General features: G+C 74.0%; 45 protein-coding genes and 1 tRNA gene. 39 read left to right on the forward strand and 7 right to left on the reverse strand.

Annotated features, from left to right (window positions below; translation table 11 throughout):
• Nucleotides 1-27: 27 nt before the first annotated feature.
• Genes RB150_04575 through RB150_04585 form a run of 3 tightly spaced genes read right to left on the reverse strand, consistent with a single transcriptional unit; the run spans nt 28 to nt 3,463 of the window.
• A complete protein-coding gene (locus RB150_04575) occupies nt 28-1,017 on the reverse strand; it encodes a glycosyltransferase (protein ID MDQ7819810.1) in 990 nt (329 codons plus the stop codon).
• Between the two features lie 30 nt (nt 1,018-1,047).
• Complete coding sequence (gene thiI, locus RB150_04580; GenBank protein ID MDQ7819811.1) at nt 1,048-2,283, reverse strand: tRNA uracil 4-sulfurtransferase ThiI; 1,236 nt, start codon at nt 2,281-2,283, stop codon at nt 1,048-1,050.
• A gap of 19 nt (nt 2,284-2,302) precedes the next feature.
• Nucleotides 2,303-3,463 carry a cysteine desulfurase family protein gene (locus RB150_04585; protein ID MDQ7819812.1) on the reverse strand — a complete coding sequence of 387 codons (1,161 nt, stop codon included), beginning with the start codon at nt 3,461-3,463 and terminating at the stop codon, nt 2,303-2,305.
• A gap of 395 nt (nt 3,464-3,858) precedes the next feature.
• Between RB150_04585 and RB150_04590 the strand changes: the two genes are divergently transcribed.
• The 7 genes from RB150_04590 (at nt 3,859) to pyrR (ending at nt 11,424) form a co-directional block, all read left to right on the forward strand.
• Nucleotides 3,859-7,146 (forward strand): class I tRNA ligase family protein, encoded by a 3,288-nt coding sequence (locus tag RB150_04590; protein ID MDQ7819813.1) that lies wholly within the window; start codon nt 3,859-3,861, stop codon nt 7,144-7,146.
• A gap of 65 nt (nt 7,147-7,211) precedes the next feature.
• A complete protein-coding gene (locus RB150_04595; protein MDQ7819814.1) occupies nt 7,212-7,934 on the forward strand; it encodes an amino acid racemase in 723 nt (240 codons plus the stop codon).
• A gap of 125 nt (nt 7,935-8,059) precedes the next feature.
• The gene (locus tag RB150_04600) at nt 8,060-8,575 is read left to right on the forward strand and encodes a TraR/DksA C4-type zinc finger protein (protein ID MDQ7819815.1); all 516 of its coding nucleotides are present in this window, start codon (nt 8,060-8,062) and stop codon (nt 8,573-8,575) included.
• A gap of 8 nt (nt 8,576-8,583) precedes the next feature.
• Complete coding sequence (lspA, locus tag RB150_04605; GenBank protein MDQ7819816.1) at nt 8,584-9,036, forward strand: signal peptidase II; 453 nt, start codon at nt 8,584-8,586, stop codon at nt 9,034-9,036.
• A complete protein-coding gene (locus RB150_04610) occupies nt 9,033-9,806 on the forward strand; it encodes a prolipoprotein diacylglyceryl transferase (protein MDQ7819817.1) in 774 nt (257 codons plus the stop codon). The genes lspA and RB150_04610 overlap by 4 nt, the downstream gene beginning before the upstream one ends.
• A 79-nt stretch (nt 9,807-9,885) precedes the next feature.
• Nucleotides 9,886-10,836, forward strand: coding sequence for an RluA family pseudouridine synthase (locus RB150_04615; GenBank protein ID MDQ7819818.1), 951 nt, complete (start codon nt 9,886-9,888; stop codon nt 10,834-10,836).
• Nucleotides 10,837-10,857: 21 nt separating this feature from the next.
• Nucleotides 10,858-11,424, forward strand: a complete 567-nt coding sequence (pyrR, locus tag RB150_04620; GenBank protein MDQ7819819.1) for a bifunctional pyr operon transcriptional regulator/uracil phosphoribosyltransferase PyrR — start codon at nt 10,858-10,860, stop codon at nt 11,422-11,424.
• 15 nt (nt 11,425-11,439) lie between these two features.
• On the opposite strand, the gene RB150_04625 is transcribed toward pyrR, so the two are convergent.
• Nucleotides 11,440-13,122, reverse strand: coding sequence for an NFACT RNA binding domain-containing protein (locus tag RB150_04625; protein MDQ7819820.1), 1,683 nt, complete (start codon nt 13,120-13,122; stop codon nt 11,440-11,442).
• A gap of 161 nt (nt 13,123-13,283) precedes the next feature.
• On the opposite strand from RB150_04625, the gene RB150_04630 reads away from it, so the two are divergent.
• From RB150_04630 to RB150_04705, 16 genes are all read left to right on the forward strand, one after another.
• Nucleotides 13,284-14,153 carry a YicC/YloC family endoribonuclease gene (locus RB150_04630; GenBank protein ID MDQ7819821.1) on the forward strand — a complete coding sequence of 290 codons (870 nt, stop codon included), beginning with the start codon at nt 13,284-13,286 and terminating at the stop codon, nt 14,151-14,153.
• Nucleotides 14,154-14,178: 25 nt separating this feature from the next.
• Complete coding sequence (locus tag RB150_04635; GenBank protein ID MDQ7819822.1) at nt 14,179-14,451, forward strand: DUF370 domain-containing protein; 273 nt, start codon at nt 14,179-14,181, stop codon at nt 14,449-14,451.
• Entirely contained in the window at nt 14,448-15,017 is a 570-nt protein-coding gene (locus RB150_04640; GenBank protein MDQ7819823.1) for an AAA family ATPase, read from the forward strand. Before RB150_04635 ends, RB150_04640 begins: the two co-directional genes overlap by 4 nt.
• Entirely contained in the window at nt 15,014-15,574 is a 561-nt protein-coding gene (locus tag RB150_04645) for a flavoprotein (GenBank protein ID MDQ7819824.1), read from the forward strand. The genes RB150_04640 and RB150_04645 overlap by 4 nt, the downstream gene beginning before the upstream one ends.
• A 4-nt stretch (nt 15,575-15,578) precedes the next feature.
• A complete protein-coding gene (priA, locus tag RB150_04650) occupies nt 15,579-17,516 on the forward strand; it encodes a primosomal protein N' (GenBank protein MDQ7819825.1) in 1,938 nt (645 codons plus the stop codon).
• Nucleotides 17,517-17,583: 67 nt separating this feature from the next.
• Entirely contained in the window at nt 17,584-18,081 is a 498-nt protein-coding gene (def, locus tag RB150_04655) for a peptide deformylase (GenBank protein MDQ7819826.1), read from the forward strand.
• Nucleotides 18,078-19,088 carry a methionyl-tRNA formyltransferase gene (fmt, locus tag RB150_04660; GenBank protein ID MDQ7819827.1) on the forward strand — a complete coding sequence of 337 codons (1,011 nt, stop codon included), beginning with the start codon at nt 18,078-18,080 and terminating at the stop codon, nt 19,086-19,088. Before def ends, fmt begins: the two co-directional genes overlap by 4 nt.
• Nucleotides 19,089-19,186: 98 nt before the next feature.
• On the forward strand, nt 19,187-19,852 hold the full coding sequence (locus tag RB150_04665; GenBank protein MDQ7819828.1) for a zinc metallopeptidase: 666 nt from the start codon (nt 19,187-19,189) through the stop codon (nt 19,850-19,852).
• Between the two features lie 3 nt (nt 19,853-19,855).
• A complete protein-coding gene (gene rsmB, locus RB150_04670; protein MDQ7819829.1) occupies nt 19,856-21,232 on the forward strand; it encodes a 16S rRNA (cytosine(967)-C(5))-methyltransferase RsmB in 1,377 nt (458 codons plus the stop codon).
• Nucleotides 21,229-22,392, forward strand: coding sequence for a 23S rRNA (adenine(2503)-C(2))-methyltransferase RlmN (gene rlmN, locus RB150_04675; GenBank protein MDQ7819830.1), 1,164 nt, complete (start codon nt 21,229-21,231; stop codon nt 22,390-22,392). Before rsmB ends, rlmN begins: the two co-directional genes overlap by 4 nt.
• Nucleotides 22,389-24,248: a PASTA domain-containing protein gene (locus RB150_04680; protein ID MDQ7819831.1), complete on the forward strand. Its 1,860-nt coding sequence runs from the start codon at nt 22,389-22,391 to the stop codon at nt 24,246-24,248. The genes rlmN and RB150_04680 overlap by 4 nt, the downstream gene beginning before the upstream one ends.
• Entirely contained in the window at nt 24,245-24,928 is a 684-nt protein-coding gene (gene rpe, locus RB150_04685; protein ID MDQ7819832.1) for a ribulose-phosphate 3-epimerase, read from the forward strand. The genes RB150_04680 and rpe overlap by 4 nt, the downstream gene beginning before the upstream one ends.
• On the forward strand, nt 24,925-25,965 hold the full coding sequence (locus RB150_04690) for a histone deacetylase (protein ID MDQ7819833.1): 1,041 nt from the start codon (nt 24,925-24,927) through the stop codon (nt 25,963-25,965). Before rpe ends, RB150_04690 begins: the two co-directional genes overlap by 4 nt.
• A gap of 73 nt (nt 25,966-26,038) precedes the next feature.
• Nucleotides 26,039-26,485 (forward strand): thioesterase family protein, encoded by a 447-nt coding sequence (locus tag RB150_04695; protein MDQ7819834.1) that lies wholly within the window; start codon nt 26,039-26,041, stop codon nt 26,483-26,485.
• 91 nt (nt 26,486-26,576) lie between these two features.
• A complete protein-coding gene (locus RB150_04700; protein MDQ7819835.1) occupies nt 26,577-27,818 on the forward strand; it encodes a S1 RNA-binding domain-containing protein in 1,242 nt (413 codons plus the stop codon).
• A 92-nt stretch (nt 27,819-27,910) separates the two neighbouring features.
• Nucleotides 27,911-27,988: transfer RNA gene (locus tag RB150_04705), tRNA-Pro, on the forward strand.
• 16 nt (nt 27,989-28,004) lie between these two features.
• On the opposite strand, the gene RB150_04710 is transcribed toward RB150_04705, so the two are convergent.
• Nucleotides 28,005-28,217, reverse strand: coding sequence for a hypothetical protein (locus RB150_04710; GenBank protein MDQ7819836.1), 213 nt, complete (start codon nt 28,215-28,217; stop codon nt 28,005-28,007).
• Nucleotides 28,218-28,332: 115 nt separating this feature from the next.
• Nucleotides 28,333-28,668 (reverse strand): DUF5658 family protein, encoded by a 336-nt coding sequence (locus RB150_04715; GenBank protein ID MDQ7819837.1) that lies wholly within the window; start codon nt 28,666-28,668, stop codon nt 28,333-28,335.
• A gap of 60 nt (nt 28,669-28,728) precedes the next feature.
• Between RB150_04715 and RB150_04720 the strand changes: the two genes are divergently transcribed.
• The 15 genes from RB150_04720 to RB150_04790 all read left to right on the forward strand — a co-directional run bounded on the left by RB150_04720 (nt 28,729) and on the right by RB150_04790 (nt 41,883).
• A complete protein-coding gene (locus RB150_04720; protein ID MDQ7819838.1) occupies nt 28,729-29,322 on the forward strand; it encodes a DUF402 domain-containing protein in 594 nt (197 codons plus the stop codon).
• A 106-nt stretch (nt 29,323-29,428) separates the two neighbouring features.
• Nucleotides 29,429-30,604 (forward strand): glycosyltransferase, encoded by a 1,176-nt coding sequence (locus RB150_04725; GenBank protein ID MDQ7819839.1) that lies wholly within the window; start codon nt 29,429-29,431, stop codon nt 30,602-30,604.
• 66 nt (nt 30,605-30,670) lie between these two features.
• The gene (gene smc / locus RB150_04730) at nt 30,671-34,225 is read left to right on the forward strand and encodes a chromosome segregation protein SMC (protein ID MDQ7819840.1); all 3,555 of its coding nucleotides are present in this window, start codon (nt 30,671-30,673) and stop codon (nt 34,223-34,225) included.
• Nucleotides 34,226-34,245: 20 nt separating this feature from the next.
• The gene (gene ftsY / locus RB150_04735; protein MDQ7819841.1) at nt 34,246-35,148 is read left to right on the forward strand and encodes a signal recognition particle-docking protein FtsY; all 903 of its coding nucleotides are present in this window, start codon (nt 34,246-34,248) and stop codon (nt 35,146-35,148) included.
• A gap of 72 nt (nt 35,149-35,220) precedes the next feature.
• Complete coding sequence (locus tag RB150_04740) at nt 35,221-35,604, forward strand: sigma factor-like helix-turn-helix DNA-binding protein (protein MDQ7819842.1); 384 nt, start codon at nt 35,221-35,223, stop codon at nt 35,602-35,604.
• Nucleotides 35,605-36,240 (forward strand): methyltransferase, encoded by a 636-nt coding sequence (locus tag RB150_04745; protein ID MDQ7819843.1) that lies wholly within the window; start codon nt 35,605-35,607, stop codon nt 36,238-36,240. It begins immediately after the preceding gene.
• Nucleotides 36,224-37,561 carry a signal recognition particle protein gene (ffh, locus tag RB150_04750; protein MDQ7819844.1) on the forward strand — a complete coding sequence of 446 codons (1,338 nt, stop codon included), beginning with the start codon at nt 36,224-36,226 and terminating at the stop codon, nt 37,559-37,561. The genes RB150_04745 and ffh overlap by 17 nt, the downstream gene beginning before the upstream one ends.
• Before the next feature lie 45 nt (nt 37,562-37,606).
• The gene (gene rpsP, locus RB150_04755; protein ID MDQ7819845.1) at nt 37,607-37,879 is read left to right on the forward strand and encodes a 30S ribosomal protein S16; all 273 of its coding nucleotides are present in this window, start codon (nt 37,607-37,609) and stop codon (nt 37,877-37,879) included.
• A gap of 5 nt (nt 37,880-37,884) precedes the next feature.
• Nucleotides 37,885-38,130 (forward strand): KH domain-containing protein, encoded by a 246-nt coding sequence (locus RB150_04760; protein ID MDQ7819846.1) that lies wholly within the window; start codon nt 37,885-37,887, stop codon nt 38,128-38,130.
• Nucleotides 38,131-38,175: 45 nt separating this feature from the next.
• Entirely contained in the window at nt 38,176-38,580 is a 405-nt protein-coding gene (locus tag RB150_04765) for a YlqD family protein (GenBank protein MDQ7819847.1), read from the forward strand.
• 8 nt (nt 38,581-38,588) lie between these two features.
• The gene (rimM, locus tag RB150_04770; GenBank protein MDQ7819848.1) at nt 38,589-39,107 is read left to right on the forward strand and encodes a ribosome maturation factor RimM; all 519 of its coding nucleotides are present in this window, start codon (nt 38,589-38,591) and stop codon (nt 39,105-39,107) included.
• 41 nt (nt 39,108-39,148) lie between these two features.
• Nucleotides 39,149-39,901, forward strand: coding sequence for a tRNA (guanosine(37)-N1)-methyltransferase TrmD (gene trmD, locus RB150_04775; protein MDQ7819849.1), 753 nt, complete (start codon nt 39,149-39,151; stop codon nt 39,899-39,901).
• A 36-nt stretch (nt 39,902-39,937) separates the two neighbouring features.
• Entirely contained in the window at nt 39,938-40,279 is a 342-nt protein-coding gene (gene rplS, locus RB150_04780) for a 50S ribosomal protein L19 (GenBank protein ID MDQ7819850.1), read from the forward strand.
• A 60-nt stretch (nt 40,280-40,339) separates the two neighbouring features.
• Nucleotides 40,340-40,984: a signal peptidase I gene (gene lepB, locus RB150_04785; protein ID MDQ7819851.1), complete on the forward strand. Its 645-nt coding sequence runs from the start codon at nt 40,340-40,342 to the stop codon at nt 40,982-40,984.
• 98 nt (nt 40,985-41,082) lie between these two features.
• Nucleotides 41,083-41,883 (forward strand): ribonuclease HII, encoded by an 801-nt coding sequence (locus RB150_04790; GenBank protein ID MDQ7819852.1) that lies wholly within the window; start codon nt 41,083-41,085, stop codon nt 41,881-41,883.
• Nucleotides 41,884-41,892: 9 nt separating this feature from the next.
• On the opposite strand, the gene RB150_04795 is transcribed toward RB150_04790, so the two are convergent.
• Nucleotides 41,893-42,348 (reverse strand): hypothetical protein, encoded by a 456-nt coding sequence (locus RB150_04795; protein ID MDQ7819853.1) that lies wholly within the window; start codon nt 42,346-42,348, stop codon nt 41,893-41,895.
• A 149-nt stretch (nt 42,349-42,497) separates the two neighbouring features.
• On the opposite strand from RB150_04795, the gene RB150_04800 reads away from it, so the two are divergent.
• Nucleotides 42,498-43,040, forward strand: a complete 543-nt coding sequence (locus RB150_04800; GenBank protein ID MDQ7819854.1) for a DUF420 domain-containing protein — start codon at nt 42,498-42,500, stop codon at nt 43,038-43,040.
• The last annotated feature ends 55 nt before the right edge of the window (nt 43,041-43,095 follow it).

The raw sequence follows: 43,095 nt of genomic DNA on the forward strand, positions 1-43,095 counted from the left end.
TCTTCCCTCTTCCTTCTTCCCTCTTCCCTAGTGAAGCAAGTTCTGATAGATCGCCCGCAGGCGCTGGCCGACCTGTTCCAGGGAGTGGGCCCGGGCGTACTCCTGGGCCGCCTCCGCCAGCCGGCGGAACAGCTCCGGATCGTGGGCCAGGGCCCGCAGGCAGGCGGCGAACTGCTCGGGCGTCCGGGCCTTCAGGCAGGTGACCCCGTGCTCAAAGCGCCCCGCAAAGCACTCCGCGTCCCGGAGCACCAGCGGCTTGCCGCAGGCCGCGGCCTCCAGGATGGCCAGCCCTTCGTTCTCCACCGCGCTGGGGAAGAAGAAGACGTCCCCGGCCGCGTAGGCCTCCACCACGTCCTCCACGTACCCCGCAAACCGCACGTTGTCGGGGGCCTGGGCAATGGCGCGCAGCGTCTCCACCTTGGCCGCCCGGTGGACCCGCCCGAACCACACCAGGGTCATCTCGGGCACCTGGCGCCCCGTTTCGATGAACAGGTCCACGCCCTTGCGCAGCAGGGCCAGCCCCACGGCGAAGGGGACGGTGCCGTCCAGACCGAACCGGGCGCGCCCCAGCAGCCGGCGGCGGCGGTCGGGCCTGAACCGCCGCAGGTCCACCCCGTTGCTGACCACCTCGATGGGCCGGTCCAGCTCGTAGCGCCGCAGGACGTCCCGGGCGTAGGGGGAGGGGGCGATGAGCACGTCGGCTTTGCTGTAGAAAAACCGCAGGTACCGCCCCAGGTACGGGGCGATGTGGTCGCTCATGCGGAACGAGTTGGCGAAATCCTCGGCGGTGATGTGGCTGTGGATCAGCACCGGCCGCCGTCCGCTGTACCGCTCCGCCAGGTACAGCGAATACGGACCGATGGAGTGCAGGTGGAGGATATCAAAGGTGTCGCTGGGGTCGGTGGTGACATCCACCCCGGCGCGCGTGAGGGCCCGCACCTGGTTTTCATGCGCCCGGCGGATACCCCCGCTCCACTGGGAGGAGCCGCCGTGCTCCAGGTACACGCAGACCTTCATGGGGCGCCCCCCCGCAGACAAGTTTATGCGCTAGGAGGGCGCCACTCCTGCGGGGCGGGCCGGTTCCCCGGCGGCCTCCTCTGCGGACGCCGGCGCCGCCCAGCGGGGGGCAATCACCTGGCGCTCGCTGCGCTCCAGGGCCTCCTGGACCAGGGCCGCCACGTCCAGGGCCCGTTCCGCCTCTTCGGCTTCGGCCACCGTGGGACGGGTGCGCGGATGGGCCGGAACGAACAGGCTGCAGCAGTCCGGGTGGGGCCGGATGCTGATCTCGTAGGTGCCGATGGCCCGGGCCCGCGCCATGATCTCCGCCTTGTCGGCCCCGATCAGCGGCCGCAGAACCGGCACGCCGCTACAGGCGTCGATGGCCACCAGGGCCTCCAGGGTCTGGCTGGCCACCTGGCCCAGGCTCTCGCCCGTGATCAGGGCCAGGGCGCCCTCGCGCCGCGCCAGGACGGTGGCGATCCGCATCATCATCCGGCGCATGATCACCACCCGCAGGGGTTCAGGGACGTGGCGCTGGACGGCCCGCTGGATCTCGGTGAAGAACACCACCCACAGGGGCAGCGGCCCGGTGTATTCGGCGAGGACGGCGCACAGGTCCACCACCTTCTGCCGGGAGCGCTCGCTGGTGAAGGGAAAACTGTGGAAGTGCACGGGGATGATCGTCAGCCCGCGCCGGGCCCCCAGCCAGGCGGCCACGGGGCTGTCGATCCCGCCGGAGATCAACGCGAGGGCGGTTCCGCCCGTGCCCGCCGGCAGCCCGCCCGGCCCCGGGAGGACCTCGGAGGTCAGGTAGGCGCGCTCGCGGATCTCGATCCGGATGACCAGGTCGGGATCCTGCAGCCGCACCTCCAGGTCGGGACAGGCGCGCCGCACCGCCTCCCCTACCTGGCGGTTGATGTCCACGGAGGTGAGGGGGAACCTTTTGTCGGCGCGGTGGGCGTCCACCTTGAATGTGCGGATCGGGCGGCGCTCCCGGGCCCGCACGGCCAGGGCCACCGCGGCGGCGGTGATGGCGCTCGGCTCGGGCGCCACCACCTCCACGGGGCTGCAGGACACCACCCCGAACACCGTGCCCAGCCGCCGGGCGGCCTCGGCGGCGTCGCCGTCCACCTCGACGATGACGCGGCCAAACGCCAGCCGCACGTCCGCCCGTCCCACCCCCGCCAGGGCGCGGCGGACGTTGCGCACCAGCGCGTCCAGGAAGAACTGGCGGTTACCTCCCTTGAGGGCGATCTCCCCGTAGCGCAGCAGGAACGTGGTCATCGCCACCGGCGGATCCGCCTCAACTCACCAGCGCCCGCAGGTCCTCCACGGCGCGGGCAAAGGCCTCGGCGGCCGCGTCCACCTCGTCGACCGTGGTGAATCGGGACAGGCTGATCCGCACCGTGCAACGGGCCTCCTCGGGGGGCAGACCGATGGCCAGCAGCACGTGGCTGGGCCGGGGGTCGCGGGAATGGCAGGCCGAGCCGGTCGAGATGTACACCCCGTCCTGCTCCAGCCGGTGCACCAGCGTCTCCCCCCGCACGCCGGGAACGGTGACGCTGAGAATGTGCGGCGCGGCGCCGTCGTCCGGGGTGTTGATCCGCACGTCGGGCAGCCGCTGCAGGCGCGCCCGCAGGCGCGTCTGCAGGGCGCGCATCCGGGCCGCGCCCTCCTCGCGGTCGGCGATCAGCAGCGCGGCGGCCGCGCCCATCCCGGCGATCCCCGGCACGTTCTCGGTGCCCGGCCGCAGGCCGCGCTCCTGGTCGCCCCCGGCCAGCAGGGGCTCCAGGGAGACGCCCCGCCGCACGTACAGGGCCCCCACCCCCTTGGGCCCGTGCACCTTGTGGCCGGACAGGGTCATCAGGTCCACCCCCCACGCCGCCGGGCGCAGGGACACGGTGCCCCAGGCCTGAACCGCGTCCACGTGCAGCAGCGCCCGCCCGCCGGCCGCCCGGTGCCGCAGCACGGCGGCGGCGATCTCCGGGATGGGCTGGATGGTGCCCAGTTCGTTATTCACCGCCATCACGCTGACCATGGCCGTATCCGGCCGCAGCGCCCGGGCCACCTGCTCCGCCCGCACGCGCCCGGCCCGGTCCACCGGCAGCACCTCCAGCTCCCATCCCTGCGGGGCCAGCCGCCGCAGCGTCTCCAGGACCGACGAGTGCTCCACGGCGGTGGTGATCAGGTGCCGCCCGCGTCGGGCCCGGGCGGCCCCCACCAGGGCGAGGGCGTTGGCCTCGGTCCCTCCCGAGGTGAACACGATCTCCTGCGGGTCCACGCCCACCGAGCGGGCCACCGCCTCGCGGGCCGCCCGCACCACGCGCTCGGCGGCCACTCCCATCCCGTGCAGGGACGACGGGTTGCCGTAGTCCACCGTGAGTGTCCGGAGAACCGCCTCCACCACCTGCGGGTGGGGCCGGGTCGTGGCCGCGTTGTCCAGGTAGATCTGCTGCTCTGCCATCGCTCTCCATTCTAGCACGGGCGGCTCCCGCGTATTGACGCTCGATTTTCGCGCGTGCTAGAATGCGCCACACAGCGGCGATGACGGGGACAGTCCCGCCGCCGCCGCGGGTGCAGCGAGCCGGGACGCCGGTGGCAGCCCGGACCCGCGGGCGGCGGGCGATCGCCCCCGAGGCCGCGCACCCAACGCGCCGACGGTGGCGCCAGTAGGCTGCGCCGGGCTCCTCCCCCGTGACCGGGAGGACGGAATCGGACCGCGTGGTCCCGTTCCGGACGAGCGCTGAGCCGGTGTGGACGGCTCAGAACGCGGGTGGTACCGCGGGCCTGTCGCCCGTCCCGAGCGGACGGGCGTTTGCATTGTGTGGGGGCGTCGTCGCCGCGCGGGAGGGCGTGTCCATGGGAGTGTATCGGCCGGTCCCCGCCAGGGTGGACTTTCCGGCCCTGGAGCGCGAGATGCTGGCCTGGTGGCAGGCGCACGGCGTGATGGCGCAGTACCTGCGCCGCAACGAGGCGTCGCCCCGGCGGTGGTCGTTCCTGGACGGGCCCATCACCGCCAACAATCCCATGGGCGTGCACCACGCCTGGGGGCGGACCTACAAGGACCTGTTCCAGCGCTACAAGACCATGCGCGGGTTCCGGCAGCGCTACCAGAATGGATACGACTGCCAGGGCCTGTGGGTGGAGGTCAACGTCGAGCGGGAGCTGGGGTTCCGCAGCAAGCGCGACATCGAGCGGTTCGGGATCGCCCCCTTCGTCAACCTGTGCAAGGAGCGGGTGCTCACCTACGCCGCCCTCATCACCGAGCAGTCCATCCGGCTGGGCATGTGGATGGACTGGGAGGACCCGGCCCTGCTGCGGCAGCTCGCCGAGGGCATGCGCACCGACCCCGGGCGGCAGATCACCATCCCCGGGCGATTCGGACCGGTCACCGGCACCGTGGAACAGCTGGTGGGCCGCCTGGGGTCCCCCGAGATCGGGGGGTCGTACTTCACCTTCTCGGACGAGAACAACTACCAGATCTGGGCGTTCCTGAAGACGTGCTGGCAGCGGGGGCTGATCTACAAGGGGCACGATGTGATGCCCTGGTGTCCCCGGTGCAGCACCGGCATCAGCGAGCACGAGATCGTCACCGAAGGCTACCAGGAGATCACCCACCCCGGCGTGTTTCTGCGGTTTCCCCTGCGAGACCGCCCCGGCCGCGCGCTGCTGGTGTGGACCACCACGCCCTGGACGCTGACCAGCAATGTGGCCGCGGCGGTGCATCCCGACCTGACCTACGTGGTGGTGCGCCAGGGGGACGAGGAGCTGGTGCTGGCCGAGGGCACCCTGCGCGTGCTGGACGGCCCCTTCACGGTCGTGGAGCGCCTGCCGGGCAGCCGCCTGGTGGGGTGGCGCTACCGCGGCCCCTTCGACCACCTGCCGCCCCAGCAGGGCATCGACCACCGGGTCATCCCCTGGACCGAGGTGAGCGCCGCGGAGGGCACCGGCATCGTCCACATCGCCCCGGGGTGCGGCGCTGAGGACTTCGCCCTCAGCAAGGAACACGGGCTGCCGGTGATCGCGCCCATCGACGAGTTCGGCGCGTTCGTGGAGGGATTCGGGCCACTGGCCGGGCTGCGGACCGACGAGGCCACCCAGCCCATCCTCGACCACCTGCGGGCGTCGGGCCTGCTGTACAAGGTGGAGCCCTACACCCACCGGTACCCCGTGTGCTGGCGGTGCGGCAGCGAGCTGGTGTTCCGGCTCGTGGATGAGTGGTTCATCGCCATGAGCCCGCTGCGCGAGCGGCTGATGGACGTGGCCCGGCGCATCCGGTGGATTCCCGAGTTCGGCCTGGAGCGGGAGCTGGACTGGCTGCGCAACATGCGCGACTGGATGATCAGCAAGAAGCGCTACTGGGGGCTGGCGCTGCCCATCTACGAATGCGCCCGGTGTGGCTCGTTCGAGGTCATCGGGTCGGCGGAGGAGCTGCGGGCGCGGGCGGTGGAAGGCTGGGAGGTGTTCGAGGGCCACACCCCCCACCGGCCCTGGGTGGACGCGGTGAAGATCGCCTGCTCCCGATGCGGCGCGACCACGCCCCGCATTCCCGACGTGGGCAATCCGTGGCTGGACGCCGGCATCGTCCCCTTCTCCACCCTGGGCTACCGCACCGCGCCCGAGGAGTGGGCCCGGTGGTATCCGGCCGACTTCATCACCGAAAGCTTCCCCGGCCAGTACCGCAACTGGTTCTACTCGCTCCTGGTCATGGCCACGGTCCTGGACGGCCGCGAGCCCTTCCGGACCTGCCTGGGCTACGCCCTGGTGCGGGACGAGCAGGGCCGGGAGATGCACAAGAGCTGGGGCAACATGATCGAGTTCAACGAGGCCGCTGACCGCGCGGGCGTGGACGTGATGCGCTGGGCCTACTGCGCCCAGAACCCGGCGGCCAACCTGAACTTCGGCTACGGCCTGCTGGACGACGTCCGCCGCCGCTTCATCCTGCCGCTGTGGAACGTGGTGTCGTTCTTCACCACCTATGCCGCCCTGGAGTCCCTGGACTTCGCGGCGCTGGTGCGCCAGGAGCCGCCCCTGCGGGTGCTGGATCGGTGGCTGCTGTCGCGGCTGACCCACCTGGTGGCCACCGTGGGCGACCGGATGGACGACTACGACCCCGCCGGGGCCGCCCGGGCCCTGGAGGCATTCGTGGACGACCTGTCCACCTGGTACGTCCGCCGCAGCCGCCGGCGCTTCTGGAAAAACGAGGACGACGCCGACAAGCGCGCCGCCTACTACGCCCTCTACCACACCCTGCGCACCCTGGCGCTGCTGCTGGCGCCCTTCGCGCCGTTCCTGGCCGAGCGCATCTATCAGGATGTGGTGCGGCCCGCCGACCCGGAGGCTCCCCTCAGCGTGCACCTGTGCGACTTCCCGACTCCCGACCCGGCGCGGATGGACGCAGACCTGGAGACCCTGGTGGGGGCCGCCCGGACCCTGGTGGCCCTGGGGCGGGCGGCGCGGGGGCGGGCGCGCATCAAGGTCCGCCAGCCCCTGCCGGCGGTCCTGCTGGTGACTCGCCACCGCGCCCTGCGCGAGCAGACGGAGCTGCTGGAGCATATCGCCGATGAGCTCAACGTGAAGGCGGTGCGGTTCGTCGACGATCCCGCCCCCTACGTGTCCGTGGACGTCTCGGTGCGCTTTGACCTGGCGGGCCCGCGGCTGGGCGCGCGGGTGCAGGAGGTGGCGCGGGCGCTGCGGGCGATGGATCCGGCCGACGCCCTGCGCACCCTGGAGCGGGAGGGCCGCCTGGGAGTTCCGGTGGAGGGGGAGACGGTGTGGCTGTCCCGGGATGAGGTGGTGGCCCGCCTGCGCGAGGCGCGGGGCTACGCCGCCCAGGGGGAAGGCGGCGAGTTCGCCATCCTGGAGACCACCCTGACTCCCGATCTGGTCCTGGAGGGGCAGGCCCGGGAACTGGTCCACCAGCTCCAGCTGCTGCGCCGGGAGGCCGGGCTGGCCGTCAGCGACCGCGTGGTCCTCGTCCACGACGGGCAGCTGGGGCCGCTGCTGGACGCCCACGGCGACTACGTCCGGCGCGAGATTCTCGCGGTGGATGTGCGGGCCGACCCCGCCCGCGCGACCGCCCAGGTCCGGCTGGATGGCCAGACCGCCCGGGTGGGCCTGATCCGCGTCCCGCCGGGGCAGGTGTAGGTCCAGGAGGCGCGCGGCCCGGCGGCCGGGTCTGCGCGGCGCCGAGGCATTCACAGGAGCAGCCGATGACCCCTCGCGTGATCGGCGTGTTGGGCGGCCTGGGACCCTGGGCCACCCTGGACCTGTTCGAGAAGATCCTGCGCCTGACGCCCGCGGAGCGCGATCAGGACCACCTGCGGGTGATCATCGACAACAACCCGCGGGTGCCTGACCGGGGGCCGGCCATCCTGGGCGAGGGGGAGGACCCCACCCCCGCGCTGGTGGAAGGAGCGCGGACCCTGGAGCGGGCGGGTGCCGACTTCATCGTGATCCCCTGCAACACCGCCCACTACTTCCACGCGTCCATCCAGGCCGCCGTGGGCATTCCGGTGCTGCACATCATGGAGGAGGTGGCGGCGGCCGCCCGGGCGGAGGTGCCCCAGGTGCGGACCCTGGGCCTGCTGGCGACACCCGCCACGGTGGCCTCACGCCTGTACCACCACGCGTGCGGGGGCGTCGGGCGCGAGGTGATCGCCCCCGATGCGGCCGGGCAGGAGGTGGTCACCGCTGCCATCTATGCGGTCAAGGCGGGCCGCCGCGACCGGCGGCTCACCGGGGACCTGCTGGCGGTGGTCCGCGATCTGGTGTCCCGCGGCGCCGGCGCCATCATTCTGGGCTGCACGGAACTGCCCCTGGTCCTGGACGCCCGGGACCTGCCCGTGCCCCTGCTGGACAGCAACCTCATCCTGGCCCGCGCGGCGGTCCGTCGGGCCCTGGGCGATCCCGTGCCCTCCGCCTCCCGCCCGTAGCCGGAGGGCGGGGCGCCACACCCTTGCCAACCCGAAGGGCATCGGATACACTACCGACGTCACAGACGTCCCCGCGCTGCCCCCTGTGCCCGTCGGAGGGGCACGCCGGGGGGAAGGGACGGCGGATGGGAGCTCGAACGGCCAAGTCGAAGTCCCGGAAGGCCCGACCGCAGGCCGAGCGGGCCGGGGCGCGGTCCCGCAAGCCGGTCGGGGCGGCTCGCGCCGAGCCCGCGCGCCGGCCGGCCCGTCCTCCGGCTCGACCGCTCACCCGCGCGCAGATCGCCGAGCTGCGGGAGCTCCTGGAGCAGGAGCGCGATCGCCTGCTGGAGGAGCTGGAGGCGATGGAGGAGCACACCCCCGAGGTCGAGGAGCAGGTGGGCATGGACGTCGGGGGAGGCTACGACGAGGACCTGGCGGACGTGGCCAGCAACACGTTCGAGCGCGAGAAGACCATCGCCCTGGAGTCCAGCGTGCAGGCGACCCTGGCCCAGGTGGAGGAAGCCCTGCGGCGGATGGAGGCCGGGACCTACGGCATCTGCGAGCGCTGCGGCAACCCCATTGACTTTGCCCGGCTCCAGGTCCTGCCCTACGCGACGCTGTGCATCAACTGCAAGGAGTTGGAGGAGAAGGCCAGCCGCTAGCGGGGGAGGTGCCGGTCGTCGCCCGGGCCGTCCTGGCAGCCGGCGTGGTGGCGGCGGACCAGGCGCTGAAGGCCCTGGTGGCGCACCTCCTGCCTGTGGGCGCGTCGGTGTGGGTGATCCCCGGCGTGCTGGCCCTCACCCACGTGCGCAACCCCGGCGTGGCGTTCAGCCTGCTGCGGGACGTCCCCGCGATCCTGCCTGCGGCGCTGACCGTCGCCCTGCTGGGAGTCCTGTTTGGCGGGGCGCGGCGGCTGCCGCGGACGGCGCAGGGCGGGCTGGCGGTCCTGTGCGGCGGTGCCGTGGGCAACCTCGTCGACCGGGTCCGCATCGGGGCGGTGGTGGATTACGTGGACCTGCGGGTGTGGCCGGTGTTCAACCTGGCTGACGCCGCGGTGACGGCCGGCGCCGTCACCGTTCTGCTGGCGCTGGCGGTCCCGCCGCTGGCGCGGGGTGGGCGGTGAAGCCCGTCCTGGTGCAGCTGGGGCCGATTCCCATCTCCACCTTCGGGGTGTTCCTGCTGCTGGCGTTCGTGGCGGGGCTGGCCGTGGCCCGGGGCCGCGCCCGGGCGCTGGGGGTGGCTCCCGCCCAGATGCTGGACGTGGGCCTGTATGTCATCATCGGCGGCATCCTCGGGGGCCGGATCGGCTACGCGCTGGTGAACCTGTCCACGTTCGCCGCCGAGCCCCTGCGGTTGCTGGCCCTGTGGCGGGACGCGGGGCTGGTGTTCTCCGGCGCCGTGCTGGGGGGCGTCGTGGTGGCGGTGGCCGCAGCCCGCGGACTGCGCGTCTCCCCCTTGGGATTTCTCGACGCGCTGGCGCCCGGGGCGGCGGTGGGTGTCGCCGTGGCCACGGTGGGCGGCTGGATGCACGGCCTGTTCGTGGGGCGGCCGACCGGCGTGCCGTGGGCGGTTCCGGTGATGCTGGAGATGCGGCATCCCGCGGCCATCTACCTGCTGCTGGCGGCGGTGGGCATCTGCGCGGTCCTGTGGGCTCAGGACGCCCGGACGACGCCAGCGGGGACGCTGTTTTTCCTGTGGCTGCTCCTGTACGGCGTGACCCGGGGCGCGGTGGAGTTCTTCATCGACAGCCCGACGGTGCTGGGTCCGCTGACCCTGGCCCACCTCAGCAGTGCGGCGGTGGCGGCCGTCGGCGCGGCCGGCCTGGTGGCGGTGTCCCGCCGCACCCGGTATCCCCCCGGCGCGCCCGCGCCGGACGACCCGCCCCGGCCGTAGGCGCCCACCCGGACGGAGGGTGCGGACCGGCACCTGCGGGGCGGGGCGGCCGCCCGGCGGTGGAGGCGTCGCATTCTGCATGCAGGAACACCACGTGTACTACGTTGACGCCGCCTCTGAAGGGGTCCGCCTGGACCGCTTTCTGGTGGCGCACCTGCGGGCCCACTCCCGCGCGCGGATCCAGGCCCTGATCGCCTCCGGCCACGTCACCGTGGATGGGCGCCCGGCCCGCCCGGCACTGCGCCTGCGCCGCGGGCAGAGGGTGGAGGTCACGGTTCCCCCGCCGCCCGCGGCCGGGCTGGTGCCCGAAGCGCTGCCCCTGGATGTGGTGTACGAAGACCCGCACCTGGTGGTCATCAACAAGCCTCCGGGCCTGACGGTCCACCCCGGCGCGGGGCGCACATCCGGCACCCTGGCCAACGCGCTCGTGGCCCGGTATCCGGACCTGGCCGGCGTGGGCGGGGAGCGGCGTCCCGGCATCGTCCACCGCCTGGACAAGGACACGTCCGGCCTGATGGTGGTGGCCCGCACGCCGCAGGCCTATGCGGGCCTGCAACGGCAGCTGGCCGAGCGCACCCTGCGCCGGATCTACCTGGCGCTGGTCTGCGGCCACCCTCCTCACGACGAGGGGGTCATCGAGGCCTCCATCGGCCGCCACCCGCGCCACCGGACCCGGATGGCCGTCCGGCCGGGCGGCCGCCCGGCCATCACCCGCTATCGCGTGCGGGAACGGTTCGCCCGGTACGCGCTGGTCGAGGTCTCCCTGCTCACGGGGCGCACCCACCAGATCCGCGTGCACTTTGCCCACCTGGGCCATCCCGTCGCCGGAGATCCCGTCTACGGGCGCCGGGCCGACGACCTGGGCATCCGCCGCCAGGCCCTGCACGCCTGGCGCCTGGAGCTGCGGCATCCCGTGACGGGATCTCCGCTGGCCCTCGAAGCACCTCCCCCCGCGGACTTCCTGGCCGCGGTGGAGGCCGCCAGGGCCCAGGAGGGACCACACCCCCGGCGAACTCGGGCCACCGGGTGAGTGGCCGTGGGATCGCTGCCCATGCGCGAGAAGGCGCGGGTCATGGACGCAGAGGCCATCCGGCGGGCGCTGGTCCGCATCGCCCATGAGATCCTCGAGCGCAACCGCAGCCCGCAGACTCTGGTCCTGGTGGGCATCCGCACCCGGGGGGTGCCCCTGGCCCACCGGCTGGCGGCGGCCATCGCGGCCATCGAGGGCGTGTCCGTCCCGGTGGGCACCCTGGACATCACCCGGTACCGGGATGACCGGCCCGACCGCCCGCCGCCGGTGGTGAGACCCTCCCCGCTGCCCGTCAACGTCGCCGGGCGGGTGGTGATCCTGGTGGATGACGTCCTGTACACCGGCCGCACCGTCCGCGCCGCCATGGACGCGTTGGTGGATCTGGGCCGGCCGGCGGGGATCCAGCTGGCCGTGCTGGTGGATCGGGGTCACCGGGAACTGCCCATCCGGCCCGACTACGTGGGCAAGAACCTGCCCACCGCCCGCCGGGAGCACGTCTCGGTGCGGCTGGCGGAGGTGGACGGTCGGGACGAGGTTGTCATCGAGGAGCCTGCCGCGGACAGGCCTGCGGACGCCGGCAGGACCTGACGGCCGGCGCGGCGGCTACGACGGCACGGCGGGGCGCACGGACACCGTTCGCGCGTGGGCGTAGGTCACCAGTCCCGGGCGCGCGCCCGGAGGCTTGCGGACGTGGCGCCGCTCGGTGTAGTCCACCGCGACCTCCACCGCCTGGCGCGCCCTGCTGTAGTAGGCCGCCAGGGCTGCGGCCTGCCGGATGGCCTCCTCGGACGGCCGGCCGGCGGCCTGGAGGATCACGTGGGCGCCGGGCACTCCCCGGGCGTGAAACCACAGGTCGGTGGGCCGCGCCACCGAGAAGGTGAGCCGCTCGTTCTCCCCACCGGTCCGCCCCACCAGCGCCACCGCGCCGCCGGCCAGCGCGTACCGGCGCGGCCCCGCCGGCGGCCGCGGGCGGACGGGGGCGCGGGCCGGGGGCCCGTAGCCCTGCTCGGCCAGTTCCCTGAGCAGGTCCTGCACATCTTCGGGCGTGGCGGCCTGCTCGGCCAGGGCCAGCGCCGTCCGCAGGTAGTCCCGGTCCATCTCCAGCGCCTGCAGGCGCTGGCGCAGGTGCGGCAGGGCGTCGCGCAGCCGCGCGTACCGGGCGAACAACCGCCGGGCGTTGTCCACCGCCGACAGCGCGGGGTCCAGCGGGATCCGCACAGGCGTCCCGGAGGCGTCCGGCAGCACGGCCTCCGATGCGCCCGCCGGCACCTCCCGGGCGTAGGCCAGCAGGAGTTCGCCTTGCTCGCGCAGCCTGCCCGCACCCCCGGCCTCCTCCAGGGCCGCCCGCACGCGGGCGAGGGCGCGCTCGGTACGCTCCAGGGCGGCGCGGACCACCCGCCGCACGGCGGCGCGACCGTCCTCCAGGCGCGCCGCCGCAGCCCCCTGCCCCCAGACCGCCTCCACCGCCGCACTCATGGTGGGCACCGGCTCGGCCTGGAGCGCGGACAGGGACACGTAGGGAAATGGCGTACACCCCACGGGCTCGCCGTTCTGGCGGTACAGGGTGGGGGAGAACCGTCCCCCCTCGACCAGATCGGCAATCTCTTGCAGCACTGCCCCGACCCGGGCGATCTCCTCGGGAGACCGGGCCGGACGGTGGGGGTCCACGCCTGCGCGCACGCAGATCTCCTGGGCGGTGGCCGGCCCCAGGCCCAGGACCACGGCCCGCAGTCGGGCGGCCACCGGGTCGGTGACCCCCACGGCCTCCTCCAGGTCCTGCGCCGTCCACGCCCGCGGTGGCCGCCCCGACGGCGGCGGCGGGAGGTAGGGGCGTCCGGGCACCACCGGCCGCACCGCCGACCGCACCGGAGGCAGGCACCCCCGCACGACGCTGTCCTCTTCCAGGATGAGGGCGCTGTGCCGTCCCATCAGTTCGGCGATGAGGCGCGCCTGCCCGAAGGCGGTCGCGCACCGCACGACCACGATGCGCTCCCAGGGAACCTGCTCCACCGCGTCCACCCGCGCATCCCCCAGGCGGCTCCGCAGCAGCCGGACGAAGTCGCCCGGCTCTCCTCCGCCCGGGGCGGCGACCAGGTGGACCCGGGCCCACCGGGGGTGCGTGGAGTACAGGACGGCCTGCTCGCCCGCGCGGGACCGGACGACCAGCGCCACCTCATCGGCGGTCGGCTGGACGACCCGCACCACCCGGCCACCCACCAGCGCCGCCCGCAGGTCCGCCACCACCGCGGCCAGGACCAGGCTGTCGAGGGATGTCACCGGCGACATGCGTCAATCTCCACGATCTGCCCGACCTCCTCAATCTACTCAATCACCAATGGAGCAGGTTGAGAAGATCGAGGAGCTTGCGCAGATGGAGGAGATCGCCTCCTGCCGTGCCAGGAACCCGCCGGGCGTGGCACGAAAGACGTGGCGGCATGATACGCAGCATGACCGGATTCGGCAGCGCCGAGGTGATCACCCCCGCGGGGCGGTTCCGGGTGGAGGCGCGCGCGGTCAACCACCGGTACGCGGAGGTGGTGGTGCGGCTTCCGCGGGAACTGGCGACGCTGGAGGACCGGGTGCGCGCGCTGGTCCAGAAGCGCGTGCTGCGGGGACGGGTCGAGGTCACGATCGTCAGGGACGAACGCGCCGGGCGGACGCGGACGGTGCGGTCCGACGTGGACCTGGCGCGGGCGTACGCTCAGGCGTTGCGGGAACTGGCCGACGCCCTGGGCGTGCCCGACGCGGTGGGCCTCCCCCTCATTGCCTCCTTTCCCGACGTCCTGAAGGTCGAAGAGGCCCGCGAGGACCTCGAGGCGCTGTGGCCGGCGATCGCCCCGGCGGTGGAGGAGGCGCTGGCGGCCCTGGTGGCCATGCGGGAGGCGGAGGGGCGCCGCCTGGCCCAGGACCTGCAGGCGCGCCTGGGCCGGATGGAGGATGTGCTCGCCCAGGTAGAACGGCGGGTCCCGGAGATCCGGGTGGAGTACGCCCGGCGCCTGCGCCAGCGCATCGCCCAGCTCCTGGGCGAGGTGCCCGTGGACGAACAGCGCCTGGCCATGGAAGTGGCGGTGTTCGCCGAGCGGGCCGACGTGAGCGAGGAGCTCACGCGGCTGCGCAGCCACCTGGCCCAGTTCCGCCACGATGTCGCCGCCGCCCCCGGCCCCGTGGGTCGCCGCCTGGAGTTCCTCCTGCAGGAGATGCACCGGGAGGCGAACACCATCGGCGCCAAGGCCAACGACCTGGAGATCGCCCGGGCGGTCATCGCCCTCAAGGGTGAACTGGAGAGTCTGCGGGAGCAGGTGCAGAATATTGAGTGACGGCCCGGACGGGCGGGTGGTGGGTGTGGCTGAGGGAGCGGGGCCTCGCCTGATCAACATCGGATTCGGCAACATCGTGGCGGCCAACCGCATTGTCGCCATCGTGGCCCCGGATTCGGCGCCGATCCGGCGCATCATCCAGGAGGCCCGGGACAAGGGGGCCCTGATCGATGCCACCTACGGGCGCCGGACCCGGGCCGTGGTGATCACCGACAGCGGCCACGTGGTGCTGTCGGCCATCCAGCCCGAGACCGTCGCCCACCGCTTCCTGGGGGCTGACGAGGGGCGGTCACCATGATCGTGGCCATCGCCGGGCCCATCGGCGTCGGGAAGACCACCGTGGCGCGGGCGCTGGCGGCGCGGCTGGGATACCGGTACATCTCGGGGGGTGTGGTCTTCCGCGCCCTGGCCCGCGAGTGGGGCGTCTCGGTGACCGACATCAACCGCCTCGCCGAGCAGAATCCCGAGCTGGACCGGGAAGTGGATCGGCGTCAGCGAGAACTGGCCCGGGCGGGGGACTGCGTGGTGGAGAGCCGGCTGGCCGGCTGGATGGTGGACGCCGACCTGAAAGTGTGGCTGCGGGCGCCCCTGGAGGTCCGGGCCGAGCGGGTCGCCCGGCGGGAGGGCATCCCGCTGGACGCCGCCCGGGCGGATCTGCTGGAGCGGGAGCGCAGCGAGTGGACGCGCTACCGCCACCTGTACCGCATCGACATCACCGACCTCTCCCCCTACCACCTGATCATCGACACCACCTGCTGGAGCGCGGAGGCCATCGTGGAGGCGCTGGCGGGCCTCGTGCGCGTCCCGTCTCCTTCCGCCCTCCGGGGAGCGCCGGCAGGCGCCGGGGCCGGAGGCGTCCGATGACCGCCGGCCGGCTGGCGGGACGGGTGGTGGTGGTCGGCGTCACCGGAGGTGTCGCGGCGTTCAAGGCCGCGCACGTGGTCAGCGGCCTGCGCAAGCTCGGGGCAGAGGTGCACGTGGCCATGACTCCGGCCGCCACACACTTTGTCTCCCCCCTCACCTTCCGCACCCTGTCCCAGCATCCGGTGGTCACGGAGATGTGGGAACCCGACCTGCCCCATCCCGAGCCCCACCTGTGGCTGGGAGACCACGCCCACCTGGTTGCGGTGGTGCCGGCGACGGCTCACACCCTGGCCAAGCTGGCCCTGGGGCTGGCCGATGACGTGGTCGCCGCCCTGGTCCTGGCCACCCGCGCGCCGGTCCTGGTGGCTCCGGCCATGGCGCCGTCCATGTACGAGCACCCGGCGACCCAGCAGCACCTGCAGACCCTGCGCCAGCGCGGGGTGCGGGTCCTGGGCCCCGTGGTGGGCTGGCTGGCCTCCGGCCAGGAGGGGATGGGGCGGATGGTGGAGCCCCAGGTCATCCTGGACGAGATCTGCGCGATCCTGGAGCGCCGGTAGCCGGGTGGCTTCCCCGCCGTTTGCCGACGTCGCCCTCAACGTTCCCCTGCGGGCCGGCGATCGGGTGTGGACGTTCGCCGTGCCCGAGTCCGTGCGGCCGCACCTGAGAGTCGGAACGGCGGTCTGGGTCCCCCTGGGACGCGCCCAGGCCCTGGGGTTTGTGGTCCGGTTCACCTCCGCCGCCCCCGCCCGGCCCCGGCCGATCGCCGCCGTGGAAGATCGCCTGCCGGTCCTTCCCGAGGACCTGGTGGCCCTGGCGTGGTGGATGGCCGAGCGCTACGTGTGCAGCGTGGGCGAGGCGATCGCCGCCATGGTGCCGCCTCCGCGGGCCGGCCTGCGCCGGCGGTCGGATCCGGCGCCGGTGTATGCCCCCTCCGGGGAACCGTCATCCGGCGATCCCCCGGGCGTGCTGCCCCTGCTGGAGGCACAGGGTGCCCGGGTTGCCGTGGTCGGAGAGGAGGGCCGGTTCGACGCCTACGCGGCCGCCGTGCGGGCGACGCTGGATGAGGGCCGGGGGGTCATCGTCCTGACCCCGGAGGTGGCCCAGGCCGAGCGTCTGGCGCCGTGGCTGGCCAGGCGGGCAGGGGTTCCCGCGGGGCTGCTCACGGGGGCCGTGGGGGACGGCGCCCGCTGGAGCCTGTGGCGCAGCCTGCTGGCTGGCCACCCGCGCCTCGTGGTGGGCACGCGCCTGGCCGTCTTCGCGCCGGTGCCTGACCTCGGCCTGATCGTGGTGGAGCAGGAAGATGACACCTCCTACAAGGAAGAGCGGGAGCCCCGCTACCACGCCCGCGCCGTCGCCGAGGCGCGGGCGGACCTGGCCGGCGCGCGGGTGGTCCTGGGCTCGCCGGCGCCGTCCCTGGAGGTGATGGCCGCCGTCCGGCAGGGCCGTCTGGCGGCGGTGACGGCGCCAGGGAGCGAGCGCGTCCCGGTGGTCGTGGCTGACGTCCGCGCCGAGGCGGCGGCCCTGGGCGGGCTTCTGTCCCGCCGCCTGTACCAGGCGCTGGCGCGGACGCTGCCGGCCGGACGGGCCACCATCTTCGTCCCCCGCCGGGGATACGCCGACTTCCTCCTGTGCCACGAGTGCGGGGCGGTGCCGCGCTGCCCCCAGTGCGGGGTGGCGTACACGTACCACCGCGAGCGGGTGCGTCCGGCGCCCGCGGTCCGGCTGGCCTGTCACCTGTGCGGCCGCCACGAAGGCGTGCCCGAGGTGTGTCCCGCCTGCGGGGGTGTGCAGATGCGCCCTCACGGGGTGGGCACCGAGCGCGTGGAGGCCGCCCTCCGCCGGCTGTTCTCGGGCGTGCCGGTGTTTCGCCTCGACACCGAGTCCGCCCCCACCGAGGAGGCTCAGCAGCAGATCTGGAGCCGGTTCGCGCGGCGCGGCGGCCTTCTGGTCGGCACCCAGCTGCTGGTCCGGGGCGTGGGCCACGTCCGGTCCGCCGTGGTGGGGGCCGTGGGGGTGGATGCGGCCCTGCACCTGCCCGACATCCGCGCGGCCGAGCGGACCTACCAGACGCTGGTCCGGTTGCGGCGCCTGGCCCTCGAGGAGATGATCGTCCAGACGTTTCACCCCACCCATCCGGTCTGGCTGGCCCTGACCCAGGACGACCCCGACCGGTTCTACCGGGCGGAACTGGAGGCGCGGGAGCGGTTTGGCTATCCACCCGCCCGGCCGTTGATCAACGTGCTCCTGAGCTGCCCGCAGGCGGGTGCGGCGCGGGAGGCGGCCCAGGTCGTCGCCGACGCCCTGGCCCCCGCCGCAGACGTGCTGGGCCCGTCGCCCGCCCCGGGGGGGCGACGGCGGGGCCGCGTGCGCTGGCAGCTCCTGATCAAAGAGCGCGACCCCGCCCGGGCCCGCCGCATCCTGGCCGACCTGCTGACGTCCCGCCGGCTGCCCCGGGCCGTCGCGGTGACGGTGGACGCCGACCCGCTCGACCTGTTCTGAGGGCGCGGCGCTGAACCGGCCGCGCCGGGTAGACCGACGGAGAGCCGGCGCAGTATAGTGGTATGTCGTGAAGATCGTCACCGTCGACAGTCCCCAGGGGGCCGTCCTCCGGCGCCGCGCGCGGCCCGTCGGGCGGGTGACCGAGCAGGTGCGCGCGTTGATGGACGAGATGTTCCTGACCATGCGCGCGGCCGGGGGGATCGGCCTGGCGGCTCCGCAGGTGGGCGTCGGCCTGCGGGTGATCGTGGCCGAGGTGGACCGCCGCCGGGTGGCGCTGGCGGATCCTGTCATCGTGCGGGCCGAGGGCCAGGAGGTGGGGACCGAGGGCTGCCTGTCCATCCCCGGGGTGGTGGCCGAGGTCCCCCGCGCCGCCCGGGTGACCGTCCGGGGGAAGAACCGGCGCGGGCGCGGTGTCACCGTGACCGCCGAGGGGCTATTGAGCCGCGTGCTCCAGCACGAGATCGACCACCTGGACGGGATCCTGTTCCTGGACCGGGTGGTGGACCGGTCGACGATCCGCCAGGTGGGACAGACGGCCGAGGTGGAGGCCGCCGTCTCCGGATGACCCCCTCCTCCGCCGCCGGCTCGGGCCGGCTGCGCGTGGTGTTCTTCGGCACTCCGCAGTTTGCGGTTCCCTCCCTGCAGGCCCTGGCGGCGGAGGCCCACGTGGCCGTCGTGGTCACCCAGCCGGACCGACCCCGGGGCCGCGGCCGCGTGGTGGAACCTCCCCCGGTGGCCCGGGCCGCGCGGGACCTGGGTCTGCCGGTGATGCAGCCCGTCCGCCTGCGCGACCCCCAGGTGGTGGAGCGGCTGCGGACGGCGGGGGCGGACCTGCACGTCACCGTGGCATACGGGCGGATCATTCCGCCGGAGATCCTCGCCCTGCCGCCCCGCGGCAGCATCAACGTGCACCCTTCCCTCCTCCCGCGCCACCGGGGGGCCTCGCCGATCCAGGCGGCCCTCCTGGCCGGGGACGCCGAGACCGGCGTGACGGTCCTGTACCAGACCCCCGAGATGGATGCTGGAGACATCATTCTTCAGCGCCGGGTGCCCATCGCGCCGGACGACACGGCCCGCACCCTGGAGGCCCGCCTGGCCCGGGAGGCGGCGGAGGCGCTGGTGGAGGCGGTGCGCCTGATCGCCGCCGGGACAGCCCCGCGGCGGCCGCAGGATCCTGCGGCGGCCACGTATGCCGGCAAGTTGCGCAAGGAGGACGGCCGCGTGGAGTGGACGCGCCCCGCCGTGGAGCTGGCCCGCCTGGTGCGCGCCATGGATCCGTGGCCGTCCGCGTTCACCTGGCACCGGGGGCGGCTGCTGAAGATCTGGCGGGCACAGCCGGTGGAGGCCTCCGGCCCGCCGGGCACCGTGGTGGAGGTGCGCCCGGGCGACGGAATCGTGGTGGCCTGCGGACAGGGCGGGCTGCTGATCACCGAGGTGCAGCCCGAAGGACGGCGGCGCATGACGGCCGACGAGTACGTGCGGGGCAGCCGCCTGGCGGCGGGGGAGCGGCTGGGCGAGGGTGCGGGAGCGCTGGACGAGGGGAACGCGGGAACGCGGGCGTCTCCCGGATAGGGCAGAGCGCGCGTCCGGGCTTCCGCGCGGTTCGGATTTCGATATAATGAAGGGCGACTACGTCGGTGGAGGGGACCATGTGGTTCTGGGATCCTACGATGATTGTTCTGCTGCCGGCGATTGCGCTGGCGCTGTACGCCCACTGGCGCGTGCAGTCCACCTTCCGCCGGTACGCGGGCGTGCCGGCGGCCACCGGCTATACCGGCGCCCAGGTGGCGGCCGAGCTGCTGCGCCGTGCCGGTGTGGCCGGCGTCCGCATCGAGCCGGTGGGTGGCCTCCTGGCCGACCACTATGACCCCGCCCGCAAGGTCCTGCGGCTGTCGCCGGACGTCTACAGCGGCAACTCGCTGGCCGCGCTGGGGGTGGCGGCCCACGAGGCCGGCCACGCCCTCCAGGACCGGGAGGGCTACGCCCCGCTGCGGCTGCGGACCGCCATCGTGCCCGCGGCGACCCTGGGGACCAACGCGGCGTGGATCCTGTTCATGATCGGCCTGTTTGCCGGCCTGCCGCGGCTGATGGACCTGGGGATCCTGCTGTTCCTGGGCTACATCGCCTACGCGCTCGTCACCCTGCCGGTGGAGTTTGACGCCAGCCGCCGGGCCGTGGCGCTGCTGCAGGGCCACGGGTTCGTGCTGCCCCAGGAAGCCCAGGGCGTCCGCGCGGTGCTCCAGGCTGCGGCCCTGACCTACGTGGCCGCCGCCACCATGGCGATCCTGCAGCTGGTCCGGCTGCTCCTGATCCGCCAGGCGTCCCGGGAGGAGTGACCTCTGGGACGCGCCGTCCCTGCGCGGCGACCTCCGGCCAGCCCGGCGCGCGAGGTCGCCGCGCAGGTTCTGGCGCGGGTTGACAGCACCGGAGCCTACAGCACCCTCCTCCTCCACCACGCCCTGGCCCGGGCGGGGCTGGGGCCGGCCGACGCCGCCCTGGCCACCGAGATCGTCCAGGGCACGCTGCGCTGGCAGGCGCGGGTGGACTGGACGCTGGCCGCGGTCGTCCGCTACCCGCTGGCCGAGCTGCCGCCGCCGATCCGGGCGATCCTCCGCGCCTCGGTCTACCAGCTGCTGTTCTTGGACCGCGTCCCCGCCCACGCCGTCGTGTCCGACGCGGTGACCCTGGCCCGCGCCCACGGGCACGCCGGCGTGGCCGCCCTGGTCAACGCCGTCCTGCGGCGGGTGGCGGCCCGGGGGGAGCGTCCCCTGCCCGAGGATCCCATCGGGCGCCTGGCCCTCGAGTACTCCCACCCACGGTGGCTGGTGGAGCGGTGGGTACAGCGCCTGGGCCCCGAGGAGACCGCGCAGCTGTGTCGGGCCAACAACACTCCGCCTCCGCTGGCGGTGCGGGTGAACGTCCTGGCCCGCACCCCTGACGAGGTCGCCGCCCAGCTGGCCTCCACCGGCGTCCGCGTTCAGCCCACGGTCCTGGCCGAGGGCCTGATCCTCGACGGCCCCGCCGGGCCCCGACGCCGGCTGGTGGAGGAGGGCATCCTCATGGTCCAGGATCTGGGAGCGATGCTGGTGACGCACCTGCTGGACCCGCAGCCCGGCGAGACCATCATCGACGCCTGCGCGGCGCCGGGCGGCAAGACCACCCACATCGCCGAGCGGCAGGGTGATCGCGGCCGGATCATCGCGTGCGACGTGCATCCCGGCCGGCTGGACCTGGTGCGGCGGCGGGCGCAGGGGCGGGGGCTGCGCAGCATCGAGGTGGTGGTGGCCGATGCCCGCGCCCTGGGAGCCCGCTGGCCAGAGGCGGCCGATCGGGTCCTGCTGGACGCTCCGTGCTCCGGGCTGGGAGTCGTGCGGCGGCGGCCGGAGATCAAGTGGCGCGTGCGGCCCGCCGACCTCCCCGCCCACGCCGCCCGGCAGCTGGAGATGCTGCGGGGAGCCTGCGGTGCCGTGCGCCCCGGCGGTGTGCTACTCTACAGCGTGTGCACCACCGAGCCTGAGGAGGGACCGGACGTGGTGGCCCAGTTCCTGCGGGCGCACCCCGACTTCGTGCCGGATCCGGACCTGCCCGTCCCGCCCGGGCTGCCGTCCGGCGGCGACCCGCCGGGGTCGCTCACCCTGTGGCCGCACCGGCACGGCACCGACGGATTCTACATCGCCCGGATGCGCCGCCTGGGAAGCCCCCGTCCGGCGCCATGACCACCGCCGGCCCCGTGGACCTGACCGGACTGACCCTGCCGGAGATCCAGGCGCTCCTGGAGCGGTGGGGGGAGCCGCCCTACCGGGCGGCCCAGCTGGCCCGGTGGATCTACCGTCGGTCCGCCACGTCGTGGGCGGAGATGACGGACCTGCCCGCGGCCCTGCGGGCCCGTCTGGCCGGGCAGTGCCGCCTGGTGGTCCTGCACCCGGTGAGCGTGGTGTCCGCCGACGGAGGCGACACCCTCAAGTACCTGCTGGCTCTGCCCGACGGCGCCGCGGTGGAGACGGTGTTCATGCGGTACCGGGACGGCCGCCGCAGCGTGTGCGTGTCCACCCAGGTGGGGTGCGGCATGGGGTGCACCTTCTGCGCCACCGGCCTGGCCGGGCTGATCCGGAACCTGACCGCCGGGGAGATCGTCGACCAGGTGCTCGCCGTGCAGCGGCTCACCGGAGAGCGCCCGACCCACGTGGTGTTCATGGGCATGGGCGAACCGCTGGCCAACTACGACGCCACCCTGCGGGCGGTGCGGGTGCTCAACGCGCCGTGGGGAGTGGGCATCGGGATGCGCCGGATGACCGTGTCCACCGTGGGCCTGGTGCCCCAGATCCGCCGGCTGGCGGCCGAGCGCCTGCAGCTCACCCTGGCGGTCTCGCTGCACGCCCCCACCGACGATCTGCGGGCGTCCCTGGTGCCCATCACCCGCCGGTGGCCGGTGGCCGAGCTGCTGGACGCCAGCCGCGACTACGTGGCGGCCACGGGCCGCCGGGTGACCTTCGAGTACGTGCTGCTGGAGGGCGTCAACGACCACCCGGCCCAGGCGGCCACCCTCGCCGACCTGCTGCGCTCCCGGGCGGCGGGGCTGCGGGCGTCGGGCGAGGACGTCGCCCAGGGGTTTCCGGTGGGCCGCTCCGAGGGGCCGCCCGGCCCCCGCGGGTGGCCGTTCCACGTGAACCTGATCCCCTGGAACCCGGTGCCGGACCTCCCCTACCGGCGTCCGCCCCGCGCCCGCGTGGCGGCGTTCGCCCGCACCCTGCGGCGGCGGGGGGTGCCGGTGACGGTGCGCCTGGAGCGCGGGGTGGACATCGAGGCGGCGTGCGGCCAGCTGCGCCGCACGCGCCCGGTCCCGCCCGCTCCCGTGGGGGCGGAGGTGTCCCGGTGATCGCCAGCGGACGGGTGGTGGCGGGGCGGTACGAGATCCTCGACCGCATCAGCGAGGGCGGGATGGCCACGGTCTACCGCGCCCGCCGGCTCACCGACGGTGCCGTGGTGGCGCTGAAGGTCCTGCGGGAGCAGTTCAGCGGCGACGCCGAGTTCGTGGAGCGGTTCCAGCGCGAGGCACGGGCCGTCAGCCAGCTGCGCCACCCGTGCATGGTCGAGATCTACGACAGCGGCGCCGACGGCCCGGTGCACTACATCGCCATGGAGTACGTGGAGGGCTCCAACCTCAAAGAGTACCTTCGCCGGGAGGGGCGCCTCAGCCCCGAGCGGGCCCTGCAGATCGCCGCCCAGGTCGCCGACGCCCTCGCCCACGCCCACGCCCACGGCATCGTCCACCGGGACGTCAAGCCCCAGAACATCCTGCTCACCGCCGATGGCCGGGTGAAGGTCACCGACTTCGGCATCGCCCGCGCCCTCAGCGCGGCCACCATCACCCACACCGGGACGGTGCTGGGCTCGGTCCAGTACCTGTCCCCCGAGCAGGCCCGGGGCGCTGCCGTGGGGGAGGCCGCCGACCTGTACGCCCTGGGGGTTGTCCTCTACGAGATGGTGACCGGCCGGCTGCCGTTCGAGGACGACGCGCCCATCGCCCTGGCCCTGGCCCACATCCACCGCGATCCCCCTCCGCCGCGCATGCTGGTGCCCGACCTGCCCGAGCGGGTGGAGGGAATCATCCTCCGGGCCCTGCGCAAGGCGCCCGCGGAGCGGTACCGTTCCGCGGGCGAGATGCGGTCGGACCTGCTGGGCCAGTCGGACCTCTGGCGCCTCCCCCCTCCGCAGCCGGCCGCAGGACCCGCGCCCGCGCCGCCCCGCCGGATGCCGGCGTCGGTGATCGTCGGCGCGTCGGCGGTGGTCCTGGCCGTCGGTCTGTGGCTGGGCTGGCGCGCCCTGGCGGGCTACCTGACCGTGCCCGAAGTGACGGTGCCGGATTTCGTGGGCCAGCCCCTGGAGGTGGCCGAGCAGATGGCCCAGCAGGCCGGCCTGCGGCTGCTGGTCGCCGAGCAGGTCCACAGCGCCACCGCGCCCCCGCACACCGTGGTGTCCCAGGACCAACCGCCCGGCAAGGTGGTCAAGCGCGGGCGGGTGGTGCGGGTGACCACCAGCTTGGGGGCCGAGGTGGTGGTGGTCCCGGATGTGGAGGGGCGGTCGCTGCAGGAGGCGCGCCTGCTCATCGATCAGGCGCGATTGCGCATCGGCGAGCTGCGGGAGGCGTTTGACGAGCAGGTCGCGGGCGGCTTCGTCCTCGCCCAGGACCCGCAGCCCGGGGCCCGGGTGGAGCGCGGGCGCGCCATCAACCTGGTGGTGAGCAAGGGGCCCCAGCGGCTGACGATGCCCGCCCTGATCGGCCGCCCCCTGCCCGAGGCCCGCCGCCTGTTGCAGGAGATGGGGATCACCCTGGCCGAGGTGCGCACCGCTACCCGCGCGGACGTGGACCCCGGGACGGTGGTGGAGCAGTCGCCGGCAGCCGGCACCCGGATGCGCGCCCAGGACCCGGTGGCGGTGACCGTGGCGGTGCGCCCGGGGCAGGAGGATGTGCCCCCCACGACGCCGGTGGTGACCGCCCAGGCCCAACCCGGCGCGGCCGACGAGAAGGTGACCCTGGTGCAGGTGGTGGTGCCCGCCGGCGATCCCGCCCAGGAGGTGCGGATCGTGGTGGTGGACGAAACCGGAGTGCGGGAGCTCCTGCGCCAGCCGTTCGCGCCAGGCGACCGGGTGGCCGAGACCGTGCGCTCGCGGGGCTACACCATCATCCAGGTGTACCTGCAGGGGCGCCTGGTGCAGGAGATCCGACCGTGAGGTCCGCCCGGGTGGAGATCGCAGCCAGCATCCTGGCGGCCGATTTTGCCCGGTTGGGCGAGCAGGTGGCCGCCGCGGAGCGGGGCGGGGCCGACGCCATCCACGTGGATGTCATGGACGGCCGGTTCGTGCCCGAGATCACCGTGGGCCCGGTGGTCATCGAAGCGGTCCGGCGCAGCACCCGCCTGCCGGTGGATGTGCACCTGATGGTGGTCGAGCCCGAGCGCCACGTGGACGCGTGCATCCGCAGCGGGGCCACCTCGGTGACGGTGCACCAGGAGGCCACCGTGCACCTGCACCGGGTGATCACCCACATCAAGGAGCGGGGAGCGCGGGCGGCGGTGGCCCTCAACCCGGGCACTCCCGTGGGGGCGGTGGAACCCCTGCTGCCGGTGCTCGACATGGTGCTGCTGATGACGGTGGACCCCGGCTATGCCGGGCAGCGGTTCCTTCCCCTGGTCCTGCCGAAGATCCGCCAGCTGCGCGAGTGGGTCCGGTCCCGCGACCTCTCCCTGCGGGTGCAGGTGGACGGCGGGATCACCCCCGAGACGGCGGGGCAGGCTGTCTCCGCCGGGGCCGACGTCCTGGTGGCGGCGTCGGCCATCTTCCAGAGTCCGGAGGGTGTGGAGGCCGCCCTGGCGCGGCTGCGCCGGGCGGTGCGGGCTGCGGAGGGAGAATGAGCGCCGAGGTCGCGTATGTGACCCATCCCGACTGCCGGCTGCACGATCCCGGCCCGGGCCACCCCGAGAGGCCACAGCGGCTGGACGCCATCGAGCAGGCCCTGGAGGCCCTGCCGCCTGCGGACCTGCCGCGCATGACGACGGAGCCCGCCGACGAGGACGCGCTGGCCTCCGTGCACAGCCGCGGGTACATCCGCCGCGTCCGCACCCTGGCGGAGGAAGGCGGGGGCGCGCTGGACGCGGACACGGTGCTGAGCCGCGACTCCTTCCGGGCCGCCCGGGCGGCGGCCGGGGCCGCCCGGGCGGCCGTGGAGGCGGTGCTCCAGGGACGCGCCCGCGCCGCATTCGCGGCGGTGCGCCCGCCCGGCCATCACGCCCTGACCGACCGGGGCATGGGGTTCTGCCTGTTCAACAACGTGGCCCTGGCGGCCATGCGGGCGCTGGATGCCGGCTTGCCCCGGGTGGCGATCGTGGACTGGGATGTGCACCACGGCAACGGCACCCAGGAGATCTTCTACCGCGACGCCCGCGTCCTGGTGATTTCCCTCCACCAGGAGGAGTGGTACCCGGGCACGGGAGCGGTGGAGGAGACGGGGGAGGGTGACGGCGTGGGGTGGACAGTCAACATCCCCCTGCCCCCGGGCACCGGCGATGGCGGTTACCGGGTGGTCTTTGAAGAGGTGGTGATCCCCCTGCTGCAGGAGGCGGCGCCGTCGCTGGTCCTGATCTCGGCCGGCTACGACGCCGCGGTCGGCGACCCCCTGGGGCGGATGCGGCTCACCGCCCGGGGGTTCTGGATGATGGCGGACCTGATCCGGCAGGCCCGCCCCGACCGCGGGGGCGTGGTGGCCGTGCTGGAAGGCGGTTACGACCTGGAGGCGCTCGGCCAGGGTGTGCGCGCCACCGTGCAGGCGCTGGCGGGGCAGCCTGCCCGGGTGGCCGGGCCGGAGCGGGAGCTGGACGAGGTTCCGTACGCGGCCATCCGCTCGCGGGTCCGCCAGGTGCGCTCGGTGGTGCGGGAGCACTGGACGATCTGACTGGGCGGAGTTTCCGCAAGCAGTACGTGACGCCGGGCGCCCGCGGTGGCGGCCCGGTGGGGAGACGGGTACAATGGAGACGCCTCCTGCCCCGGTGGTGTCCACGGAGGTGCGCGTCCGCTACGCCGAGACGGACGCCATGGGTGTGGCCCACCACACGGCCTATCTGGTGTGGTTCGAGGCGGGGCGCACCGAGTACACCCGGGCGGCGGGGCTGCCGTACCGGGAGGTGGAGGAGGCGGGCACCCGGCTGGTGGTGGTGGAGGCCCACTGCCGCTACCACCGCCCGGCGCGGTACGACGACGTGGTGGTGGTGCAGACCCGGGTGCGGGATCTGGGGCGGGCGACCGTGACCTTTGGCTACGAGGTGCGCCGCCGCGACGACGGCGCCCTGCTGGCCGACGGGTACACCGTCCACGCCGCCACCGATGCCGCCGGTCGGGTCCGCCGCCTTCCGGAGGAGGTTCGCCGGGCCCTGGCCGGCGCAGGAGTGTCGGTCGGGCGGGGAGAAGACCGATAGCCGTCTCCCCGGTGACCAGGATGGATCGACCCGGGCGGGTGCGCGCCCGGAGAGCGCACGAGCGGAGGCGCGCCCGAGGTGATGACCGACGATGACCGACGATCTCAGCGGTGAGCGCACGCCAGTCACCGAGGAACCGGTGGAACTGCACGACCGCATTCCCCGGCTGGCCGAGCGCCAGATCGTGACCGGAACGGTGGTCCGCGTCGACACCGAAGGGGTGCTCGTGGATGTGGGCGCCAAGTCCGAGGGGCTCATCCCGGCGGCCGAACTGGCCCGGGAGGGGGCCGCGGGCGGGACGCTGGCCGTGGGCGACCGGGTGGACGTCATGGTGATGCGGGTGGAGGGGGAGGAGGGCACCATTATCCTCTCCAAGCGCCGGGCTGACTTCGAGCTGGCCTGGCGGCGCGTCCAGGAGGCTCACCAGACCGGCAAGATCCTGCACGCCATGGTGGTGGACAAGGTCAAGGGCGGGCTGGTGGTGGATCTGGGCCTGCGGGGGTTCGTGCCCGGCTCTCACGTGGACCTTTCCCAGGCCAAGGGCCGCCGCTTCGAGTGGTTCGTGGGGCAGTCCATTCCCCTCAAGGTGCTGGAGGTCGACCGGAGCAAGGGCCGGGTGGTCCTGTCCCACCGCCTGGCGGTGGAGGAGGAGCGCCAGCGGCGCAAGGCCGAGCTGCTGGCCACCCTGCAGGAAGGCATGGTGGTGGAGGGCGTGGTGAAGCGCCTCACCGACTTCGGCGCCTTCGTGGACCTGGGCGGAGCGGACGGGCTGCTGCCGATCAGCGAGATGTCCTGGACCTACATCAAGCACCCGTCCGAGGTGGTGCGGCGCAACCAGCGCCTGCGGCTGACAGTGCTGCGGGTGGATCCCCAGACCGGGCGGATCTCCCTGGGTCTCAAGCAGATCCTGGAAGATCCGTGGCAGAAGGTCGGCGAGCACTTCCGGGTCGGCGACATCGTCCGGGGCAAGGTGGTGCGCCTGGTCTCCTCGGGCGCGTTCGTGCGCCTGCGGGACCTGGACGCGTTCCTGCCGGTGAGCGAGGCGGCGGAGCGGCGCGTGGGCAGGATCGAGGACGTGTGCAAGGTGGGCGAGACCATCGAGGCCATGATCACCGAGATCCGCCCCGAGGAGCGCCGGATGCTGCTGTCGGTGCGGAAGATGGAGCGCGAGCGCGAACGCCGCCGCGTCAAGGAGGTCCTGCGCCAGCAGGAGGCCGAGGCGCGGGTCACCATCGGCGACATCGCGGGCGCCCTGCTGCAGCAGGCGGTGGCGGCCGCCTCCCGCGCGCCGGAGCCTCCGCCGTCCGACGACGACCCTCGCCCGGAGGGCTGAGGACCGGCCGACGTCTGCGACCGCTTGCGGGATCGCGGCCGTCGCGCCGGCGCGTTCCCCCCGGTCTGTGTTCCCGCTATAATGAAAACCGTCGGGGAGTGGCGCAGCTGGTCTAGCGCGCAGCGTTCGGGACGCTGAGGTCGCCGGTTCAAGTCCGGCCTCCCCGACCACTCTCCCGCCGTCCGGTCACAGGAGGGGCCTGCGCAGCAGGATCCGGCTGGCGACGTGGATCCACAGCCAGGTCACCGCTGCCAGCAGCACCCAGTGGGGGACCTCGCGCAGGAGGATCGCCGTCAGGGTCGGTGTGCGGTCATCGCGGTCCAGCCACGCCAGGATGTCCATGATGACCAGCACGGCGAGCAAGCCGTAGAATGTCGACACCCACACCCGGTCCCACATCGGTCATCCCTCCCCCAGCTCCGCCCCCGCGCGGCCCGGATCGGAACGCGGCGCCCGGCGGACGGCGGCGCCGGGTGCGGGGGGCCGGCCGCGCCAGACCGCTCGCGGGGGCCCGTCAGCTGCGCGCGTGGACGCCCAGGTACAGAAGGTGGAGGGTCAGGACGCCCGCGTAGACCACCGCCGCCAGCCGCAGCGCCCGCACGACCCGCGCCTGCCGGGCGGGAGCGGACCGGCAGGCCAGGGCCACTCCGGCGGCCAGCAGGAGCAGGGCGGCGGCCTTGATGCCGATGGGCCACCAGGTGTGCAGAAGCGGGCCCAGCCAGGGGTTGGCCTCGACGAAGGCGCCGCGGGCCAGCCCGACGTAGGTATAGACCAGGTCCAGTTCGTTGGCGATGAGCAGGGACGCGTACCATCGCCAGAGGTCCCGGTGGAGGGAGGCCCCGGTCTGCATGGTGCCGCCTCGGGGGAAAACTGCCAGCGCATTCGCCCCGCCGGGGATGAGTTCCTGCCGGTGAGCCCCGCGGTCATCCGGGAGGTGAAGGTCCTGCCCGACGGCCGGCGGGACGAGTACGCCTGCCGGCTGCTGGACCGCTCGCCCACCTACGCGGCGGTCCTGTACCGGTCGACCGCCCCCCGGCGGGTGGGGCCGCTGCGCCTGCCCCGGGGCACGCTGACCTACGGGTACTTCTGGGAAGGCCGGCCCTACACCGTCTACCACTGGATCGCCCCCGACGGGCGCCCTCTGGGCTACTATGTCAACATCGCGGCCGACGTCCGGATCCTGCCGGGTGAGGTCCGGTGGAGGGACTTAGCGCTGGACCTGCTGTTCAGCCCCGACGGCCAGTCGGTCCAGGTCCTGGACGCCGACGAGGCGGCCCGGCTGCCGGCTCCCCTGCGCGATCGGGCCGAGGCAGGCCGGGCCCTCGTCCTGACCCACCGGGACGAGATCCTGAAGGAGGTGGCCGCCCTGACCGCCTTCCTGCGGGGGCGGGCCCGACAGGAATCCGCCCCCAGGGCGCGAACCCTCATCGGGAGCTCGTCGCCCAGACGGCACCACCGGTCGGATCCGTCAACGCAGCGAAGACGCGCCCGGGGCGAGAGATGACCACCCAGCACGCACGCGCACGGCACGTCCGGTGTCCTCCCGGCTTCCCTCCATCCCCGTCCCCCGCGGGGGTGTCCGCGTCAGCCCTGTGTGGGGGGGACGGGCGGTGACGGCGGTGGCGGCCCCCCCCGAGGCCCTGCGGATCGCCATGTTCAGCGAATCCTACCTTCCCCGCACCAGCGGCGTCGTCCACTCGGTGGCGGCTTTCGCATCCGCCCTGCGGGCCCGCGGGCACCGCGTGGTGGTGGCCGCTCCCCGGATCCGGGGGTACCGGGACGCCGATCCGGACGTGATCCGCTACCCGTCGATCCCCACCCGGGAGCCGGATTTCGCGCTGGGCCTGTGGTGGGCGCCTGCGGCCGAGCGGGCGGTGGAGGCCGCCGCACCCGACGTCGTCCACACCCACGGCCCGTTCCTGATGGGCCGGGCCGCGGCGCGCGTGGCCCGGCGCCGGGGGGCTCCGCTGGTCTTCACCCACCACACCCTGTACGACGAGTACGTGCACTACGTCCCCGGACCTCGCTGGATGTGGCGGCCCCTGGTCCGCCGCTACGTGGCCCGGTACGCCAACCGCTGCGCGTGCGTCCTCGCGCCGTCGGCGGCGCTGGCATCCCGGCTGCGCGCCCAGGGAGTCCGCTGTCGGGTGGAAATCCTGCCCACGGGGGCCGTCGATCCCGACCTGCTGGCGTCGCTGGACCCCCGGTGGGTGCGGCCGACGTTCGGCATCCCCGCCGGGCAGCCGTTGCTGGTGACCGCCAGCCGGCTGGCGCCGGAAAAGAGCGTGGACCTGGTCCTGCGCGCCTTCGGCCGCGTGGCCGCCCGGCGCGACGCGGTCCTGCTGGTGATCGGCGGCGGGCCGGAGGAGACGGCCCTGCGCCGCCTCGCCGGGCGTCTGGGGGTGGCGGGGCGGGTGGTGTTTGCCGGCCGGCAACCCCACCGCCGCACCCTGGAGTGCATGGCGGCCGCGGACGCGTTCATCTTCGGGTCCCAGACCGAAACACAGGGCCTGGTGCTGGTGGAGGCTCTGGCGTGCGGCTGCCCGGTGGTGGCGGTGGATGCCGGAGGCGTGGGCGACGTGGTCACTGACGGGGAGACCGGCTATCTGGTCCCCGCGTCTGCGGACGCCCTGGCCCGCCGGGTGCTGGAGATCCTGGACGATCCCGCCCGGCGGGCGGCCCTGGCCGCCCGCGGAAAGGAGGTCAGCCGACAGTTCGCGCTGCCGGTCCTGGCGGCGCGCCTGGAACAGATCTACTGGTCCGTGCTGCCCGTTCGTCGGACCTGACGTCGGACCAACGATCCGTCCCATCCCGGGGCGTACCGCCCCCGGGCACCCTGGAGGCGACGCACGGTGTATCTGAAGCGTCTGGAGCTGCACGGGTTCAAGTCTTTCGCCGATCCCACCGAGCTGGAGTTCACCCCCGGCATCACCGCCATCGTGGGCCCCAACGGCAGCGGCAAGAGCAACGTCTTCGACGCCATCCGCTGGGTCCTGGGGGAGACGAATGCCCGCAGCCTGCGGTCCGGGAGGATGGAGGATGTGATCTTCGCCGGCAGCGAGGGGCGGCGGGCCATGGGTCAGGCGGAAGTCTCCCTCACGCTCGACAACACCTCCGGGGGTCTCCCGGTGGAGTACGCGGAGGTGACGGTCACGCGGCGGGCGATCCGGGGCGGGGAGGGGGAGTACGCCCTCAACGGTCTGCCCTGCCGCCTGCGGGACATCCAGATGCTGTTTCTGGGCACGGGGCTGGGCGGGCGGTCGTACTCCCTGATCGGCCAGGGGCAGGTGGACAGTGTCCTGTCGGCCAGCCCGGAGGAACGCCGCCAGCTGCTGGAGGAGGCCGCCGGGCTGGCGCGCCACAAGCGCCGCCGCCACGAGGCCGACCGTCGGCTGGCCCGGGCCGCCGAGCACCTGCTGCGGGCCACCGACGTGCTGGCCGAACTGCGCGACCAGCTGGAGCAGTTGTGCCAGCAGGCGGAAGCCGCCACCGCCTACGAGGCCGCCGCGGCGGAGATCCGTCGGCTGGATCTGGCGCTCCAGGCGGACGAAGCCCGGCGGGCTCTCGCCGGTGCCCGCCGGATCGCCGCCCAGGTGGAGGCCGCCCGGGCCCAGGTGCGGGCGCTGGCCGACGAGGCGACCTCGGTGGGAGCCCAGATGGACCACCTGCGCGCCCGCGCCCTGGAGGTGGCGGCCGCCTGGGAGGACGGCCAGCGGGCGCTGCTGCGGGCGGTGGAGGAGATGGCCGGGCGGGAGTCGGCCATCCAGGTGCTGACCGAACGGCTGCGGGCGACCACCGCCGCGCGGGCCCGGTTGGCCGCGGAGCTGGAGCAGGTCCTGGCGCACGGCGGGGAGGCCGAGCGGGAGACGCAGGCCCTGCGGGAGACGGCCGCCCGCCTGGCGCGGCGCCGCGAGGAGCTGCTTGACCACCTGCGGGAGGCCGAGGAAGCGGGCTCCCGCGCCCGGCAGCAGCTGCTGGATGCACAGGCGCGGCTGGCCGCCGCCCGCCGGGATCTCCACGACCTCCTGGCGGCACGCCACCGGACCCAGCACGAGACGGCCCGGGTCGACGCCCGCCTGTCCACCATTGCCGAGCAGCTCCGGGACGTGGAGGAATCCCTATGCGCCCTGGAGGCGGAGGAGGCCCGGCTGCGCGCAGCCGCCGCCGATGCGCGGGCGGACCGCGACGATGCCGAGCGGCGGCGGGCGGAGGCCGCGCAGCGCCTGGCGGACGCGCGCGGACGGCTCCGGGACGCGGCGCAGAGGGTGGAGCGGGCATCCGCGCGGTGCCGGCAGCTGGCCAGCGAGGCCGAGGTGGCGTCCCGCACTCTGGCCCTTCTGGAGGATCTGGAGAGCGAGCGGGCGGGTGGCGATGGCGTCGTCCGCGATCTGCTGGCCGACGGCGCCGGAGGCCCCCTGGAAGGTCTGGTGGCGGATGCGCTGGTGGTGCCGGCGCCGTACCGCACGGCCGTGGAGGCCCTCCTGGGCAGGGCGCTGTACGCGATCATCGCCCGCACGGCGGAGGGGGCCTGCGCCGTCTTGGAAGCCGCTCGCGACCGGGGCGGGGCGGTGGCGGTGGTCCCGGCCGATCTGCTGACCGCGCCTGTGGACCCCCCGCTGCCCTCCGGAGCCGAGGTGGTCGGGCGGGCTGTGGACCTGGTGGAGGTCACCGACGGCGCCCGCCCGGTGGTGGAAGCGTTGCTCGGGGAGGCGGCCGTGGTGCGGGACGTGCGCGATGCCCTCGCGCTGCGCCGGGCCGGCTTCCGGGGGCGGATCGCCACCCTGGACGGCGTGCTGGTGACGTCTGAGGGGGTCGTCGCCCAGGCGGCGGATCCGGACAGTTCAGCCCTGGCCCGCCGGGAGCAGATCGCCGCCCTGCGCCGGCGCCTGCAGGACGTCCAGATCGAGATGGCCCGCGCCGAGGCCGATCTGCGCGAGGCGCAGGCAGCCGCCGCGGCGCTGGACGCCCAGGCGACTGCCGCGGCCGATGAGCTGGATCGGTGGACGGCGGCTGCCGCGGAGCGGGCGCTGGCCGCCGGGGTGACGTCGTCGGCCCTGGAGCAGCTGGCCGCCCGCCGGGCCGAACTGCTGGCCGCCCGGGACCGCCTGGAGGCCGAGCGGGTTGCTTTGGAGGCCGAGGCTCTGCGCGCCTGTCAGGATGAGGCCGACATTCACCAGGCGGTCCGGGAGCGCGAGCGGGCCGTGGAGGAAGCCCAGGCCGCCTGCGACCGCGTGCAGGAGGCGTATGCCCGCGCGGCGGAGGACCTGGGGGAGACCCGGGTCGCGCTGGCGGAGGCGGCCGGGGCCCTGGAGGCTGTGCAGGCCCGGGCCGACGAGCAGTCCCGGACGGCCGCCGCCGCCCGCGCCCGGGCGGACGCGCTGGCCGGGGAGATCACGGTCCTGGACGGCGAGCTGCACCTGCTCACCCATTCCCTCCAGACCGCCCGCCGCGACCGGGAGGAGCTGGCCGCATCCCAGGACGCCGCCCGCCGCCACCTGGCCGATCTTCATGCCGAGCGCGCCCGCCTCCACGAGCAGATGGCGGCGGCAGAGGCGCGGTGGCGGGAGCTTCAGGAGACGGCGCGCGCCGTGGAGGACCAGGCGCACCGGCTGGAGGTGCGCCAGGCCCAGGTGGACGCCGAGCTGGCCGCCTGCCAGCGGCGGATCGCCGAGGAGTTCGGCGTCCGCTGGGAGGACGTGGCGGAGATGTCCCTGCCGGGGAGCCGGGACGAGGTCCGCCGGCGGATCGACGATCTGCGGGCGCAGATGGCGGCCCTGGGTCCGGTCAACCTGCGGGCGGTGGACGAGCACGCCGCCCTGGCCGCGCGCGTCCAGGGGCTGGAGGCCCAGGTGGCAGACGTCGAGCGCGCGCGGGCCGCGCTGGCACAGCTGGCCGGGCGGGTGGACCGGATCCTGGCCGAGCAGTTTGCGCAGACGTTCCGCGACGTCAACGACGAGTTCGGTCGCCTGTGCGCCCGCCTGTTCGGGGGCGGCCGCGCCCACCTGCACCTGGTCGAGGGCGAGCCCGGGACCGACCCCGGCGTGGAGATCGAGGTGCAGCTTCCCGGCAAGGCGCTGCGCAGCCTGCCGGCGCTGTCGGGCGGCGAGCGGGTGCTGGTGGCGCTGGCGTTGATCTTCGCCATGCTGCGGGTCCACCCCAGCCCGTTCTGCATCTTCGACGAGGTGGAGGCGTCCCTGGACGACGCCAACACGCGGCGGTTCACCCTCCTGCTGCGGGAACTGGCCGAGCGCACCCAGGTGGTGATCATCACCCACAACAAGGCGACCATGGAGGCGGCCGACGTGCTGTACGGCGTCACCATGGAGACCCCGGGCGTGTCCACGGTCATCTCCATGCGCCTGCGCCGGCCCGCCCCCGCGCCGGAGGCGGCCGCGGCTCCCGCCTGACGCGTTCGGGGGAGCGGGCGATGGGGTGGGCGGACCGGCTGCGGGCGGGCCTGACCCGGACCCGGGACGCGCTGCTGTCGCGGGTGCTGCCGGCTCTGGCCCGGCCCGGGACCGAATTCCTGGAGGAGCTGGAGGCGGCCCTCCTGCAGGCCGATGTGGGGGTGGCCGCCACCTCCCGCATCGTGGCTGAGCTGGCGCGGCACCCCGCCGCCGGAGAGGCGCAGCGCCTGGACGTCCTGCGCGCCATCCTTCTGGACATGCTGGGGCCGCCGGCTCCGCTGGCCCTGGATCCGCCCCCGGCGGCCATCCTGATACTGGGCGTCAACGGCTCGGGCAAGACCGCCACCGCCGGCAAGCTGGCCGCCCGCCTGGGCCAGGAGGGCCGGCGCGTCATCCTGGCGGCCGCCGACACCTTCCGCGCCGCGGCCATCGAGCAGCTGGAGATCTGGGCCGCGCGCGCGGGCGCCGACCTGGTCCGCCACGCCCCCGGTGGGGATCCCGCGGCGGTGGTGTACGACGCGCTGGCGGCTGCCCGGGCCCGGCGCATGGATGTGGTCATCGCGGACACCGCCGGCCGCCTCCACACCCGTACCCCATTGATGGCCGAACTGGCGAAGATCGCCCGGGTGGTGGACCGCGCGCTGCCGTCCGGACCGGTGGAACGCCTGCTGGTGCTGGACGCCACCACCGGCCAGAACGCTCTGGCCCAGGCCCGGGCCTTCCACGAGGCGGTGCGCCTGACCGGCGTCGTGCTGGCCAAGGTGGACGTCTCCCCCCGCGCCGGGGCGGCCCTGGCGGTGGCCTCCGAGCTGGGGCTGCCGATCAAGCTGGTGGGCGTCGGCGAAGGCCTCGCCGACCTGGGGCCGTTCGATCCGGCGGCGTATGTGGACGCCCTGCTGCCCCCGCCCGCCGGCCGCGGTTGACACCCCGGCGCCGCCGCGGTAGAATGCCGGAGGCCATGTAAAGGTTTTCCCCTTTACACGGTCGGCGGGAGCATGGAGCGAGCGCTGGCCGAGCGCGTGTGGGTGGCCCGGCTGCTGGACACGTACGGCGAGCTGCTGACCGACCACCAGCAGACCCTGCTGCGGCTGTACTACCTGGACGACCTGTCCCTGGGCGAGATCGCCGAGCGCCTGCGGGTGACCCGCCAGGCGGTCTTTGACGGCCTGCGCCGCTCGGTACGGGAGCTGGAGCGGTTCGAGGCGTCGGTGGGGCTGGTGGCCGTCGCCGACCGGATGTCCCGGCGGCAGGCCGAGGTGCACGCGCGCCTGGCCGCCCTGGAGGACGCCATCGCGCAGCTACAGGGCCGGGTGGACGAGGCGGTGCTGCGGGGCATCACCCGGGCCCTGGACGGCCTGCGGCGGGCGCTGCGTTCCTAGATGCCGGCGGACACCCACTACTTCACACCGTCTCCCCGGGTGCGCTCGTCTCCCCGGGTAGTGCGCGCCCGACTGCGAGGCCGGGTCTGGGAGTTTGTCACCGACCGGGGAGTGTTTGCCCGGGGTGGGGTGGACCGGGGAACGCGCCTGCTGGCCGAGACGATGCGGATCGAGCCCACCGACCACGTGCTGGACCTGGGCTGCGGCTACGGGCCGCTGGGCCTGGTGGCGGCCGCCCTGGCGCCCGCCGGGCGGGCCGTGCTGGTGGACATCAACGCCCGCGCCGTCGAGCTGGCCCGGGAAAACGCCCGCCGCCACGGCCTGCACAACGTGGAGGCGCTCCAGGGCGACGGGTGCGCGCCGGTCGCCGGGCGGGAGTTCGACGTGGTGGTGACCAACCCGCCCATCCGGGCGGGGCGGGCGACCTGGCGGCGCCTGGTACGGGAGGCGTGGGCGCACCTGCGGCCGGGAGGACGGTTCTACTTCGTCGCCCGGACCGCCCAGGGAGCCCGCACCCTGGCGCGGGAAGTGGCGGCCGTCTTCGGATCGGTCGTGGAACGGGAGCGGGAGGCGGGCTACCGCGTCTACGAAGCGGTGCGCCAGCCGGGCAGCCCCGCGGGTGACGGCGGTGTTTGACGGGCTGCACGCGCGCCTCCAGCTCATCCTCACCCGCCTGACCGGCCGCGGCGTCCTCACCGAGGCCGATGTGGACGCGGCGCTGCGGGAGGTGCGGCGGGCCCTGCTGGAGGCTGACGTGCACTACCAGGTGGCCCGCGCCTTCACCGAGCGGGTCCGGGCGGCGGCGGTGGGCCAACAGGTCCTCCAGCACCTGGCCCCCGGCCATCAGGTGGTGAAGATCGTCTACCAGGAGCTGGTGCGCCTGCTGGGCGGCACCGCCCGGGAGTTGCGGCTGGCCGATCCTCCGCCCGCGATCGTGATCCTGGCGGGCCTGCACGGAAGCGGCAAGACGACCACCGCCGCCAAGCTCGGTCGCTACCTGGCCCGGCGGGGGCGGCGGCCGGTGCTGGTGGCCGCCGACCTGCGCCGCCCGGCGGCGGTCTCGCAGCTGGAGGTGGTGGCCCGCCAGGCGGGGGTGCCCGTCTTCGCGGTCCCCGGTGCCACCGACCCCCAGGCCGTGGCCGCGGCCGCCGTGGAGGAGTCCCGCCGTCGGGGCTGCGACGTGGTGATCGTGGACTCCGCCGGCCGCCCGCACGCCGACGAGGCCCTGATGGAGGAGCTGCGGCGGTTGCGGGACGCGGTGCGGGCCCACCACGTGCTGCTGGTGGTGGACGCCATGACGGGGCAGCAGGCGGTGGCGGTGGCGCAGCGGTTCCAGGAGGCGGTGGGGGTGGACGGGCTGGTGGTCACCAAACTCGACGGGGACGCCCGGGGCGGCGCCGTGCTGTCGGTGGTGGAGGTCACCGGTGCCCCCGTGCTCTTCGCCGGGGTGGGCGAGACGGTGGACGGGCTGGAACCGTTCCATCCCGACCGGATGGCGTCCCGCATCCTGGGCATGGGGGATGTCCTCACCCTGATCGAAAAGGCCCAGGAGGCCCTTGACGCGCAGCAGGCGGCGGCCCTGGAGCGCCGCCTCCGGCGGGCCGAGTTCACCCTGGATGACTTCCGCGCCCAGCTCGCCCAGGTGCGGCGGCTGGGTCCGGTGCAGTCCTGGGCCGCGTTGCTCCCCGCGGGGCTGCGCCCGCCGGCGGGGGTGGCGGTGGACGAGGCCGCGCTGCGGCGGGCCGAGGCCATCATCGCCTCCATGACGCCCCAGGAGCGGCGGCACCCGGAGATCATCGACGGCAGCCGGCGGCGGCGCATCGCCCGGGGCAGCGGCACCACGGTGCAGGACGTGAACCGCCTGCTCCGGCAGTTCGAGGAGGTCCGCCGGCTGGTGCGCCAGGTGGCCGGGAGGGAGGACCGGGGGCGCCGGGGTCGTCCCGGCGCGTTGGGGTAGCGGGTCAGATCGCGCAGACACCGTCAGTCCGGAGGAGGGGAGCGCATGGTGAAGATTCGCCTGATGCGGATGGGGGCCAAGCACAAGCCGTTCTACCGGCTGGTGGTGGCCGACTCGCGGGCGCCGCGCAACGGGCGGTACATCGAGGCCATCGGGTACTACAACCCGACCACCGAGCCGTCCACGATCCACATCGACGCCGAGAAAGCCCTGGCCTGGCTGCGCAAGGGCGCCCGGCCCAGTGATGCGGCCCGGGTGCTGCTGGAGAAGACCGGGATCCTGGCCCGGGCCGCCGGCGCGTCCCGGACCCAGCCCTGACGGTCGTGGCCCAGCCCGGCGTCCGCGATCTGGTGGAGTTCATCGTCCGGGCGCTGGTGGACCATCCGGAGGCGGTCCAGGTCCGGCAGCTGGAGGGCGAGCGGACCATCATCCTCGAGCTGCGGGTGGCGCCCGAGGATGTGGGCAAGGTGATCGGCCGGCAGGGACGGATCGTCAACGCCCTGCGGACGGTGGCCCGGGCCGCCGCGATCCGCAGCGGCAAGCGGGTGACGCTGGAAGTACTACAGTGACCGGGGCGGGACCGCCCGCCCCGCGTCAGCGGACGGGAGGCGTGCATGGGCATCACCATCAGCCGGCCGGTGGTCATCAAGGCCATCGTCACCGAAGGATTCAAACGCACCTACATCCAGGACCTGGAGGAGGCCATCCGGCGGGTGGAGGCCCTCGAGCAGCAGCTGGACAGCCAGATCCGCCGCGCGGAGCTGGAGCGCACCATCACCCCCCAGGTGCGCGCCCTGCGCCAGCAGCTGGAGCTGGAGCGGGCCCGCCAGGAGGCGGCGCGGGCGGAGCTGCAGATGCGGCTGCGGGAGGCCCAGCAGCTGGAGCTCAACACCGAGTTCGCCCAGGGGACGGTGGAGAGCCTGGTCGAGGTGAACGTGGGCGACAACCTGTTCACCAAGCTGGGGAGGGCGGAGATCGTCGTCAAGGACGGCATCGTGGTGGAGATCCGGGACGGATAGGGCCCGGAATGGCCCGGGGCCCGGCGTATGTGATCATCGGCCGCATTCTCCGCCCGCACGGGGTGCGCGGCGAAGTGCGGGTGGCGCCCGACACCGACTTCCCCGAGCGGTGGGACACCCTGGCGGAGGCGGTGGTCCTGCGGGGCGATCGGGCCACCCCCGTGCGGGTGACGGCGGTGCGGCGTCACGGCGATCACGTCCTGGTACGGTTGGCGGGGGTGGAGACGCCGGAGCAGGCCGCGGCGCTGCGGGGGGCCGCGCTGGCGGTCCGGCGGGAAGAGGCCATGCGCCCGCCGCCCGGCGCGCACTTCGTGTTCGAGGTCCTGGGCCTGACGGTGGTCACCGAGGCGGGCGCGGTGGTGGGAACCGTGACCGGGATCCTGCGCACGCCAGCCCACGACGTCTACGTGGTCACCGCCCCCGACGGCCGCGAGTACCTGATCCCGGCGGTCGGGGCGGTGGTGGTGGCGGTGGACCCCCCCGGCGGGCGCGTGGTGGTCCGCCCCCTGCCGGGGTTGCTGGAGTGAGGCGGGATGGTAGAAGTGGTGGATGGGGGAATCCCGCGCCTATGCGCGTCGACATCGTGACGATCTTTCCCGAGGCGTTTGCGCCCCTGAGCCTGAGCATCCTGGGGCGGGCCCGCGAGCGCGGGCTGCTGGAGGTGGTGGTGTGGGACCTCCGCCAGTTCGCCACCGGCCGGCACCGGCAGGTGGACGATGCGCCCTACGGAGGCGGCGCGGGGATGGTGATGAAGCCCGAGCCGTTCTTCGCGGCGGTGGACGCCATTCGCCAGGCCGTCCCCGAGACCACGCCCCACATCATCCTCACCTCGCCCCAGGGCCGCCTGCTCACCCACGCCGTCGCCCAGGAGCTGGCGCGCAAGGAGCACCTGATCATCCTCTGCGGCCACTACGAGGGCGTGGACGAGCGGGTCCGGGAGGGGCTGGGCGCCGACGAGATCAGCATCGGCGACTACGTGCTCACCGGCGGCGAGTTGCCGGCCATGGTGATCGTGGACGCGGTGGCGCGCCTGATTCCGGGCGTGGTCGGGGACGCGGCGTCGGTGGCCACCGACTCGTTTGCCGACGGCCTGCTGGACTACCCCCAGTACACCCGGCCCGCCGAGTTCCGGGGCCTGCGGGTGCCCGAGATCCTCCTGTCGGGCGACCACGAGGCGATCCGCCGGTGGCGCCGCGCCCAGCGGCTGGCGCGCACCCTGCGCCGGCGGCCCGACCTGCTGAAGGCGGAGGCCCTCAGCGAGGAAGACCGGCGGCTGCTGGAAGAGTTCGACATCGAAATCGACGGGCCCGATGTGTTATAATGCTCCGTCGCGAGTTCACACGGGAGGGTGCGCGGGATGGACACGGTGGCTGTCGTGGAACGCCCTCAGCGGAAGGAGGGTCTGCCCGAGTTCTCCCCCGGGGACACGGTGCGGGTTCACTTCAAGGTGGTGGAGGGCGGCCGGGAGCGGGTCCAGGTCTTTGAGGGCGTGGTGATCGCCCGCAAGGGCGGTGGTCTGCGAGAGACGTTCACGGTGCGCCGCATCAGCCACGGGGTCGGGGTGGAGCGCACCTTTCCCCTGCACTCCCCTCGCATCGAGCGCATCGAGGTGGTGCGCAAGGGCAAGGTCCGTCAGGCCAAGCTCTACTACCTGCGGGGGAAAGTGGGGCGCGAGGCCCGGGTCAAGGAGAGCCGCTGACTCTGGCGGCGCCGTCCCGCCGCCCCCGACGGCGGGTGTGGCGCCGGGTGGACACGTCCGATGCCGCTGGGACTGCTGGATCGCCTGCCCCTGAGCATCCCCACCCTCATCCTTCTGCTCACGATCGCGCTGGTGGTGGCGCGCCTGCTGGTGCGCCGGGCGTATGTGATCCCGCCCGCCTGGCGCGCATCCCTGCTGGAAACCCTCGACGCCAGCATCGTGGCCGCCGGCCTGTCGCTGCTCATCATCACCTTCGTGGTGCAGGCGTTCTTCATTCCGTCGGGCTCCATGGAGCCCACCCTCCAGGTGGGCGACCGCATCCTGGTGGCCAAGTTCGCCTACCGCCTCAGCCCCATTCGCCGGGGCGACGTGATCGTCTTCCACTACCCCCTCAATCCCGGCAAGGACTTCGTCAAGCGGGTGGTCGCCCTGGGCGGCGAGACCGTCGAGCTGCGGGACGGGGTGGTGCTGATCAACGACACCCCGGTAACCCAGCTGTCGGCCCCGGAGGCGGATGACGCCGGGCGGGCCTGCACCACCAACTACGGACCCCAGACGGTGCCTCGGGGATACCTGTTCGTGCTGGGCGACAACCGCTGCAACAGCGAGGACAGCCGGTTTTTCGGCTTTGTGCCCGAGCAGAACGTCGTCGGCCGCGCCCTGTTCATCTACTGGCCTCCCCAACGGATCGGCCTGGTGCGCTGAGACCATCCGGCCCGGCAGGGCGGGGGACGGCTCCCCCGGGGTGGATCAGGCGTGGGAATCCGGCCGCCGGCGCGCGAAGTCCCTTCCGGGAGGACGCCGTGACCCTGCGCACCTGGTCCGTGGCGCAGATCCGCCAGCTGCTGGCCGGCGGGACGGCTGACCCCCGCCTGCTGCGGGCCCTGGCCCGCGACCCGCGGGCCGGGGTGAGGCAACTGGTCCGCCGCGTGCGGGCCCAGCAGGCGCGCGAGGCCCGCCGGGCCGCCCGCTGGGAGGACCTGGCGGCGGTGGAGCGGCAGTACCGGCGCCTGGGCTTCACCGTCATCGCCGGGGTGGACGAAGCGGGGGTGGCTCCGCTGGCCGGACCCGTGGTGGCGGCCGCGGTGGTCCTGCCGCCGGAGGCCCGCTGGCCCGACCTGGACGACTCCAAGCGCCTGCCTCCCGTCCGGCGGGACGCCCTGTACGCCCGCATCATGACCGAAGCGGTGGCCGTCGCCGCCGCCCAGGCGTCGGTGGAGGAGATCGACGCGCTTAACATCCTCCAGGCGACCCGGCTCGCGCACCGCCGCGCCGTGGAGGCTCTGAGTGTGCGTCCCCACCTGGTTCTCCTCGACGGCCGCTACCCGGCCGACCTCCCTGTTCCCCAGGCGGCCCTGGTGGACGGAGACGCCCGCTGCGCCTGCATCGCCGCGGCGTCGGTGGTGGCCAAGGTGACCCGGGACCGCCTGATGCGCGAGCTGGACGCCGCCTATCCCCCCTACGGGTTCGCCCGCCACAAGGGGTACCCCACCCGCGAGCACCTGGAGGCCATCCGGCGGTGGGGCCCGTCGCCGGTGCACCGGCGGTCGTTCTCCTCGGCGTGGGAGCGGCAGGAGGTGCTGGCGATGGAGATCTCCGGCTGACGCCTGAGGTCAGCGGCTGACCGCGACCCGCAGCATCGCTGCGCCCAGGGGCGTGAAGCGCATCGTGTACCCGCCAAAGCGCTGGACCGCGTCCACCCCGCGGCTGACCGCGGCCTGAAACCCCAGCAGACCCTGCTGGGCGCCGACCACCGAGCCCAGGGCGTCCTGCAGGAAGAAGCTCACCTGGTGGCCCCGTCGCGCGTCCCGGGGAAGGTACAGGATCTGCTGCTCGATCACGCCGGCGCGCACCACCAGGTCCACCGTCAGCGCGCCGTCGTCGGAGACGTAGCGGTGCAGCACGCGGCCGGCCAGCTCTCCAGACAGGGCCATCTGGCCGAAGGGAGTCAGCTGTAGCTGCTGGAGGAGCGGGCTGGCGGCGAACGTGGCCAGCGGATCTCCGACGCGGGCGGCCGCCGGACCCGCCAGCACCGCCATCATCACCAGGACCAGGGCGATCCGGATCACCTTGACGCTCCCTCGGACGTCATGCCCGTCTGCCCGGTGGGACCAGTCTCCGAGGCCGGGAGCCACAGAGGACGCCGGCGCCCGCCGACCAAAACTGTGTGGAGGGCACATCCATGAGCGCACGCCGCAGGGCCGGATGGAGGGTCGGGGTGAGGGAGGCGGTCGTGCTGGCGGCCGCCCTCAGCGCCGCCGCCTACGGCCTGCTGGGGTTTGCGTTGACGCGCCGGCCGTCCCCAGATCTTCCGCCCGGCGTCCGGGCGGTGGTGACTGTCCTGCCGACCGCCATCGCCGTGGTCAACGCCGCGGCGCTGACCTGCCTGCTGGCCGGCTGGCGGGCGATCCGGGCCGGGAGGGTGGCGGCCCACCGGCGGCTGATGCTCGCGGCGACGACGCTGATCGCCGTATTCCTGGCGCTGTACGTGACCCGGGTGGCCCTCGGCGGCGTCAAGGCGTTCCCGGGGCCGCCGCCGGTCCGCCGGTACGTCTACCTGCCGGTCCTGACCGTCCACGTGACCCTGTCGATCCTGACCGTCCCGCCGGTGGTCTACAACGTGGTGACGGGGCTGACCCGGCCCGCCGGCGAGGTCCGGGCCACCGGCCACCCCCGGGTGGGGCGGGTGGCGGCGACCCTGTGGACGGTGAGCCTGTCACTGGGGATCCTCGTGTACTTCCTGCTCAATGTCCTGTACTGACGGGGTCTGTCCCCATCGGGGTCTGTCCCCGCTGGGGTCTGTCCCCGCAAGGGAC

The sequence above is a fragment of the Armatimonadota bacterium genome (assembly GCA_031081675.1).
Taxonomy (GTDB): Bacteria; Sysuimicrobiota; Sysuimicrobiia; order Sysuimicrobiales; family Kaftiobacteriaceae; genus Calidihabitans; species Calidihabitans tengchongensis.

Bases quoted from the DNA above. Each gene is read 5' to 3' on its own strand.
- RB150_04575 (MDQ7819810.1), bottom strand. From the start codon at position 1,017: ATGAAGGTCTGCGTGTACCTGGAGCACGGCGGCTCCTCCCAGTGGAGC.
- thiI (MDQ7819811.1), bottom strand. From the start codon at position 2,283: ATGACCACGTTCCTGCTGCGCTACGGGGAGATCGCCCTCAAGGGAGGT.
- RB150_04585 (MDQ7819812.1), bottom strand. From the start codon at position 3,463: ATGGCAGAGCAGCAGATCTACCTGGACAACGCGGCCACGACCCGGCCC.
- RB150_04590 (MDQ7819813.1), top strand. From the start codon at position 3,859: ATGGGAGTGTATCGGCCGGTCCCCGCCAGGGTGGACTTTCCGGCCCTG.
- RB150_04595 (MDQ7819814.1), top strand. From the start codon at position 7,212: ATGACCCCTCGCGTGATCGGCGTGTTGGGCGGCCTGGGACCCTGGGCC.
- RB150_04600 (MDQ7819815.1), top strand. From the start codon at position 8,060: ATGGGAGCTCGAACGGCCAAGTCGAAGTCCCGGAAGGCCCGACCGCAG.
- RB150_04615 (MDQ7819818.1), top strand. From the start codon at position 9,886: ATGCAGGAACACCACGTGTACTACGTTGACGCCGCCTCTGAAGGGGTC.
- pyrR (MDQ7819819.1), top strand. From the start codon at position 10,858: ATGCGCGAGAAGGCGCGGGTCATGGACGCAGAGGCCATCCGGCGGGCG.
- RB150_04625 (MDQ7819820.1), bottom strand. From the start codon at position 13,122: ATGTCGCCGGTGACATCCCTCGACAGCCTGGTCCTGGCCGCGGTGGTG.
- RB150_04630 (MDQ7819821.1), top strand. From the start codon at position 13,284: ATGACCGGATTCGGCAGCGCCGAGGTGATCACCCCCGCGGGGCGGTTC.
- RB150_04640 (MDQ7819823.1), top strand. From the start codon at position 14,448: ATGATCGTGGCCATCGCCGGGCCCATCGGCGTCGGGAAGACCACCGTG.
- RB150_04645 (MDQ7819824.1), top strand. From the start codon at position 15,014: ATGACCGCCGGCCGGCTGGCGGGACGGGTGGTGGTGGTCGGCGTCACC.
- fmt (MDQ7819827.1), top strand. From the start codon at position 18,078: ATGACCCCCTCCTCCGCCGCCGGCTCGGGCCGGCTGCGCGTGGTGTTC.
- RB150_04665 (MDQ7819828.1), top strand. From the start codon at position 19,187: ATGATTGTTCTGCTGCCGGCGATTGCGCTGGCGCTGTACGCCCACTGG.
- rlmN (MDQ7819830.1), top strand. From the start codon at position 21,229: ATGACCACCGCCGGCCCCGTGGACCTGACCGGACTGACCCTGCCGGAG.
- RB150_04690 (MDQ7819833.1), top strand. From the start codon at position 24,925: ATGAGCGCCGAGGTCGCGTATGTGACCCATCCCGACTGCCGGCTGCAC.
- RB150_04695 (MDQ7819834.1), top strand. From the start codon at position 26,039: ATGGAGACGCCTCCTGCCCCGGTGGTGTCCACGGAGGTGCGCGTCCGC.
- RB150_04700 (MDQ7819835.1), top strand. From the start codon at position 26,577: ATGACCGACGATCTCAGCGGTGAGCGCACGCCAGTCACCGAGGAACCG.
- RB150_04710 (MDQ7819836.1), bottom strand. From the start codon at position 28,217: ATGTGGGACCGGGTGTGGGTGTCGACATTCTACGGCTTGCTCGCCGTG.
- RB150_04715 (MDQ7819837.1), bottom strand. From the start codon at position 28,668: ATGCAGACCGGGGCCTCCCTCCACCGGGACCTCTGGCGATGGTACGCG.
- ftsY (MDQ7819841.1), top strand. From the start codon at position 34,246: ATGGGGTGGGCGGACCGGCTGCGGGCGGGCCTGACCCGGACCCGGGAC.
- RB150_04740 (MDQ7819842.1), top strand. From the start codon at position 35,221: ATGGAGCGAGCGCTGGCCGAGCGCGTGTGGGTGGCCCGGCTGCTGGAC.
- RB150_04745 (MDQ7819843.1), top strand. From the start codon at position 35,605: ATGCCGGCGGACACCCACTACTTCACACCGTCTCCCCGGGTGCGCTCG.
- rpsP (MDQ7819845.1), top strand. From the start codon at position 37,607: ATGGTGAAGATTCGCCTGATGCGGATGGGGGCCAAGCACAAGCCGTTC.
- RB150_04765 (MDQ7819847.1), top strand. From the start codon at position 38,176: ATGGGCATCACCATCAGCCGGCCGGTGGTCATCAAGGCCATCGTCACC.
- rimM (MDQ7819848.1), top strand. From the start codon at position 38,589: ATGGCCCGGGGCCCGGCGTATGTGATCATCGGCCGCATTCTCCGCCCG.
- trmD (MDQ7819849.1), top strand. From the start codon at position 39,149: ATGCGCGTCGACATCGTGACGATCTTTCCCGAGGCGTTTGCGCCCCTG.
- rplS (MDQ7819850.1), top strand. From the start codon at position 39,938: ATGGACACGGTGGCTGTCGTGGAACGCCCTCAGCGGAAGGAGGGTCTG.
- lepB (MDQ7819851.1), top strand. From the start codon at position 40,340: ATGCCGCTGGGACTGCTGGATCGCCTGCCCCTGAGCATCCCCACCCTC.